This window comes from Yoonia vestfoldensis SKA53 (genome assembly GCF_000152785.1).
GTDB classification, from domain to species: domain Bacteria; phylum Pseudomonadota; class Alphaproteobacteria; order Rhodobacterales; family Rhodobacteraceae; genus Yoonia; species Yoonia vestfoldensis_A.
Window position 1 is genome coordinate 1,908,789 of record NZ_CH672414.1, and the last position, 57,671, is coordinate 1,966,459.

The window sequence follows — 57,671 nt, forward strand, 5'->3', positions numbered from 1 at the left end:
GGCGCTGAATTGCTGGCGGATGCAGGAATTGGTCAGCGATGTGGCGGCCTGCGCGTAAGTGGGATCGCGTTCCACAACAAGGATGGAACCGTCGAAATCGGGGTTGTCGGTCAGAAACCACGCCACCGCCGACCCCAGCATCGCGCCGCCGATGATGACCACGTCATAGCTGTTTTGCAAAGGCGTCTGCATCAGGCGGTTTCTCCCTTGGTGACTTGGGCTTGCACGGCAGCGACATCAGCCTCGGTCAGGCCGTAATCGCGCATCGCAGCTTTCGCAGAAATATAGCCACGCGCAAGATCGCGCTTGATAAGGGCAGGGTCGCGCTTAGCGGCAGGCCCGTAACCCGCCCCCCCCGGCAGCCCCAGCATGACGCGCCGCCCTGCGTGGACGAATTGCTTGCCTTTGCCTTGCATCGTGCTGCCATCGTCCAGCGCAATCGTGGTCGCAGCGCCATCAGCCCCCCCCTGCCGGCCGCGTGCAGGGTGATGCACACGGTCAAACATGGCGGAAAAGTCAGCCTCGAAGCCTTGCGCGGGGCCGACCTCCATGAACTGGCCCAGTCCGCCGCGGAACTGGCCCGCACCGCCGCTGTCGGGGCGCAATTCCTTGCGCCAGATGATGACGGGGCCGGTATGTTCAGTGGCCTCGACCGGCATGGTCATCACGCCAGACGGAAAGGCGGTAGCATTCAGCCCGTCCAAAGCAGGCCGCGCCCCTGCCCCGCCAGAGTTGAAGGTCAGCACCTCGGCCCTGCGCCCTTGGCCAGTGGCAGGGCGCAGACTGACCTGAAAATTGCACAGACACCCTGCCCCTTCGGCAGGAACGGTGGCAGGCAATATCTTGTCCAGTGCGCCGAACACCACATCGGGGATCATATGCCCGATGATGTGGCGCAGCGCGACGGGCGCCGGATGCACCGCATTGACGATGCTGCCTTCGGGTGCGGTGATTTCGAACGGCGCAAGCGAGGCGGCGTTGTTGGGGATTTCAGGTGCTATCGCGCATTTGAGCGCATAGCAGGCATAGGCTTTGGTATAGACCAGCGGCACGTTGATGCCTTTCTTGTCCACGCCAGATGTGCCGGTGAAATCGCAGATGATCCGGTCAGCCTCGATTTTCAGACTGACGCAAAGGTCGATGGGGACATCAAACCCGTCGATCCGCATCGCCCCTGTGGCGCTGTCGCGCGGCAAGGCGGCGATCCGTTCCAAGGTGGCGCGGCGCGAATTGGTCAGGATGAAATCGCTGATCCCATCCAGATCGTGCAGCGCAAATTCCGCCAGCATTTCCGCTAGCCGCCGCTGGCCAATCTCGTTACAGGTGGCCAAAGCATAAAGATCGCCGACCACCTGTTCCGGTTCACGCACATTGCCACGGATGATCGCGATCAGGGTTTCGTCCACGCGACCCGCATGGGCGAAACGCATGATGGGGATGTGGATGCCTTCCTCGTAGACGCTGGCTGCATCAGCGCCAAACCCGCGCCCACCCACATCGACGACATGGGCGGTGCAGGCGAAAAACCCGACGTGGCGGCCTTGGTAGAAGGATGGCGTCACAACGGTGAAATCATGCAGATGGCCGGTGCCTTCCCACGGATCGTTGGTAATATAGACATCGCCTTCGCGCATCGTGGCGCGCCCGATGCGGCGGATGAAATGTGGCACGGCATCGGCCATCGCGTTCACATGACCAGGCGTGCCAGTAACCGCCTGCGCCAGCATCAGGCCCGCAGCGTCATAGACACCTGCGGACAGATCGCCTGCCTCGCGCACGGATGTCGAAAAGGCGGTACGGACCAGCGCCTGCGCCTGTTCCTCGACGATGGAAATCAGCCGGTTCCACATGACTTGGTTGGCGACATTGCTCATGCGCTGATCTCCGTGATGTCGATACTGCCGTCGGGGCGGGCAATGGCGTGTCGGCTGGCGGGGATAACGATGGTGGTTTCATCCTCGGTAATCAGCGCGGGGCCTGTGACGGTATCGCCCGGCGCCAGCCCGGCGCGCGGGACGATTTGCGCCTGCACGGTCTTTGCCAGCGCAGGGTCGAACAGGGCGCGGGTACTATGGCCCGTGATCGCACGGCCTGCGGGGGTGACGGGCAGCGGGGCGGCTGTGGCGCTGGCGGTGGTTGCATTGACCGCCCAGACGGTGATTTCGATATCCATGCCGGTGACGGTGCGGCCGAACAGGGCAGTATAATCCGCCTCGAACAGCGCCTGAAATGTCACGGCATCGGGGTTGGCCGCCTGATCCGCGCATAGGCTGACGGGGATTTCCCAGCCTTGGCCGGTATAGCGCATATAAACCTTGTATTGCGCCGTGATCGGGGCAGCAGCATCGCAATTACGCACGAAACCTGTCGCTTCCTCCGCCAAGGCGGCGAGCAGGTCGCGCACCATTGCTGCGTCAAACGCCGACAGTTTCATATACACACTGCGTGTCGCCTCGAAACTGAACGGCGCGCGCAAAAACCCGATGGCAGAGCCAACACCCGCACCCGTCGGCACCAGCAGGCGCGTAACGCCCAGCTTTTCGCACAAGCGCCCCGCATGCAAAGGCGCAGCCCCGCCAAAGGCGATCATGGTGTAACCGGCCAGATCCTCGCCATTCTCCACCGCATGGACACGCGCGGCATTGGCCATGTTTTCATCCACGACCTCGGCCAGACCATAAGCGGCGGTCAGGGCGTCCATGTCCAGCGGGGCGCCAAGTGCTGTCAGCGCCGTATCTGACGCGCCTTTGTGCAACCTGATCGACCCACCGGCAAAATTGTCGGGGTCGAGCCGGCCCAGCACCAGATCGGCATCCGTGACGGCGGGTCTTGACCCGCCACGCCCGTAGCAGGCGGGCCCCGGTTCGGACCCCGCACTTTCCGGCCCGACGCGGATTTGACGCAAGCTATCGACATGGGCCAGACTGCCGCCACCTGCGCCGATTTCAACCATGTCGATCACGGGAATCGAAATCGGCATGCCAGAGCCTTTCTTGAACCTGTAACTGCGCGCCACCTCAAAGACACGGGCGGTTTTCGGGGTCTGGTTCTTGATCAGGCAGATCTTGGCCGTGGTGCCGCCCATGTCAAAGGACAGGATCTTGTCCAAACCGTAACGCGCGGCGATATGAGCGGCGAACACAGCCCCCCCCGCTGGTCCCGATTCCACCAGCCGGACCGGAAATTCTGCCGCGTTTTCAAGGCTGATGATCCCGCCGCCCGAATGCATCAGGAACACCGGACAATCCGCGCCTTCATCCGCCAGCCGCGATTTCAAGCGGTCCAGATAGGTTTTCATCAAGGGCTTGATATAGGCATTTGCGACGGTCGTATTGAACCGTTCATATTCGCGCATCTGGGGCGAGACTTCGGACGACAGCGACACCATCACCCCCGGCAGGCGTTCGGCCAGCACATCACGGATCATGCGTTCATGTTCGGGGTTCAGATAGGCGTGGATCAGGCCCACGGCGATGCTGTCAAAATTATAGCTGGCCATATCCTCGGCCAGTGCAACAACTTCTTCGCGGTCGAGCGGGATCAGGACGGCACCTTGCGCATCGACACGTTCCGTCACGGTGAACCGGTGCTGTCGCGCCAGCAGGGGTTCAGGCAGTTGCAGGTTCAGGTCATATTGTTCAAACCGGCTTTCGGTACGCATCTCGATCACGTCACGGAAGCCTTCCGTCGTGATCAGCGCCGTGCGCGCGCCGCGCCGTTCGATCAGCGCATTGGTCGCCAGCGTCGTGCCATGGATGATCTGGCCGATCTGCGCAGGGCTGATCCCCGCCTTGGCGCAGACCTGATGCATCCCGTCGATGATCGCATCCTCGGGTGCAGCATAGGTGGTCAACACCTTGGTCGAATGGCTGGCCCCCGCCAGTTCCAGCACCACATCGGTGAATGTGCCGCCGATATCGACGCCGAGCCGGATTGCGTGCTGCATGATCTGTCCTTCTGCTGCCAAGGACAGGTTAGGCTGTGGATTGCATCACATCCAATTATTTTATTGGATCAATACGATCAGATTTATGGATCAAGGGCGGCAGAAATTACAACGGCGACTTGGGCTGCATCCGCGACGATCCGCGCCGATCTTTCAGCATCGTAACGGGCAAAGAAATGTAGCGGCGCAGGGGTCCAGCCGTAATCGACCTGCACCAACTGGCCACGCGCCAGCGGATCAGCCACCATCGCGGCGGGCATGGTGGCGACCCCCATCCCGTCAATCGTCATATGCAGGCAAGCGGCCAGATTGCTGGATGGCACCAGCCGCACGGGCAGTTTCGCGGTGGCGAAATGGGCGGCGACCTGCGCGTAAAGATGGGTGTCGCGCGCATGGGTCAGGATCGGATGCGCAGCCAGATCATCACTGCCCGCCTGCCCCGCCAACCCCAGTGCAGGCGACGCGACCCAGATCATGTCATAAGCACCCAGATCAATCTGCCCACTGGTCAGCCGCGTGAACGGGCCATTCTGGATCGCCAGATCAAGGCGGCGGTCGGCCAGCATACGTTCCAGATTGACCGACAGATCAACGGTCAGTTCGACGCTGAGCTTTGGATAGGTCTCTTTCAGCCGCCGCAGATAATCGCGCAGCCAAGTGTGGACGATCATCTCGGTCACGCCAAGCCGCAGGGTGCCGTCGATCAGCGCCTTTTGATCCGCCGCCGCGATCAACGCATCGGTCGCATCCAGCACGCGGCGGGCATGGGCGAGCAGGTCGCGCCCCTTGGCCGTCAGCACCACGGACCCTGCATCGCGCGTCATCAGCACAATGCCCAGCGCCTGTTCCAGCCCTGCGATCCGCGCCGAGATATTGGGCTGCGTCGTGCCCAGCCTGTCGGCGGCACCACGAAAGCTGTGCAGATCAGCGACCCAGACGAAGGCTTCAAGCTGTTTGAGGTTAAGCCGCATGGCGGACCTTTCGCACCGGATGTCCGGCAAGGGATACAGCCGATGACCGGCACAGGGCAAGCAGGGCGCTTGCATTTAGTTCGATTTCGTATTACTTAGTTCGATATCGTATTAATTACTGAATCACAGGAGACGAGACATGAACCGTCGTAAATTCCTTGCCCTGTCCGGTGGTGGCATCATCCTTGCCGCGACCGCAACGCTCGGCACCATCGCAAGCCGGACCCCCGCCACCGCATTGGCCCCTTGGGACCGTGCGGGCAGCATGTATGACGAACCGCGCATGCGGGCGCTGTCCTATGCGATCCTTGCGCCCAATCCGCATAACCGCCAGCCTTGGCTGGTCGATCTGTCCGAACCCGACCGCGTGCTGCTGAAGGTCGATACCAACCGACTTTTGCCCGACACCGACCCGTTCAACCGCCAGATCACAGTGGGGCTGGGGTGTTTTCTGGAATTGCTGGTCATGGCTGCCGCACAAGACGGGTTTGCCGTGGACCTTGACGTCTTTCCACAAGGGGCAGACCAGATGGCGCTGGACGATCGCCCCGTCGCCATCGCCACATTCCGCGCCGGTGCAGGCAGGCCGGACCCGCTGTTTGCCCATGTCATGGCGCGGCGGTCCAACAAGGAACCGTTCGACACGACCCGCCCCATAGCGCCCGACACCATCGCCCAGATCGCCGGTGCCGCAATCTACGGCAGCCGTGTTGCTGGCGACGCATCACAAGGCAGCATCACAACCCTGCGCCAATTGACCACCGACGCGATGATCGTGGAAATCGACACACCGCATACCTTCAAGGAAAGCGTGGACCTGTTCCGCATCGGCAAGGCCGAGGTCGAAGCCAACCCCGACGGCATCGACTTTTCCGGTCCCCTGTTCGAGACTTTGGGCGCCTTCGGCCTGATGACCCGCGAGGCGATGGCAGACCCGACGACCAACATGTTCGCCCAAAGCAAGGCCGTTTTGCAGGCCAATACCGAAACCGCAATGGGCCATCTGTGGCAGGCGACACGTGGCAATACCCGCGCCGACCAGATCATCGCCGGGCGCGACTGGTTGCGGCTGAACCTTGCGGCGACGGCTGCGGGCGTCGACATGCAACCGCTGAGCCAGGCCCTGCAGGAATTCCCTGAAATGGCGGCGCATCACAGGGCAGCGCACCAGATGCTGGCGCAGGACGGGGAAACCCTTCAGATGCTGTGCCGTCTAGGCTATGGTCCGACCATCGCCCCAAGCCCGCGTTGGCCGCTGGAGGCCAAGCTGATCTGAGGGCAGAATGGACGAAAACGGCAGACGCGTGTTCCAGTTTTTCAACGAAATCGGGATCATCAACCAATTGGCCGGGGCGATATTCGCGGCCCGGCTGCCCGACGGGTTGCATGTGTCGCATTTCGCCCTGCTGAACCATCTGGTCCGGCTGGGCGATGAAAAGACCCCGCTGGCGCTGGCATCCGCCTTTCAGGTGCCAAAAACGACAATGACCCACACGCTGGCCGTGCTGGAAAAACGTGCCGCGATCCGGCTGACCCCGCATCCCAGCGACGGGCGCAGCAAGATCGTTTTCTTGACAGAGGCAGGGCGCAAATTGCACGACGACGCGATTGCCAGCATGGCGGACCCGATCCGTCAGATCACCGCTGATCTGGGGGATGGCACGATCAGCGACCTGATCCCGCAGCTGGAAAAGATCAGGGCCTATCTGGACCAGAACCGTAGCATCTGACCCTAGTAGAAATCCCGCGATTTCGGGATCACGCGCACATCGCGCGGATGATGCACGCGCGGATCACCCCCGATGGGGCGGCGCACCTCGTCGGCATGGGCAAGCGGCGGGGTCATGCGATCCTCGGACAGACGTGCCAGCGCATCGCTGCGGTCGGTCAGCACATGGGCCACCACATGGATCACATCGCCGTCGCGCTGCACCACGCCATGCACGTCGATCAGGCGAGCCTGCATCACGGTCTTGCGATTGGCCTCCATTACCTTGGGCCAGACAACCAGATTGGCAACACCCGTTTCATCTTCGAGCGTGATGAAACACACGCCCTTGGCGCTGCCCGGGCGCTGGCGGATCAGCACGACACCTGCCAGCTTCACCGGCTGGCCGCTGCGCATCTGGGCAAGCTCTGCCGCCGCGCGATAGCCCTGCCGCGTCATGCTGCGCCGCAGGAACGCCAGCGGATGCGCCTTCAGTGACAGGCGCAGGGTCTGGTAATCGGCGACCACCTGTTCGCAGACCGGCATCTGCGGCAGATCGAACCGGACCTCGGCCCCTTCGTCGCGGGTATCCGCAAAAAGCGGCAGGTCGGGTGCGTCGCGCAGCGCCCGCGCGTCCCACAATGCCTGCCGGCGGTCGAGCATCATCGACCGCAACGCATCCGCCGCCGCCAGCCTTTGCACCGTGCCTGCATCGAGTTTGGCGCGGGTTTTCATATCCTTGAGGTCATCAAAAGGCCGCCCGCGCGCATCCATGATCCGCTGCGCCATATCGCGGCGCATCCCGTCGATCTGGCGCAAGCCCAGCCTTACAGCGAACACACCGGGGGCCAGCGGTTCAAGGCTGTTGTCCCAATCGGAATAATTCACATCCGCCGCGCGCACGATTACCCCGTGTTCGCGGGCATCGCGCACGATCTGGGCGGGGGCGTAAAAGCCCATCGGCTGGGAATTGAGCAAGGCAGCGCAAAACACATCCGGGTAATGGCACTTGATCCAAGAGGAAATATAGACCAGCAGCGCGAAACTGGCGGCATGGCTTTCGGGGAAACCATAATCACCAAAGCCTTTGATCTGGTTGAAACAGCGCGCTGCGAATGCGGGATCATAGCCACGCCTTATCATCCGGCCAACCATCTTTTCCTCGAGCGCGCCAATGGTGCCATGCGACCGGAAAGTCGCCATCGCCTTGCGCAATTCATTGGCCTCCTTGGTAGAAAATTCGGCGGCGACCATCGCAATCTTCATCGCCTGTTCCTGAAATATCGGCACACCGAGCGTGCGGCCCAGCACCTTTTTCAGCTCGTCAGGGTCATACTGCGGGCCGGGGCTAGGGTATTCAACAACCTCGGCCCCGCTACGACGGCGCAGGTACGGATGCACCATATCGCCCTGAATAGGGCCCGGGCGGACGATAGCGACCTGAATGACCAGATCGTAAAACGCACGCGGTTTCAGCCGTGGCAGCATGTTCATCTGCGCGCGGCTTTCGACCTGAAACGTGCCCAAGGAATCGCCCTTGCACAGCATGTCATAGACGGCGGGATCTTCTTGCGGAACGGTTGCCAGGTCGAAACGCTTGCCATGATGCGCCGCGATCAGATCAAACGCCTTGCGAATGCAGGTCAGCATGCCCAGCGCCAACACATCGACCTTGAGAATGCGCAATTCGTCGATGTCATCCTTGTCCCATTCGATGAAGCTACGATCCGGCATGGCACCATTGCCGATGGGTACGGTTTCGGTCAGCGCCTTTTCGGTCAGGATGAACCCGCCCACATGCTGGCCCAGATGGCGCGGCATGCCGATCATCTGGTCGGCGAGCCGGATCGTGCGCGCCATCAGCGGATCACGCAGGTCAATCCCCGCCTCGGCGGCCTGCGCCGCACCGATCTCGCGGCCCCAAGAGCCCCAGATCGTCTTGGCCAGTGCCGTCGTCACATCCTCCGACAGCCCCATGACGCGGCCCACCTCGCGCACGGCCATGCGCGGGCGGTAGTGGATCACCGTGGCGCAAAGTGCGGCACGGTTGCGGCCGTATTTGTTATAGATATGTTGGATCACCTCCTCGCGGCGTTCATGTTCGAAATCCACGTCGATATCGGGGGGCTCCTTGCGTTCCTCGCTGATGAAGCGCTCGAACAACAAATCGTTCTTGGCCGGGTCGACGGCGGTGATCCCCAGCACATAGCAGACGGCGGAATTGGCGGCAGACCCGCGCCCCTGACACAGGATCGGCGGCTTGCACTGGTTGCGGGCGAAATCGATGATCTCGTGGATGGTCAGGAAATATTGCGGGATATCAAGCTTGGCGATCAGCGCCAGTTCCTTGCGCAGCGTCGCCTGCAAGGCCGCAGGCACCCCATCAGGATAGCGCGCCGCCGCCCCTTTCCATGTCAATTCTTCCAGATACTCCTGCGGGCTGCGCCCTTCTGGTACAGTTTCATGCGGATATTCATAGGCAAGGTCCCGCAGATCAAAGGTGCTGGCATCGGCAACATCGCGGGTCGCACGGATCGCATGGGGCCAGTCGGCAAACAGGCGCGCCATCTGCGCGGGCGATTTGAGGTGCCGTTCGGCATTGGCATCCAGCAGAAACCCCGCCTTGGCAATCGTGGTTTTGTGGCGGATGCAGGTCATCACATCCTGCAGGGGGCGGCGGTCTGGCGCATGGTAATGCACATCATTGGTGGCCAGAATAGACAATCCATATCGGCGTGCCAAAGCATCCAAAGCGTTGATCCGCGCGCGGTCATCGCCACGGTAAAGACAGCTTGCCGCAACATGGCGCAAGCTCGGCAAGGCGCGCACCAGACGCGGCAGCAGGGCCGCGAAATGCCTCAGATCCGTCCCCGGCACAGCGATCAGCTGTACATCTGCGGCATGGGCAGCCAGATCATCAAGGCTGATGTCGCAGGCCCCCTTCGCCTGCCAGCCCCCTCCCGCATCCCGCATCTTGCCCTTGGACAACAGCGCACAAAGCCGCCCGTAACTCGCGCGATCCCGTGGATAGGCAAGAAAAGCCTCACCCGAAACCAGCTGTAACCGGCAGCCAATAACAGGGGTAATCCCCGCCTTCAGCGCCGCCGCATGCAGCCGCACAACCCCGGCCATGGTATTGAGATCGGCACAGCCGATCTTGTCATAGCCCAAACTATGCGCCGTCACGGCCAGATCCACCGCATCAGAGGCCCCGCGCAGAAACGAAAAACAGGTCGCCACCCCCAATTCCACGAAATCAGCGCGCGGATTAGGGACAAAACCGTCCCCTTCCAATGCGCGTCTGGGATGCTGGTGGTCATTCTGCGGCATGACACCCCACCTTCTTATTTCCAAAAATACTCCCGCCAGAGGCAGCACAGCCCATCCCCATCACGCGAACATCCCGTGGACAAACCAGCGCGGATCCCCGCCGCGCCCATCGCTATGCAAGCCTTCACGGTATAGCCACAACCGCCGGCCTATCTGATCCTCAACCTTGAAATAATCGCGCAAGCGGGTGCCGGGGCGGTCGCGCCACCATTCGGGCGCAATGCGCTCTGGGCCTGCATAGCGGGTCACACGGTGGGTCTGACGCCGCCAGACGAATTGCGCGGGCGGGCCTTCGGGAACGGCGTAAAGAACGCGCACCTCCTCGGGCTGGTCCAGCAGGCGGATCGGGCGTTCGCTGGCGGGCACAGGCATCAGCGCGGGCGCATCGGCCAAGACCGGCAAACGCATCTCGGCCCGTTCAGGGATATGGCTGGCACGCAGCACCGGACGGGTCACGGCACGATCACCGAAACGGGCGGCCAGCCGGTCCAGCAGATGCGCAAGCTCCAGATCATCATCTGACCCGCCGTCAAGATTGCTCTGGACGGTCTTGACGGCCCCCAGGTCAGCCGCCTCCAACGCGATCAGATCAAAGCCATAGCCCGGGTTGATCCGGTCCAGCTTGTCGCGGAACAAACCGTTGAGGTGGACAGGATCACGCGACAGGGCGGACATCGCCACCGACAGATGGCTGATATCGCCATCAGTGCGATAGATCGTCAGATGCAGCCGCCTGCAGCCTTGCCCTGCCTGCTGCAACTGATCGCACAGATCTGCGCACAGCGCGGGCAAATAGGGGGTGGGGTCAAAGATCGGCTCTGCCAGACGGCTTTGCACGATGAGCCGCGGCGCGGGATCGACGCTCGACACCGGTTCCGCAAGCTTGCCCAAAGCCTGATCCAACCGTAGCAGCGGATTGGTGGGCAAGGCGGCCTTGGCGAAGCGGCGGGTCAACGACAGGCGCGGCACATCCATCACCGCGCCGATGGTTTTCAGCCCCAGACGGCGCAACAGCAGCACCGTCGCCGGATCAAGGCGCAGGCCGGTTACAGGCAGCGCGCCCAGTTTCACCACCATATCCTCTGCACCACAGATCGCGCGCACAGGGCCATGGCGCGCCAGCGCCCAGGCCGCCCCCCACGTGGGCGCGACGGCAAGCCGCGACGTCAGGCCCAGCAGTGACAATTGCGTTTCCATCTCGACCAACATCGCGGCCTCGCCACCCAACAGATGGTCCGACCCGGTGGTATCAAGGATCAAGCCATCATCGCCGTCGCGCACATTCCACGGACACCAACGCCGCGCCCAAAGCACCAGACGGTCCAATGCGGCACGATCCCCCGCCTGATCGGCATAGGCGACCTGCAAATCGGGACAAAGCGCGCGCATGTCCACCACGCGCGACCCCGCCATGATCCCTGCCAGCCGTGCAGCCCGGTTGGCGGCATGCACAACAGGGCCGTGCTGCCCGTCGCGTGCCAACACAAGGGGGATGTCATCCGGCGGCGCGTTGCCCTGCCGCTCCATCACCCGCATCCAGCGTTCGATCGGAAACTGCGGCAACCAGATCGACACGATCCGCCGCCCGGTCATAGCTGGCCACCCATTGCCCAGGCTTTGCATGGCGCGACCGGAACAATTCGACCGCCCAGCGCGGCGCCCCCGGCGATTGTGAATCGTGCGGATGCGGGGCAGAGGGACGCGCCCCGATCCGCCAACGGTCGCGCGCGGCACTCAGGTTGGGATGTGCCAAGCGGCGGATCAGCCAGCATGGGACCCCTGCCGCCTCGGACCGCAGAGCCAGCCTCTTGGTCGCGGTAAAATCCAGTACTGCCGGATCTCCCCAGATCTCGCCAATCACGCCACCAAGGCTGCGGCAGCGCAACCCGTCCTCCATCGTCCAGAGCACATCGGCGGCGCGCGTGACATTGACCATGATGATCGGACGCAGCGGGCCTATCCCCGCAAGGCTGGGATATCCGCTTTCCTTGCGCGACACGCGATCCTGCACCCACAAGACTGGCCGCTGACCACGCGGCAACCGCGCCAGCGCAAAGCCCAGGGCAGCAGCATCCGCGGCTGTTTCGACAAAGACCTCGGACAAGGTAAAGCGAGACAACCCCGGCTGCGGCGGAAAGCCTTGCAGCGTTTTCTGCATATGAAGCAAAGCCATACACGACACACCTAATTTCGGGTTATAATGTTCATGCTTTGTTCTATTTCATCATATTGATTCTGACAATCCGCCCAGCGCCAGTGCCACGCAATGCCGCAGGGCAAAGCCCTCTCGCGCCAGACCGAAACAAACGCACATAGCGACAATTTCCGCTTGTTCTTGACGCTTCATTGCTGCTAGACCCCGCGGCGGAGATGTGGCCGAGTGGTCGAAGGCGCTCCCCTGCTAAGGGAGTAGGCGGGAAACCGTCTCGAGGGTTCGAATCCCTTCGTCTCCGCCATTACCCATGCGCAAATTAGACATGAGGCTCCAGATTGGGCCTTTTGCCTCTTGGGTTCAACGGGGTTTAATAAGGCCAGCCGACTTTCGGAGACAGGCCCATTGGCGCCTTATCCCAGCGCATATCCGGCACCACGCACGGTGCGGATCAGATCCTCGCCACCATGGCTGCCCAGCACTTTGCGTAGCCGGCCGACATGGACATCAACAGTGCGCGTATCAACATAGATGTCGCGGCCCCAGACACGGTCAAGCAGCTGATCCCGGCTCCACACGCGGCCTGGTTTTTCCATGAAAGTCGTCAGCAGGCGAAATTCGGTTGGGCCGAGTTTAAGCTCGTTTTCACCGCGAAATACCTTATGCGTCTCGGAATCCAGCAAGATATCGTTGTAGATTAGCCGTTCGCCCATGGTGGCGGGACGCGACCGGCGCAGATGCGCCTTTACGCGGGCCAGCAGTTCGATGATCGAATAGGGCTTGCTGATGTAATCATCGGCACCGGTTTCCAGACCGCGGACCTTGTCCACCTCTTCTGACCGCGCCGACAGCATGATGACAGGCGTCATCCGAAAGGCGGGGCGGCTTTTGATCTGGCGGCAGATCTCGATGCCGGATGTGCCGGGCAACATCCAGTCCAGCAGGATAAGGTCGGGCTGTTCTTCTTCGATCAGCAACAAGGCCTCGTTGCCATCAGCGGCCTTGATGACGCGAAAGCCTTCGCTTTCGAGGTTATAGGCCAGCACTTCGCGCTGGGCTGGTTCATCCTCGACCACAAGTACGGATGGTTGCAAGTCAGCCATCAGACATCACTTTCCAAGAAGGCAGAGGTTGTATTGTCCTGCTTGGGGCGGTCATCCTCCGGCAATGCACCGGTGACGGCATAGATCGTCTGTTCCGCGATACCCGTCGCATGATCGCCCACGCGTTCAATGTTCTTGGCGATGAAATGCAAATGCATGCCCACGGTGATATTTTTGTAGTCTTCCATCATATGGGTCAGGAACGACCGGAACAGCGTGTTGTAGATCTGGTCAGCTTCGGCGTCACGTGCGATGATTTCAGCGGCCTTGACCGGATCGCGCGCGATAAAGGCATCCAGCGCTTCGCGGACCATCGTTTCAACAAAAACAGACATCCGCGCCATATCGGAAAGCGTGCCACCAATCGCGCCGGCACCCGACATGGCCATGGTGCGCTTGGCGATATTCTTGGCATAATCGCCGCAGCGTTCCAGATGCGAACTGATTTCCATCACGGCCAGCACAAGGCGCAGGTCCTTGGCGGTCGGGGCGCGCAAGGCCAACAGGCGGGCAGCATCCGACTTGATCAACAGATCAAGATCGTCGATCACCTTGTCGCCGATACGGACTTTTTCGGCCAGCTCGTCATCGCGGGTGCGCAGCGCCTGTGCTGAATCCGCAAGCGCCTGTTCGACGAGACCGCCCATTCTCACCATGGTGGCCTGAATGCTTTCAAGGTCGCGGTCAAAGGACGCGACGATATGATTGTCGTTCATTGTCATAGCCCTTACCCGATCCGGCCGGTGATATAGCTTTCGGTGCGTGGGTCCTGCGGGTTGGTGAATATCTGGTCGGTGTCGTTGAATTCGACCAGATGGCCCATGTGAAAGAACGCAGTCTTTTGGCTGACACGTGCGGCCTGTTGCATCGAATGGGTGACGATCACCACGGAAAACTGCTGACGCAATTCGTCGATCAATTCTTCGATCTGCGCGGTGGCGATGGGGTCCAGCGCAGAACAGGGTTCGTCCATCAATAGCACTTCGGGGGCAGTGGCGACCGCGCGGGCGATGCACAGGCGCTGCTGCTGGCCACCCGACAGGCCGGTACCAGGGGAATCGAGCCGGTCCTTGACCTCGTTCCACAGGGCCGCACGGCGCAGCGATGCTTCGACAATTCCATCCATATCAGCCTTGTTCCGCGCAAGCCCGTGAATCTTGGGGCCATAAGCCACGTTGTCATAGATCGACTTGGGGAAAGGGTTAGGTTTCTGGAACACCATGCCCACCTTGGCGCGCAATTGCACCGGATCAACGCGCGGATCATAGATGTCCTGGTCGTCCATCGTGATGCTGCCCTGCACACGGCAGATATCAATCGTGTCGTTCATCCGGTTCAGGCAGCGCAGAAAGGTGGATTTGCCACAACCCGACGGACCGATAAAGGCGGTCACGGTCTTGTCGCCGATTTCGACGCTGACATCCTTGATCGCATGCGTTTCGCCGTAATAGACCTGCACACCCTTGGCGGAAATCTTTGTGTCGTTCATGTCGGTGGTTCTTTCAATGCGTCTAAGGTCGTCCATTGTCGTATCCTTTGCCAACGGCGTTGATGTCCATGCGTATCACCACCGGCGCTCGAACTTGCGCCGCAAAATAATCGCAAGGATATTCAGCGCAAACAGCAGGACAAGCATCACGAGGATCGCAGATTGCGCCAAGCCTTCGCGCACGGGTGCGTCTTGGTTCTGTGCCAGCAGATAGACAACAGTCGGCATAGATTGCGCCTGTTCCAGCAAACCGCCCGAGAACGGCGATGACAACAGCGCCGCCCCCGTCGATACCGACAGACCGATCAGCAGCAGCGGTGCAGTTTCACCCAGTGCCTGCGCGATCCCAATGATCGTGCCGGTCAGGATGCCGGGTGCGGCCAGCGGCAGCTTGTGATGGAAAACCATCTGGACTTTGGACGCCCCAACACCCAACGCCGCATCGGCAATCGAAGGTGGCACGGCCTTCAGCGCGGCACGGGTCGCAATAACAATGGTCGGCAGCGTCATAAGCGACAGCACAAGACCACCCAAAAGCGCCGTGCCACGGATCGAGCTGCCAAACCCAAGGTCCATCAGCGTAAACAGGATCGCAGCACCCAAAATCCCAAACACAATTGACGGAACAGCGGCAAGGTTTGCGATGTTGATTTCGATGAAGTTGGTAAAGCGGTTCTTTGGCGCAAATTCTTCAAGATAGATCGACGCGGCCACACCGAACACCAGCGAAAACACCAGCACGACCAGCATCATATAGGCAGACCCCATCAAGGCAGGGCCGATGCCCGTAATCTCGCCGCTTTGCGAATAGGGATTGGTGAAGAAATGCCAGCGGAACGAATTGCTGATCAGGTCGGCTTCGACCATCGCATCGACAAGGGCAAGTTGCCCGATATCAAACCCAGGGGGCATTTGCGCCGTGCCGACACCCGACAATTCGCCCGACAGATACCGTGTCACGGAAATGTCGATCGGCACGCCGGTTTTTTCCGTTGTGCCGACAAGATCAGGGTTGTCGACCAGTTGGTCACGCACATCCCGCCGGTTCGTCGCAAAGATGATGCTTGAAAGGGCGGCGTCATCAAATTGCGCAGGCTGGCGCAAGGCACCTGCCGCATCCGTCAACGCGGCTTGATAGCCCGTCTCGGCAAGTGCTGCACTATCTGAGGGGTCGATAGATGCAACGCGGTCTGCAGCTTGGGCAAAGCCCAGATCGTTCAGCGCCTGCGCTGCCGCATCCCGCGCTGTGATTGCGGCATTTGTGTCATCCCCGTCCATCGCCGCGACAGCAGCGCGCACCGCACTGCCCGCCTGACCAAGCTGCCTTGCGGCATCTGCCGGCGTCGGTGCGGCCGCGATGATTGCGCTGGCACCGGTCAAGCCCGCCGCGTCCAATGCGCCGATCGCTTCGGCTGTCCAGCGGCGCGACACGGTACCTTCGATATCGATTCCCGCGTTTTCCAGCGTGCTGCGCAGCGATGACGTGAATATGCCCCGTTCAAACCCTGTGCGCAGGTTGATCGTGCCGATTTCTTCGGCCGATACATCGCCGCCGTCGGGGTTCAGGACAGCCGGATCATAATAAAGTTCGATCTGCGCTTGATACTGGAACAACGCTGGGACGCCACGCGACACAATCGACCACAACAAAATCGCAAGAAACATCAACACAAGCGTGATCGCGCTGAACCCCAGCCAGCGCAATATTGTGCCGGTGCGATGCCGTTTGCGGACAAGCGCGGATTGCTCGAGCAATGAACTTTTGCGGATCGGCACAGCGCCGGACAAGTTTGCGTCAGACATCAGTCGTACTGCTCCCGGTATTTTGCGACCATGCGCTGTGCCAAAAGGTTCAGCGCGAGTGTGATAAAGAACAGCGTGAAAGCCAGTGCAAAGACAGCAAGCACGTCAATCGAATCAAAGCCCGACCCTTCGCCTGTCAGGACGGCGACGATCCGTGTCGTCACGGTGACGACTGCCCCAAAGGGGTTAGGTTCGATCCCTTGCACATTGGACAAAGCACCCGCCGCCAGCACAACGATCATCGTCTCGCCAATGGCGCGCGATGCGGCCAGCACGATAGCACCGACGATCCCCGGCAATGCGGCAGGCAAGATCACCTGCACCACGGTTTCCGCCTGCGTGGCCCCAATGGCAAGCGAACCGTCACGCAATGTCTGTGGGACCGCGTTGATCACATCATCGCTTAGCGACGATATAAACGGCACCAACATCATGCCCATCACCACGCCTGCGGTCATCACAGACACCGTGTTTGGCATCACAGTCGCGCCCACTACGGCTTGCAAGAACGGCCCGATCGTGATCAGCGCGAAAATACCATAAACAATTGTCGGCACACCGGCGAGGATTTCAAGCGCAGGCTTGACCCAAGACCTTGCCCTGCGCGACGCGAATTCCGACAGATAAACCGCCGCAAGCAGCCCAAGCGGCACCGCAACCAGCAACGCGACAAGCGAAATATAAAGCGTGCCCCAAATCAGCGGCACAAAGCCTAACGCCGATTGATAGCTACCGTCGCGGCCTTCGGGGATACCGACCACGTCGCCCGCTGGCGCCCATGCCATCCCGAACAGAAAGTTGAAAAACCCGTATTCGCGGAAAAAGCTTAGCGAAGGCAGCGTCAAAGCGGCAAGAATGGCGACAGTCGCAAGAATAGCCATCGTGGATGCAAAAATCAGAAATCCGGAGATCCAGCGTTCGACCACTACGCGTGCACGAAATTCGGCGGAAATCCGGCGCAGCGCGATCACAAAGCCTGCAATCGCCAGCACCAAAGAAATGATCGGGCCAACCGTGCCAACACGTCGGTCGAACTGCCGAACAACCTGTGCCACGGACAACATACCGTTGGTGACGGCAGGGCCGAGGACTTGTCCACCCGCACGCAATCTGTCCGCGATCGGATCTTGCTCTGCGTTCCAGCCGGCGATATCCGCCTCTGTCGCGTTGCCGTCAGCGACATAGCCATCAAGCGCGGACGCAAGGCTGCGAACACCGGCGACAAACTGAGTGCGTAAGACGCCCTCGCGGATATCTATCTCGCGCTCGGTCAGTCCTTCACGCGCCTGCGCCGACAAACGCACGTCAACCAGATCGTCCGGAGTGACCATGTTGGTATAGATATTCGAGGCGATACCCGCGAAAAAAAGCCACAACATAACAACCAAAAGGGATGGTGCGGCGGTTGCAAAAACAACATGCCAAGCATGCTGGTGTGGGCGGGAATGGGTGCTTTGCGCGGGAAAAGACAGCGCCTTGCGGCGGCCAAGGGCGTATCCGGCAATCGCAAGCAGGACAATCAGCAACAAAACAGCGGGGAATGTGATAAAAGCGCCCATTGAAACCCTTGACTAGTATTGTTGGACAGTCTGACCATCCAAACTGGGATTGAGCGGCCCCTGAAACGGGACCGCTCTTTTTCGTTTCGCGGTCTCAGATCAGCGCAGGGCTGCGACCATCGCCTGTGTTTCGGCCAGTTTTGGATCGGGAACAAGACCGTAATCGGACAGCGGGCCACCGGGGCCTGCGATTTCGTCAGAGATGAAGAATTCGACGAATTCCAGAAGACCGGGGATCACGCCGATATGCTCTTGCTTGACGTAGAACTGCAGCGGACGCGACACGGGGTATTCACCAACCGAAATCGTTTCGGTCGACGGTGTCACACCGGACATCGTGGCGACCTGCAGACGGTCGGTGTTGTTTTCGTAGAACGACAGACCGAATACGCCGATACCAGTCGGTGTCGAATCGAGGTTCGCCAGCGTTTGTGGATAATCGCCTTCGATATCGACCGAGCGGCCATCGGTGCGGGTATTCATGCAAGCGTCCTCTGCTGTATCTTCGTCAACACCGGCAGCCAGCATCGCGGCAAGGAAACCACCCTGTTCGCAACCATCCAGCAGCACTTTTTCGTTGAACACTTCACGGGTGCCATGGTTGGTGCCGGGGATGAACGCATTGATTTCCTGATCAGGCAGATCGCCTGCAACGCCCAGCGACTGTGCAATCTCGGCCACTTGGGCCCAGTTGGTCAGCGTGTTTGGCACCAATGCACCGTCGATGAAATGCTCAGCTGCCAGAGCGATGTGCCAATGCACGGGCTCGAACGCGAAAGACGCGCCGTTGATGTCGGACGCAAAGACGATGCCGTCATAGCCAAAGCGCACTTCGATCGGTGTAATACCAGCTGCGATACAGGTTTCGCGCTCAGAATCTTTCATCAAAGAAGAGGAGTTGGCGATATCAATCGTGCCTTCGCCCACACCTTCGCACAGCATGCGACGGCCGGTTGATGAACCACCACCCTCAACCACTGGTGTGGCGAAGTCGGTTTCAGCACCAAAGGCTTCAGCCACGATGTTGGCGTAGGGCAGAACGGTCGAGGAACCGGCGGCCTGAACGTTGGCGCGCGACTGTGCGGACACGGCCGCTGCAGACATCATAACAAGCGCAATTGCTGTTGTGGAAAGTTTAAAATGTAGCATGACTTCTCCTGCGGTTTAACTCAGACGGCAAACGTCTCCGGGGCTGGGTAATGTCGTTGGGTTAAGGTTATGTGTCAGTTATGTAACGTTTGTATGACAAACCATCGGATTGGGAAGAGTCGCATCGGGGCGATCTGCTCTACCCCGCGACTGAACAGATCGCCCATTGCAGTGCGCGCTCCGTCATAGATCACAGGCGTAAATTGCACGAACAACGCCGTCAGCGCGCATGCCTCTGGCACGTCATGCAGGGCATGAATATGGCCCCCACACCCAAGATAGGCGCGGGTAATTTTATCTAGCGCCAGGCGATGCGGACTGACAAAGACCGCATGACATTCGAATGGCAGGCCGCATGACTGAAATGGGATAGCGAAAAAGAACCGCCTGAGCGCCGCGATGCAGCGGCAACTCAGGCTGATTCGTGGGCGTCAATTGCCGTAAAGGCCCGCCATCTTTGCGCGCAGGCTGACAAGGGCCAGCACGGTGTCGATGGTTGGGGTCGGCGTGCCAGTCACGCGCCCCAGTTCGCGCACTGAACCCACAAGTGCGTCAATCTCCATCGGCCGCCCGGCATCCAGATCCTGCAACATCGAGGTACGGTGCGCGCCCACGGCTGCCCCGCCATCGATCCGGCGATCCACATCGATCGGAAACTTTACGCCCAGCTTTTCCGCGATGTCCTGCGCTTCCAGCATCATGGCGCGCGCGACGGCGCGGGTGCCGGGGTCTGTGCACAACACATCAAGGGTCGCATGGGTCAGCGCGGAAATCGGGTTGAACGACAAGTTGCCCCAGAGCTTTACCCAGATCTCGTCGCGGATCTTCGGGCGCACCGGCGCCTTGAGGCCAGCCTTTGAGAGCGCCTCGGACAGGCGCGTGGCGCGCTCGGACTTGGACCCGTCAGGTTCGCCCAATGAAAACCGGTTACCCTCGATATGCTTGACGACGCCGGGCGCGATCACCTCGGCGGCGGGATAGACCACACAGCCCAGAACGCGATCTGGGCCAAAGCCGTTCCATTGCGCGTCGCCCGGATCGACCGATGCCAGCCGCGTGCCCTCCAGCGGGCCGCCAACCTTGTGGAAATACCACCAAGGGACGCCGTTCACGCCAGACACGATTGTCGTGTCAGGCCCGATCAGGGGCTGCATCCGCGCCACGACCGGTGGCACCGAATGCGCCTTGAGGGTGACGATAACGTAATCCTGATGCCCCAAAGCCGCCGGATCGTCCGAGGCATTGACCGGGTAGGTTTTCGTCTCGCCTTCCTCGATCAGTGTCAGGCCATTGGCTTGCATGGCCGCCAGATGCGGACCGCGCGCAACCAGGCTGACATCTGCGCCCGCCTCGGCCAGTTTTGCGCCCATGTAGCCGCCGATGGCGCCGGCACCAAAAATACAGATCTTCATCGTTTTACACCAACCCCAGTTTCTCGGCCAAGCCAATGCGTTGCAGCTTGCCGGTCGCGCCCTTCGGGATATCGTCGAGGATCAGGATCTTGCGCGGCACCTTGAAGGCAGCCAGCTGTGCGCTTGCGAAATCACGGATATCGCGGTCGGTGGCGGTATGGCCTTCTTTCAGCACGACGGCGGCGCCGACATCTTCGCCCAGCTTGTCATGCGGTATGGCAAAGGTAACAACCTGCGCGACCGCGGGATGCGCCGACAGCACGCCATCCACCTCCAGCGGTGATATCTTCTCGCCGCCGCGGTTGATGATCTCCTTCAAGCGACCAGTCAGGGTCAGATAGCCTTCGGCGTCGAACTCGCCCTGATCGCCGGTGCGGAACCAGCGCCGGTTTTCAGCCTCAAAGAAGTTCTTTTCGTTGGCCTCGGGGTTGCCCTCGTATCCCGGGGTCACGTTGGGGCCAGAGATGACGATCTCGCCCACACCAGCAACCAGCCGGTTTTCCACCTCATGGGCGACGCGCACCAGCGGCCCGGCCTCGATCCCAACCGATCCGGGTTTCTGTTTGCCTGCGCCCAGCGGGTTAGATGCCATCTGATGCGCGGCTTCGGTCATGCCATAGCCTTCGATCACCGGGGCCTTAAAGGTGTCGGCCAGCGCCTCCATGACCGGACCGGGCAGCGACGCCGAGGAGGAGCGCAAAAACCGCAGCGGCACTTTTGCGATCGTTTCGGCATTGCGACCCGCGCGGGCGAGGATCGCTTGGTGCATGGTTGGGACTGCGGTGTACCACGTCGGTTGCGCGTCTTCCATCCAGCCGAAGAACTTGAGCGCGTCGAAACCCGGCGCGCACCAGACCGAGCCGCCGGCGGCAAGGCTGGACGACACGGCAGCGATCAGGCCGTGGATATGAAAAAGCGGCATCACGTTCATGCAGCGGTCAGCAGGCGTCAACGCCAGTGACGCGCTGATGTGGCGGGCCGAGGCGGCGATGTTGGATTGCAGCAGCGGCACGATCTTTGGGCGCGACGTTGTCCCAGAGGTATGCAGGATCAGCCCCACGTCATCCGCTGTGGGGACTGTGTCTACAGCCGTGCCGGTCACATTGGTCGAAAGCGTGAAGGTACCTGCAGGTTCGGTCGCTGTCAGCTCTAACACGGTCAGATCAAAACGCGCGGCCGCCGCGCGCGCAGGACCGTCATAACCTGCCTCGAGTATGATTGCGCGGGCTTTGAGGTCAGCGAGGTAGAAGGCAAATTCGTCTTCTTTATAGGCCGGGTTAAGCGGTGCGGTGGTGGCGGATTGCGCCACGGTCACAAAAGCTGCTGCCATCTCTGGCCCATTGGGCAACACGATCGCCACACGGTCCTGCGCGCCGATACCGGCGCTCCGCAGGAATGTCCGAACCGTGCGCGTCAGGCTGTTCAGTTGTCCATAGGTCATCCAGTCCCGCCCAGGGGCACCAATGGCATTTGCAGTTTCAGGATGTCGCTGGATCAAGTCTGCGAGTGTGTGCATCAATTTTCTCTCTTGTTGGTCGTCTTATTAAATCCGACACGCCGGGCGGTGGCTAGCGTGCGATCAGTTTTTTGCAAAAGTCTTCTTGCGCCGCAAAAGCTTTACAGCGGGCAACAGGATCAAGATGATCGCGATGACCGTGATCGGCCCTGCAATGGGACGGGTCAAAAAGATCATTGGATCACCCGACGACAGCAGCAGGGACTGGCGCAGCGTGGGTTCGGCGATCGGGCCCAGCACGATGGCCAGCACTGCGGGGGCCAGCGGATAGTCGAACTTGCGCAGAAAGAACGCCGAAAGCCCGAAAATCACGATGAGCCAAAGGTCGTGTATGCTGCGGGAGGCCGCAAAGCCGCCGACGATAGACAGCACAAAGATCAGCGGCGCCAGGATCGTGAACGGCATCCTGAGCATCCACACAAACAATGGAATGAAGGCCAGGTTGATCACGAGCGCCGCGATATTCGAGATGTAGAAGGAACCGATCAGGCCCCAGACGAACTCGCTCTGGTCAATGAAAAGCCGCGGTCCCGGTGTCAGGCCCCAGATCACCATGCCGCCCAGCAGGATCGCTGTTGTCGGCGAACCAGGAATGCCCAGCGTCAGCATCGGCAACATCGAGCCTGTCGAGGCAGAGTTGTTCGCTGATTCGGGGGCTGCCACACCATCCGGAGAGCCTTTGCCGTATTCTTCGGGCGTTTTCGACAACATCTTGGCCACGCCGTAAGACATCAGCGAACCCGGTGTCGCGCCCGCCGCTGGCAGGATCCCCACGAAGAACCCAATGAGCGATCCGATCGCGGTCCCCTTCCATCCGCGCTGTGCGGCTTCCTTGGCGTCCGACATCATGCCTTTTGCCGTCATCTTGGGGTTTGTTGTGGTGACTTCACCTCGGGTCTGCTCGATTGTCCACAGCATTTCCCCAATCCCGTAGACGCCGATAGCCAGTACGATAAAGCCGATCCCGCGCATGAAACCGTCGATCTCGAACAGCACCATCCGCGGCTCGCCGGAAATCGTGTCAAACCCGACGGCCGCCAAAACAAGGCCAAGGCAGATCGAAAAGACAGTCTTGGGAATGTCGTCGCCGCCAAGACCCACGAAAGTAGCAAAGGCCAGTAGCATCAGCGCAAAAATTTCCGGTGGCCCAAAAGACAACGCCGTCGATGCGAGAACAGGCGCGAAAAGCGTGAATAGGACAGTGGCAACAGTCCCACCAACGAATGAGGCCAGCGCCGCAGTCACCAGTGCCAGACTTGCGCGCCCTTGAAGCGCCAGTGGACGGCCATCAAAGGTTGTCGCCACAGCCGTCGACGCGCCGGGGATCCCCAATGTCACAGATGAAATCGCCCCTCCGTACATCGCGCCGTAATAGATCGCCGCAAGAAAAATGATCGCCGAGTTTGGTGGCACAAGGAACGTGATCGGCAAAAGGATCGCAACGCCGTTCACTGAACCCAGACCGGGCATCGCCCCGATAAATAGCCCGACAGTGACACCGGCGATGATCAAGGCAAGATTGATTGGCTCAAGCGCCAACAAGATTCCATCGGCAAGAAAGGACATGACTTCCATAGAAGACCTCGGGTCTGGGGGATTTCAGTAGATGATGTCGTACATCAGATCGAAGGCGGGCTGGGTGAATGACAACCCTTGAGGCATCGAAATCAGCATCACGGCCTCGAAGAAGAAGAACAGCCCAATTGGTAACGACAGCGAAATCGCCAAAGTCAGAAACCATGAATGCCGCCCAAGGAAGCGCAAGTAATACAAAAGAAACACCGCAACCGCGCCATACATTGACACAATCGAGATCAGCCCGACAAAAGCGATGACGCTGCCCCCGACATAAAGCAGTGTCCGCCACCCGAAAGCATCCATAAACGGTTCGTCCGACCGCGACGCAGGCGATTGCGTGCGCCACCATTTCCAGGCACTGGCCAAGCAGCTTAGCAGCATGCCCAGAGCAAGCCAAAAGGGCCAGAATCCGCCGCCTGGCCCCTGTCCTCTGATATAGCCGATTGGAAGTTCGGTGCTCTTCCATATCAGGTAGAGAGAAAAGAGGGCCAAAAGCCCAACAAGAGATATCTCACCTTGGCGCATGACTGCCCTCTTTCCTGCCTTTTGGCTCAGTTGTTCAATTCAGACAGAAGCGTGCGATGGTTCTGGACTTGGGTCGCCCAATAGGCGCGGGTCTCGGCCTCATCCATCACCATCGGGGACAGGCTTTCCGAGACAAGGTATCCTTGCCACTTTTCGCTGTCGTAAACCGAGCCGAATATCTCGCGGTAATAGGCAGCCGCTTCAGCCGACATGCCCGGTGCGCCCACGACAGCCCGCTGGTTGTAATAAGAGAAATCGTGGCCCATTTCCTTCAGGGTCGGCACGTCAGGATAGGCGTCCATCCGTTCGTCCGAGAAGCTAAGGAGCGGCACGAAATCGCCGGACTCGTAAAACCCCTTGGCCTCGGCCGGGTTGTTGACTGTCGCCATGATCTGCTGGCCCGCAAGATCTTTGGCCACGGCACCACCGCCATCATAAGGGATATACTTGACCTTGAGGTCGTAGGCGCCGGACATGTACGCGATGACAATCGAGTCTTCCTGGCCAGTGCCGGTGCCGCCCATGACGAATTCGCCGTCCATGTCCCGCACCTTTGCGACAAAGTCCTCGAAGGTGGTGATGCCTGAATCCTTGTGGACCCACAGAACAAACGGATCGACACCCATCATGACGATCGGGGTAAAGGTTTCGATATCGACGCCCAGGGCTTCCTGACGGATCGGTGTCGTATAGAAGGAATTGAGCGTGACCATCAGGGTGTGATCAGGGTCACGGGCGTCCTTGAGGTGCAGCAACGACTCCGCCCCAGAACCGCCACCCCGGTTGGTGGGGATCAACGGGCGATTGGTCAGACTGTTTTCCTCGACCACGGATTGAATGAAGCGCGCGATCTGATCCGCACCGCCGCCGGCGCCTGCCATGATGGTGAAATCAATCGGGCGTTTGGGCTGCCAGTCTTCGGCGAAGGCCGCCATTGGCAGGGTCGCGATTGTGGTGCTGGCTGCCAGCGCAAGAAAAAGTCTTTTGGTAAGTTTCATGGTGGGTTCCTCCCTGGTATGTCCGGTTGTCCCGGGCTGATATTTCCGCGTTCTGCGCGGCCTTGCTTAATTCTTACAAAACGCCGCATTGCGGCGGCGCGCGCTGATGGGATGATGCATCAATGCGCCATCAGAACCGGCATCTCGGTGTCATCCACGATGCGCTGCGTATTGCCGCCAAACAGCATTTCGGTCTCATGGCTATGGCTATAGGCGCCTGTTACCAGCAGGCTGGCCCCGATGCTTTTGCAGGTGGCCAAAAGCGCAGTTGCTGGGTCCTTGCCATCAAAGTGAACAATCTCGGCGGTGATCCCGCGGATGGCGTAATAGGCGACCAATTCCTCGGCCGTCGGGCCGTGCGGTTGCAATTTACCGCCGGTCAGAATGCTGACGCGCTTGGCCGCATGCACGATGTCCAATGACGACGCGACAGCGCGCGCCGCTGGCAGCGATCCGTTCCAGCCGACTGCCACATGCTGTGCGAACGTCGCGTCAGGCTGCAATTGTCCCGGACAGATCAGCACTGGGCGACCCGCCCCATAGAGCGCCGATTTGAGCGAAGTCGGCCCCAAATTGTTTTCCCGCTGAGGCTTGGGAAGGACGATCAGATCGGTCAGGCGACCCGCATGCCGCACCACATCGGCCATGCGCCCGGGTTCTTCGGTAAATGTGCAAGTGGCGGTGCCGGCTTCGCTGGCATCTTCGCTCAGCCCGAATTCACGCGCCAGACGATGCAGGATGCCCCGCAGGTGGTCTTCCTGCCGGTTGGCAAGCTCGACCGCCTGCTCTAGCATCACCTTGCGCGCAAAGTCGTTCAGCGGAACGCCTTGCGGCAGAAGGTCCTGAGGCTGGACGCGACAATGCACAACATTGACCTGTGCATCATGCTGCTTTGCCAGCTGTGCTGCGTGGGCAAGCACGGTCGCAACCATGCCATCGCCACGCACAGGAACCAAAATTGACTTCAACATCGTGCTCTTCCCCGCGTCTTATCCGTCGCCACTTTGTGGCATTTTCTTACGGGGTGAACCTTTCAGCTGGCCCATCCGAAAGGTGGTACGCAATAAAGTTACGCGCAGGAATGTTTCGTCAAGTGGTAAATATTCGTAATAAATTTAGTATGACAATTTTGTGATGTTTTTTAAGCTGTTGTAAAATAATAAAATTTTTGTATCCTAAGGTATACTGCAAAATCAGAGTACTTAGGCGAAGTTGAGCCATCCAAATGTGGCTTTTTCGACTTCGCCTTGTCAGAGGATTCGCGTGATGCATCGCATTGCTCCGCGATCCGCAAAACGCGAAGCTGCCGTCGCTGGGCTGGGGTGGCGGCAACGCGCGCCCGGTTCCGCCCATCTGGATCGACAGATTGTCTGTTGGGGCGATGTCATCGACCGTGAGTCGTTCAACTGTGCGGGCAGACAAGACACGCTGGTCCCTGACGATTTGTCCTACCCCAATCCACTTTCGGGGGCCAAGATCAGGGTGCATCCGGCGATTAGATCCAAGGCGCGGCCTTCAGAGGTCACCTTGCGCGCTTGGCGGCGGCGATTGCCAAATAATACGAACAGAAGCGCCATGCGGTATTGGCCGCCTTTCCGGATGCTGCTTTTTGCGCCGGTCACGATCAACCCTGGGCACAAACAAACCGATCCAAAGTAGGTAAAAAAGCAACTCGGCCGCTTGCACAGGCATTGTATTACTCTGTGCCGGCTGCGCCATGTCGGATTGGTCGACCGCCTGCGCCAATACGGCAAGGATCATGTTATCGACTGACGCGTCGTCTCTTTTGGCCGATGCGACACCAATATCATGCACCGTACCAGATTGCAGGTGCGGGGCATCGGGCGACAAGGTTGTGGCGGTGATCTCGGCCAACTGATCAAACAGGCTCAGCCGGTAAACAAGCTTGGCTGCCACGGGCGCATCCATGGGCAGGACGATGGCAAGGTGTTGATCTTCTGCGCCAAGGGTCAAAACTGGCCGGCCGTCCGGATCGTGGGATAATTGCAGGGGGAACCCGTCCAACGTCGCCATGACGGGCGTCTGTGTCGGGTTGTAGATCAGCGTATAGACACCTTGTTTCAGCAGGTCTGCCGCTTGGATATCAGGTGTCGGGACCATGTCATCATGGTTGCCATCGGGGCCGAGCATCGCGGCAAGCAGGTCCAGCCTATCCTCGGACATCCTGTCAAACGAACCCGCGTTGAACGTCAGTAAACCGTCCTCGCCGACGTCAAGCCCGATGTCGGCGGGCAAAACAGGATTTGACGCAAAGCCATAAACCGGACGGGTTGTGATCTTGCGCAGCCGGTCAAGCAGAGTTTGCGCGAGTATTCCGTCTTGCGGGCTGATGTCGGTGCCGCTGACCACGCCACGTTTTACGATGCCCGCAAGGAAGGTCTGTATCGCATTCACTTCACGGATCAAGGACGCCACCCGCAATTGCAGCGCGGCAATAGTCTCTTTTGGACGCAGATATGCGTGATTTTGCAATGTCAGAACGATGCGAGGCTCCACCGCTACGCCATCCGTGGCCGGAATTTCGTCAACAGACCCGACAAGCGGCTGGCCTTGGGGCGGCAAAGCCGCTTGCAGAACATGTAAAATTGTCTTGATCGACGCCGGTTGCAGCGCATGCGCCGTGCCAGGAAGGCTTTTCACGACAAGTGCAAGACCCTGCCGTGTCTGTAGCAGCCAAGCTTTCAGGCCGGAGAGGCCATTCAGGCTTTGGACAAGGGACTGCAAACTGTCATTGCCAGCGCCAATCGCAACTGTGTGATCGGTGGTGCCGGTGGACAGCTTGACTGGGCCAGCGGGCGGCAGCAGAATTGTCCCCTGTTGCGCATATTGGGCAAATCTCACAACGATGATCTGGGACGTGCCTTGTGGCCGCGTGATTGGGTCGGATGACAATGCAGTCCGGCTGATCCCGTCCGGCGCGCCACTTACGGGCGGCTGCGCGATCTTGTTGCTCTCGTTGGCTCCAGCCAGCGTTTCAAGCGACGACCTGAGCGCGCTGACGGCTTGATAGATTTGCGCCCTGATCGAGATCGCCGTTTGGACGCTTGCCGTAGCACGATCTGTTTGAAGCATTTTTTGCGCAGATGCAGAGGCCCCACCAAGCGGCGTAGGCGGCACCGATGTCATGCGCCGCTCAGACAGGGCGCTTTCGGCCAAGTGATGGGCTTTGATGTCAACCATTTGAAAGCTCCCAACCTTGTTACAGTAACGGCTTTCAGCGGTGATAATTTATTGTTCGCCCCGGCCGGACCAGAGGTCTGCAGTAGCATTCATTTCTGTATTGGCCCAAATCGCCCATCGACACGCTGTGCGAACCGCCGCGCCATTTTGCGCAAAACCGCGCAGTTTGCACCGCGCGGTCCTGGTTGGGTCAGTTGGCGTTTTCAGCCAACCAATTGCGCATCTCTTCCATCTCGACCACCTGCGCGGCGATGATCTGATTGGCGAGGGCAAGCATCTGTGGGTCTTTCCCATGCGCGATCAACACCTGTGCCATATCAATGGCACCCTGATGGTGGGCGATCATCCCGCAGGCAAAGGCCACATCTGCGTCCTCGTTCATCATGCCGTCCTGCATGGCGGGCATGCTGATCATCATGCGGCGCATGTTGTCCTGCACATGTTCGGGCATTGATTCAAGATCGACATCTTCCATGTCCATCATCCCCATCATGCCGGACCCCATGTCACCGGATTGGTCACCATGCATGCCCCCATGGCCCATGGCGCCATGGGCCATCGCGCCCATCGCGGGAACGACATTGCATTGTTCGGGAAGCTGGAACACAGGGTCCTGCGCATGCGCTGCAAATGCGAAAGTGGTTGCAACAAGTGTGGTCGCAAAAAGTGTTTTAACGGTGTTCATTTTTTTCTCCTGGATATCTGAATGTCTTGCACGGTCAAACGAGCACCGCTCGGGGTGGTGGGATGATGATCGCTGGATGACGTCCTGACGTGTCAGCCACAGCTGGCGCGACCGGATGGTTCACATGCGATACCACCGGCATGACCAGCGCGGCATCGCCCGGCAGCCCGGCAAATAACGCGATCAGCAAAAGAACCGGCAACAGCGCCAATCGCAATCCATGGCCTGTTGTGCCAATGCTGGTCATGCAATCCGTCGTGGCGGGAAACCGGCCTGCGACAGGGCCTGTTCGATGGCCATGCCGTCAGCCTTTGATGTCACCGCGACGCGCTTCGTTGGCAAGTCGATGACGACATCCGCCGCTGGGTCGAGCGTGTGGATCGTGGCAGTAATGGATCTGGCGCATCCACCGCACCCCATCTTGTCGATCTGAAACTGCATGGTTTCTCCAACCCGATTGATGCATCTGCATTCGACATGGGTGTTCCAGTTACTGGAAGGTCAAGGGCCAACATGAACATATTTCTTGATCTGCTTTCCGGGCCTTTGTGTTGGTGTAAGCACCCTGGGTCTGCCGCAATGTTCTGACAGCAGACTGGGCGTTAGCGGCGCACACCGGCATCGTTGCTCGCAAATAAAGCCCACATAATTCGATCTTTGGAATGAAACATGTCGAAAGATAGATTTTTAATACTTCCGGATTGATGATGTATCCGTTGGCGGCATGGTAAAAATACGCTGTATTTCCCTTGGATGGAAGGGACTGATCAACGGATAGAGCTGATCTGACCATGTCGCTTATCAACATCAACACCTCGGCAGCCAAACTGAACAGACCCACAGGTTTGCGCGGTCTTTTCTATGATATTCGCTCCTGGGTGGACGGCGAGGTCGTGACCGGCAATCAGCTGCGCGACGATCAGCTATTATTCGACACTGAGACCGCGAGTTTCGATCTGATCGCGCCAGAGCTGATTGAAGACCGTACGATCTATATCGTTGATCAAACGGGCGGCACTTTATACCCAAAGGTCAGCAATGTGGCCGCGACGGCAAAATCCTTCGAAACCTTCGCCAGCCTCGAAGACGCAGCAGAGGCCGCGATGGACAAGTCGCACGACAGCGTCGCGCTTGTGCTGAATATTGACCTGATCGTGGACATGAATGATGCTGTCGAACAGTTGATCGCCGTCAAGCTGGCTTTGCCCGACGTGCCGGTGATTATCTGCAGCAGGACATTTTCAAAAAACAATTTCTCGCTTCAAAGACGCGCGATCGCTGATGCATCCTTGCGCCTTCCGTGTACGGATGTGTCACTTGCACTGGCCATTGAAAGCGGCATCTTGAATAATAAGAACAGGCGCAGCTAGGGCAACCCCCGCAGACGCCTCGTTTCGTCCAGCTCGCGCTCAGTGAACAGACAATGATCTTTTAGTCAGGCGGTGTGGGCGGCCAAGGCCCTAGATAGACTGGCGCTGTCAGACTTGACCGTTTCGAGCAAGCTCCACAGCTTTTGCCTGTCGCGCGCATTTGCGGCTTGTTCGGCGGCGCAGAGCGTTTTGGACAATCCTGAAAACCCCAAAACCGCGGTCGATCCGACCACGCGATGGATCGCGGCAGCAGCCTGATCATCTGCGTCGGGATGTGCATCCAGCGCATCCAACAATTCGGCAACTTCTGTCAGCCCAGCCTTCATCAGCCTGATCGCATTGTCGTCACCCAACGTTTCCGACAAAGCGGTAATAGCGCGCTGCACCTCGGTGCGTTCGGGGTCGCCCGCTACTGGTGTGGGTGCGGGCGCAGTTTCTTGTGGCAAGTATCCATCCAGAACCGCCGCAATCTCGTCTTGCGTCGTGGGTTTGGTCAATACGCCATCAATGCCTGCATTCCGCACCTCGTCGCTGTAGTGTATATTGGTATAGGCTGTCACCGCGACAATCATCGCATCGCAAGACGGACCACCTGCGCGGATGATGCGGGATGCTGTATAGCCGTCCATGTCCGGCATGTTCACATCCATAAAAATGACGTCATAGGCCCGCATTGCGGCAAGACCGACAGCGATGCTGCCATCCTTTGCTTCATCGACGCTATGCCCAAGCTGGCGAACCACCGCAGCAAGAAGCGAAAGGTTGATTGCATTGTCATCAACCACCAGAATGTTGCGCGGCCCGACCAAGGATTTTTCATGCCGGTTCTGCGCTGCAGGCTGCGACAGAGTCTGCGCAGAGGCGCTGGCAGTGGCTGTCGACAGATCAATACTGAAACTGAAGGTGCTTCCTTCACCGGGGCTGCTTGTCAGACCCAAGGCGCCGTTCATCTGCTTGACAGCAGCATTTGCAATAACCAAACCAAGCCCGGCACCCTCGCGCGGGTGCGCACGATCACCATTTAACATTTTAAACTCTTCAAACAAACTCTCTTGCTTTTCTAGCGCTATTCCGACGCCTGTGTCCACCACCGCCACGTCGAGCGTGAACTTTCCTACGCTGGTCTCACGGAAAGATAACGCGACGGTAACACGCCCATTCGCCGTGAATTTGACCGCATTTCCGACAAGATTGTAGATCGCGCGCACAAAGGCGGGCGGCGTGCCGACAAAGGACGGTAACGGCGTGTCGCCCTGTTCCACGCGCAGGGCAAGCTGGGTATTCTGCCCAGCGGCCAGCGGGGTCAATTCGTTCAGGATCTCGGCGACGATGGCTGTGGGATCGAACAGAACCTTTTGCTGCGGCTGCCCATTCAACCGCGTCATGTCCAGCACATCATTGATCTGTTGCAAGGCACGCAGGCTGCAGTCACGCGCTGTCTGCACCAGGTTGCGGCCGACTTGGTCCATTCCTGTCTGGTCCAGCAAATCAAGTGCTGCGATCATGCCCTGCAGCGGCGTGCGCATGTCATGGCTCATCATCCCCAGAAAGGCAGTCTTGGCCGCAGCGTTCCTTTCTGCGCCCAAGCGTTCGATGCGCAGCTGGTCTTCGGCGGCGGCGGCGGCGGTCATGTCGCGGATGAACACGATCATGATCGGGCGGCCATCAAGGTCGATATCAGCTGTTACGGATAGGTCTGCTGGGAATGACGGCCCGTTCGATCGGCGCGCCATGACACGCATCACACCCGTAGTGATCAGCGGCGGCGTCACAGCGGCATCGTCTGGTTGCGCATTGGTTGGCTGCACGTCTTGCATGTCGATCAGCGCGCCGATGTGATGCCCGGCCAGATCGTCGCCCCGCACGCCAAAAACGCGGGTCACCGTTTGGTTAGTCAGCAATATCCTGCCATCCGCGTCGATAACGATGATCGCGTCCACGGCAGAATCGCATGCCTTGCCCAAGATGCCTGACAGGCGCTGCGCCCGACCTTCGACGCGACGCCACAAGGACAGGCCAGCCACCACCAACAACATGGCCACGATCGCCACGATATTGTGGATCCAAAGCTGTCGCAAAAATGACCGTTCAGCCTGCTGCGCGATCTCAGCTGTACGGACAGCATACAATTCAGTCGCAGCCGTGATGTCTTGCACGATCTGTGCAGCCGCGTGCAGGCGTGTCGTCACAACAAGAATCGTATGCGCGTCGGTTGGATCTATCGCATCAATCCGCTCCGCGAGCGCGTTGCGGACCGCATCAAGCGCCACAAGTTTTTCGCCAAGATCGGGAGCTAGATCAGGATCAGACAACAAGACCATGGCCGCTTCAACGCGTTGTGAAAATCCGTCGAACAAAAGGTTCAACCGGGCCAAACCGTTTTGCGACTCTAATTCTGGATCGGAACGGGCCAGCAAAAGACCATCTGCCGCCAGCACCAGTGCGCCATGGATCACATCAAGATCGACCAACTGCGCGCGCGCAGCTTCGGCCGCAGTGTCACGCATCGTCTTGAGCCGTTGCTGCAGCGATGCGGCGTTAAATAGTATTAATATGCAAGTCAGAAGAAGAAAAAGGACAATCGCCACGACGAAAAAACGGCGTGATTTCAATGGCACAAGAAAAATGGATGTAGCGGACGCCATGACACCCCTTCAGTCCGCGAATACCTCGGCCTGAGTACGTTAAGAAATAGTTAAAGGTAAAAACTTTTCGGTCTCATAGCACAGGGTGCTATCAGCCCGAGGCTTTACGAGTACCATACTTTTGTTCCGGATACAAAACGCATCACCGGCTATGCGGGGATCGCGACCGATGCGCACCAAATGCCTGCATCCGCGCAATAGCGCGACCGCAGGGGGCGCGCGCAGTTTTGAAAAATCAGTGCCTGCGGCGGTCTGGGCCATCATCTTACGCGACGGGTCGGAATGAATATTCCTGCCTGTTCGGGGTGCATCAGCATCTGTCCACCCCGTGCAGCAAGATAAGGTATCATCAGACCATGCACTGGCCGCAAACAAGTCTTTCGGTGACGCGGCGCGCATGCCGCATGATTCTTGAAAACTTCGCCGCAGCACAATCACTATCCCCCAACGGACGGATAACAGCGCCCAAAAGCAATATAAAGCTAACTTTAGATATAAAGTTATCTTAAGTTGTCGTGTTACTTTTCCTTTTACTAGTTTAAGAACTTTACACGGGGAACTTGCGGACGCAGCTTATACAAAATCACTTTATAAGGTATTAAATATCTTTCGATGCACGCATCAGATGTGCGGAAACGTAAGGGAGGCAAGTTAGTGACACAAATACGTTTTCTCGTCGGTCAGCAGCCATGACCCGGATACTTGTCGCTGATGACCACCGATTGATTGCGGAATCCGTCTCGCTTTCGCTGTCGATGAGCGAGGGGTTCGATGTCGAAATCTCGGATAGCCTCTCCTCGACCTTGGAAAAAATCATCTCAGAACCGCCCTATTCCATTGTCATGCTTGATCTGCGCATGCCTGGGATGGACGGGATCAACAGCATCAAAAAGGTGGTCGATGCCGCTGGTGACGCGAATGTGGTGCTGTTTTCGGCCAATGCTGACACGCATACCGTGGCACGCGCGATCGAGGTCGGTGTGCGGGGTCTTGTGCCGAAAACCCTGCCGCTTCAGTCCTTGGGCAGTGTCCTGCGGCTTATCCAGTCTGGGCAGATGTTCATACCAGCCGAAAACCGCATAACCCCCGGCGATGCCCGCGGACAATCGCTCCTGAGCGAAAGTGAATTGGCGGTCTTGCAGATGGCGGCATCTGGCATGACGAACAAGCATATCGCCAACAATCTTGATATGAACGAAGCGCGGATCAAGATGCACATGCGCACGATCTGCCGCAAGCTTGGAGCACGCAACCGCGCGCATGCGGCCATGATTGGCCGCGACATGGGAATCGTTGACCACTGACAAATGCTGAGATGGCGGCTTGATGGGCAAGGTATATATCCTTCGCGTGACGCCAAAAGTTCATGCAAATAACATGCCGACCGGGCAAACCGGTTCAGGCTTCAGCGTGGGGTCCATGGCGATCATGGCATATTTTCTGTGCTGTCGTGATCAGCAGCAGCCAAAGATGCGGCAGATTGCGCAATACGGCAAAGTGACAGCTGTAGCTGGCGTGGCCATGGCGGCGTGAAACGAAAAGGCACTGCATCGCGATAGATCAGGTTTGTCGCGCCGGTGCCGACTGCGAACACCTGCAGGGCATGGGGCGGTTCAATAACGCGCAAGGCGTCGAATGCGGCTCAATTGCCTCGGCACAGGTGCCGCAAAAGCAAGAGGCGACAATAGTCAGACCGGCTCACGTCATAGCCCCGCCCGCCCCGTCCAGCAATGTACCCAGTCGTCGTCGACAGCCCGGTACAACCAAGATAATATGTCAGGCGCGTGCCGCAGGGCAGCGCCACAACAGGCGGCTGCTGCACATTTTTTTATGATCGACAGCACCTTGCTGGTCCCTGACAGTTTCCGAACAAGGCACCAACGCGTATAAATTCAAGGGTGTGACAGATGAGCATATTTTTTGTTGCCTATTCAAAAGGCATGTCGGCAAAATTGGCGGGCATCTGTCAGTCTGATCTGGGGGCCTGCCGTGGCGGCACTTGCTCTATGCTCTTGTCAATCCGGACATTGCATCCGAGAGTTGCGCGTCCAAGCGTCGGATACCGGACTCAACCAATCTGAGGCATGTGCCAACAGCCCTTCCAAACAGAGGCAACAGGGAGATTATCGTGACACTCAAAACTCTACTCAAGGCTAGCAGCGCTATCGTTTTGCTGTCGGCTATCGCCGCCAATGCACAGGCAACCCACCCCGTAACAGGCGAGGCGCTGGCCGAGGTACAGACCTTTACCTATCGCGTGCTGGATGAACATTCCTCTGTCGATCCTCAGGTGGTCGAGGATGTGACTGGCGCAGAGGTCGTGCGCGACCTGTTCGAAGGTCTGATGAATCAGGATGCCGCTGGGAACCTTGTCCCCGGCGTGGCGACAGGTTTCGAAGTGTCCGAGGACGGGCTGACTTATACTTTCACCCTGCGTGACAATGCCCGCTGGTCGAACGGAGATCCGGTGCTGGCCAGCGATTTTGTTTACGCATGGAAACGCGCCGTTGATCCGGCACTTGCGTCCGAATACGCGTGGTTCATGGAGCTGATGTCCATCGAAAACGCCGCCGCCATCATCGCGGGCGACATGGACAAGGACGCACTGGGCGTCACAGCCCCGGATGAGAGCACCTTTGTTGTGACCCTGTCGCAGCCCCTGCCCTATTTCGCGCAGATGACGACGCATTCCACGACTTTCCCTGTGCATCCCGCCACGGTCGAGGAACATGGCGACACCTGGACACGCCCCGAAAACATCGTGTCCAACGGGGCCTATGTGCTGCGCGAACATGTCCCGCAGGAACGTCTGGTGCGCGTGCGCAACGACATGTACTGGGACAACGAAAACACGATCATCGACGAAGTCACATCCTTGGTGATCAATGATGCCAATCAGGGCCTGACCCGCTATCTGGCAGGCGAGCTTGACCGCACCGAGGTGCCCCCGGGCCAGTATCAGCGTCTGTCTGCCGAATATCCCGATCAGGCCATCAGCATTCCGCGCCTGTGTTCCTATTATTATAACTTCAATCTGTCCGAAGGTGGGCCAGAGGCGTTGCAGGACGTGCGCGTGCGTCAGGCGATGAACCTTGCCGTGAACCGCGACGTGATCGTGAACAACGTTTTGGGTGCAGGCCAAACGGCAGCCTATAACTTTACCCCCGTGCGCACTGCTGGTTTCACCCTGCCCGATCTGCCGATTGCCGACATGACGCAGGAAGACCGCAACGCCATGGCGGTCGCGCTGATCACCGAAGCCGGTTACGGCATTGGTGGTGAGCCGCTGAGCATCGAATTGCTGTACAACACGGACGAGGCGCACCGGAACATCGCCGTGGCCCTTGGCCAGATGTGGCAGCAGACGCTGGGTATCCAGACAACGCTGGCCAATCAGGAATGGCAGACTTTTTTGCAGACCCGCGGCAACCAGAACTTTGAAATGGCCCGTGGCGCATGGTGTGGTGATTACAACGAGGCATCGACCTTTCTTGATCTCGTGACCACCAATTCGGGCTACAACGATGCGAAATATTCGAATGCAGAAGTCGATCAGCTGATGGCAGAGGCCAAGACAGCCGCAGACCCGCAGCCGAACTATACCCGCGTCGAGCAGATCATCGCCGAAGAGGTGCCGATCATCCCGATCTACCATTATGCCGACGGGTACATGTTCAACCCCGAACTGAAGGGCTGGCCTGTCGATAACGTCGAACAAAACTGGTATAGCCGCGAACTTTATAAGGTCGCTGGCGAATAGACTGATGGTTTGAAACCTGACCTGCGCCTTCCTGACGGGGGCGCAGGTTGTCGTTTGTTGCAGCGGAGACTGCCATGTTCAATTTCGTGCTAAAGCGCTTGGCGATTGCGGTCCCGACGATCCTGATCCTGATCGTCTTGTCGTTCATGCTGATGTTCGCGGCCCCCGGCGGGCCGTTCAACAGCGAACGCCCGCTGCCGCCGCAAGTGCTGGCCAATCTCGAGGCGCGTTACGGGTTGGACCAGCCTTACTGGAAACAGATGTATGACTACATCGTCAACGTGGTCACGCGGTTCGATTTCGGCCCCTCGTTTCAATATCGCGACCGCACGGTGACGGATGTCATCATGCAGGGCTTTCCGGTGACGCTGACCTATGGGTTCTGGTCCTTCGTCGTCGCCGTAATCGTCGGTGTGTCGCTGGGCGTGGTTGCCGCGATCAAACACAACACATGGCTGGATTACCTTGCCGTGGGCATTTCGGTCGGCGCGCAGGTGCTGCCCAATTTCGTCATGGCGCCTATTCTGGTGCTGGTCTTTACGCTGTGGCTGGGCTGGTTGCCGGGCGGCGGCTGGCAAGGCGGGCAATGGCAATATCTGATCCTGCCGGTGATCGCGCTGTCCACCAGCTACATGGCGTCGATTGCGCGGATCACGCGGTCGTCGATGCTCGAAGTGCTGAACGCCGGTTTCATCCGCACGGCGCGAGCCAAAGGCCTGCCGACATGGCGGATCATTCTGGGCCATGCGCTCAAACCCGCCATGCTGCCAGTGCTGTCCTATCTGGGGCCTGCTTTCGTGCTGATGATCACCGGATCAGTTGTGATCGACGTCTATTTCTCGACCGGCGGGATCGGGCAGTTTTTCGTCAATTCGGCCTTTAGCCGCGATTATGCGGTCATCATGGGGATCACCATTCTGGTCGGCGTGCTGACCATCCTGTTCAACCTTGTGGTCGACGTGCTTTACGCATGGATCGACCCCAAGATCCGCTATTAGAGGGCGCGCGATGTATCCCGACAAGACAACCGGCGCTGCTTTGGTCGATGCTGCGCATCTGGCAGAGGTGCAAGGCCGGTCGCTGTGGAAAGACGCGCGTCAGCGGTTCATGCGCAACAAGGCCGCAGTGGCCGGATTGGTCGCGCTGATCCTGATCACGCTGTTTGCCTTCTTCGGCGGGCTTCTGGCGCAGTGGAGCGCGCAGGAAATCAACTGGGTGATGATGGGCAATGTCGCGCAGGCCGGTGGGCCAAGTATAGCCAACGGTCATTATTTCGGTGTCGATGAACTGGGCCGCGATCTTTATGCGCGCACAGTGCAGGGTACGCGGATTTCGTTGCTGGTGGGTTTCGTGGGTGCCGCCATCGCAGTGATCGTTGGCACGCTTTACGGCGCGATCGCGGGCTATTTCGGCGGGCGCACTGACGGCATCATGATGCGGATTGTGGATATCCTGATGGCGATCCCTTTCATGTTCGTGCTGATCCTGATGCTGGTGATCTTTGGCCGGTCGATCCTGATGCTGTTCATCGGGATCGGGCTGATTTCGTGGCTGGATATGTCGCGCATCGCGCGAGGCCAGACACTGACCCTGAAAAACAAGGAATTCGTCGAGGCCGCCATCGCCATCGGCGTACGCCCGATGACGATCATCCTGCGCCATATCGTGCCGAACCTTTTGGGGCTGGTCATCGTCTATGCCACCTTGCTGGTGCCGACCATGATCATCACCGAAAGTTTCATCAGCTTTCTGGGGCTGGGCGTGCAGGAACCCGCCACATCGCTGGGCGCACTGATTTCGGCAGGTGCGGGCCAGATGCGATACGGCGTGATCTGGCAGCTGGCCTTTCCGTTATTCTTTTTCATCGTGACGCTTTTTGCGTTCTTCTTCGTGGGCGACGGGCTGCGTGACGCGCTCGACCCCAAGGACCGCTGACATGACCTTGCTGCAAACAAAAGACCTGACCGTCACCTTCCAGACCGCCGATGGCCCCGTGAACGCGGTGAACGGGGTGAATTTCAGCATCGACAAAGGCGAAACGCTGGCCATCGTCGGCGAAAGCGGGTCGGGCAAAAGCCAGACAGCCTTTGCCATCATGGGCCTGCTTGCCCGCAACGGCCAAGCGACAGGGCAGGCTTTGTTCGACGGCCAAGACCTGCTGGCGATGCCGCAAAAAGCGCTGAACACGATCCGGGCAAATGATGTCGCGATGATCTTTCAGGACCCGATGACATCGCTGAACCCCTATATCCGCATTTCCGACCAGATGGCCGAGGTGCTGACCCTGCACAAAGGGATCAGCAAACGCGCTGCCATCGCCCAATCGGTGCGTATGCTGGATGCGGTCGGTATCCCCGATGCAAAAGCGCGGATCAGCAGCTATCCGCATGAATTTTCCGGCGGGATGCGCCAGCGGATCATGATCGCAATGGCGCTTTTGTGCGAACCGCGCCTGTTGATCGCGGATGAACCGACCACCGCCCTTGATGTGACGGTGCAGGCGCAGATCATGCGGGTGCTGGCCGATATCCGGCGCGATTTCGGCACAGCGATGATCCTGATCACCCATGATCTGGGGATCGTCGCCGATGCTTGTGACCGGACATTGGTGCTGTATGGCGGGCAGATCATGGAAGAAGGGCCGACAGATGATGTCTTTGCGCGTCCGTCGCATCCTTATACCGCAGGTCTGCTGCGCGCCGTGCCGCGCCTTGACCGCGACGATGACGAATTACTGACCATCGCGGGCGAACCGCCCGACATGTCGCGCCTGCCAGCGGGTTGTCCATTCTCGCCGCGCTGTGCGGCGGTGATGCCGCATTGCCCGACCGTGAAACCCGCCTTGGAAAGCTTCGACGGCACCCGTCGCCGCGCCTGCCATCTGCCAATCGAAGAGGTCGCGTGATGGAACCGATCCTTTCCGTTCAAGACCTGAGCGTCACCTTCGATATCCACCCGCAAGGCGCATGGCCCTGGACCAAGCCGCAGAAACTGCATGCCGTGAACGGCATCAGCTTTGATCTTGCCCCCGGTCAATGCCTTGGCGTTGTCGGCGAAAGTGGGTCGGGCAAATCGACCCTCGCGCGCGCCATCGTCGGCACTGTGCCATCCAGCCATGGGCGCATCATGTTCGAAGCGCATGATCTGGCGTCCATGTCCCCATCGGCGCGCCGCGTGCATCGCAAGGATGTGCAGATGATCTTTCAGGACCCGCTGGCCGCCCTGAACCCGCGCATGACGGTGGGCGATATCATCGCCGAACCGCTGATCACGCATGAACCCAAAGTCCCCCGCGCCAAGGTTCGCCGCCGCGTGCAGGCGCTGATGGAACGCGTGGGCCTGCTGCCCAATCTGGTGAACCGCTACCCGCACGAATTTTCCGGCGGCCAGTGCCAGCGTATCGGGATCGCGCGGGCGCTGATCCTGAAACCCAAGTTGCTGATCTGCGATGAACCTGTGTCGGCGCTCGATGTGTCGGTGCAGGCGCAGGTGGTCAACCTTTTGCGCGAATTGCAGCGCGACATGGGGCTGTCGATGATCTTTATCGCCCATGACCTGAGCGTGGTGAAACATGTGTCCGACAAGGTGATGGTCATGTATCTGGGCCGCACGATGGAACTGGCGGACAGCAAACCGCTGACCACCGGACCACGCCATCCTTATAGTCAGGCACTGATCGCGTCCGTGCCGATCCCCGATCCGGTGCTGGAACGCGCGCGCAAACGGCCCGTGCTGGAAGGCGAATTGCCATCACCCCTGCGCCCGCCTTCTGGCTGTGTGTTCCGCACGCGCTGCCCCAAGGCACAAACCATCTGCGCCGAGATCCGCCCACCGATGACCGATGCCGACAACGGCCATATGGTCGCCTGCCATTTTGAGCAAAAGCAGGAGATGCTGGTTTTCGCGCGGTAGCACCCGCTAGATCGACACCCGTTGCAGAATCGCATCCCGCGTCACGGCGCTGGCGGGTTGCGACAGCACCACCTCGCCCCGGTTCAGCACGCAGAACTGGTCGGCAAGGCTGTAGGCAAAGTCGAAATACTGCTCGACCAGAACGATGGCGATCTCGCCCTCGTCGCGGAGCAGTTCTATCACCTTGCCGATCTGCTTGATGATATTGGGCTGGATGCCTTCGGTCGGTTCGTCCAGCAACAACACCTTTGGCCGCGCGATCAATGCGCGCGCGATCGCCAGTTGCTGCTGCTGCCCCCCCGACAAATCGCCCCCCCGCCTGTCGCGCATCTGGTGCAGGACGGGGAACAGGTCATAGATCCGGTCAGGGATCTTGTGGGCGCTGCGCGGCAGGCAGGCGAAACCGGTTTGCAGGTTTTCCGTCACCGTCAGCAGCGCAAACACCTCGCGCCCCTGCGGGACATAGGCGATGCCTGCCTGTGCGGCCTCTGCTGCGCGGGGATGATCCAGCAGCTGCCCGTCCAGCGTGATCGTGCCGCCCGAATAGGGGTGCCGCCCCGCGATGGCGCGCAAAAGACTGGTCTTGCCCACGCCGTTGGTGCCCATCACGGCGGTGACCGCACCCGCCTGCGCCTCTAACGACACACCCCAGAGAATCTGCGACGCACCATAATGCAGCGTCAGGTTTTCGACTTTCAGCATTGCTCAGCGCCCCAGATAGACATCAATGACCTGCTGGTTCTTGGTCACATGGTCCAAGGATCCTTCGGCCAGCACCGACCCTTCGTGCAGCACGGTCACGCGGCAATCCAGACGGCGGATGAATTCCATGTCATGTTCGATCACCACCACAGCCCGCGTCTGTGCCGCACGTTTCAAAAGGTCAGTGGTGTGTTCGCGTTCCGCCGGCGTCATACCAGCGGCGGGTTCATCGACCAACAACAAACGCGGGTCTTGTGCCAGCAGCATCCCGATTTCGAGCCATTGTTTCTGCCCATGGCTCAGATCACCTGCGCGGTGGTCAAGACGGTCGGCCAGCCCCACCTCCTCGGCCAGTTCAACGATCCGGGCTTTGTCGGCGGCTGTCGCCTTCCATGACAAGACAGCGAACGGGCCGCGTTTGTTTTTCAAAGCCATTGACAGGTTGGCGCTGACGGTCTGGTCTTCGAACACGGTGGGTTTTTGGAACTTGCGCCCGATCCCTGCTTTGGCGATCTGGCTTTCAGACAGTTTGACCAGATCGGTGGACAGCTCGCCCCACAGCACGCGGCCCGTGTCAGGGCGCGTCTTGCCGGTAACGATATCCATGAAGGTGGTCTTGCCCGCGCCATTCGGCCCGATCACGGCGCGCAATTCCGGCTCGCCAATCGCAATCGACAGGTTGTTGATCGCACGGAACCCGTCGAAGGTGACCGAAACGCCCGAGACTTCCAGCAGGGTCATGGTTGCCTCCTTACCAGATAGTCAAACAGCCCGCCGATGCCTTTGGGGAAAAACAGCGTGACGGCGACAAACCCCAGGCCCAGCAGCACCAACCACCAATCGGTCCATATGATGCGGAGGGGTCCGAGTTCGATATTGGGCGCGCCGCCTCCTGTCAGCCAGCTTGACAGCAGCGACACGAAGGCAGCCCCGATCACAGCGCCATAAAGCCGCCCCCTGCCCCCGATGGCGACCCAGACCGCCAGATAGATCGACGCAATGGGCGCGATCTGGGCGGGGTTGATGATCCCCGCCTGCGGATAATAAAGCGCGCCTGCGATCCCTGCGACGACAGCGGTGATGGTGAAGACGAACAATTTATAGGCTTCGACATTATAGCCAAGGAACCGCACCCGCGCCTCGTTATCGCGGATCGCGCGGATAACAGAGCCAAACTTGCCCGACACCACCCAAGCGAACAACACATAGCCAAGCCCCAACGCCAGCGCCGATGCCCAGAAAAACCAGACAGAAATTACCGCCTGCGGCACGTCCAGCGCGCCGGGGATGTTCTGCAACCCCGACAGCCCGTTGTTGCCGCGCAGGCCAGTGTCATTCTGGAACAGATACAGGGACAATGCCAATGTCATCGCTTGCGTCAGGATCGAGAGATAGACCCCCGTGACCCGGCTGCGGAATGCCAGCCAGCCAAACACCAGCGCCAGCAGCCCCGGCACCAGCACGACCAGCGCCAGCTGCGCGGGCAATGATCCGGCAAAGGTCCAGATCAGCGGCAGGTCAGAACTGCCGACAACGCCGAAAATCTGGGAGGCGACGGCTTCGGCCACTTCGGTTTCGGTCGCGGGGATCGCCCCTTGGGCCAGATTGTCACGGATCACGATTTCGGTGCGCGCATACATCAGCCACATGCCGATGGCGTAACCGCCCAGCCCGAAAAACGCGAAATGCCCAAGGCTCAGGATGCCGCAATAGCCCCAGACAACATCCATCGCGATGGCGATCAGGCACAGGCACAGGGTCATGCCGAGGATCTTGACCATGTTGGTGGACATCACGCCCGCGCCCATGCCTTCCGACAGGATTGTCACGATCACGGTGAACAGACCGAGCAGCCCCATGAACCACAGAACCGACGGATTATCGCGCAGAAAGCTGCGGTTTGGCGTTGTCATGGCATTAATCCCCTGCCGCGCGACCCTTGAGGGCAACGATCCCTTTGGGGCGGAACTGGATGAACAGGATGATGAAAAGCACCATATAGGTTTGCGCAGCCAGCGTATTGGCCGGGTTGAACCATTCGATCCCCTTTTGCAGCGACCCGATCAGCGCGGCCCCCGCCAGCGTGCCGAATACTGACCCGACACCGCCGACAACGACGGTCATAAAGCTTTGCACGATGTAATTTGCCCCCATTTCGGATGTGACCTGTGCCACCAGCCCGATGGCGACACCCGCCACACCGGCGATGCCCGACCCAAGACCAAAGGTCAGCATGTTGATCCGGTCGGGGTTGATGCCCATGCTGGCGGCCATGCCGGGGTTCTGCGTGACGGCGCGCACCTCCAGCCCCAGCCGCGTGCGGTTGAGGATGTAGAGGAGCAACAGCAAAAACAGCGCCGCCATAATGAAGATACCAACCCGCACGGCAGCGACCGATACCAGATCATTGATCTGAATCGCGCCCGCCAGCCAGTCAGGTGCCGTGACAGGACGGGCCTGCGTGCCAAAGATATTCTTGGCTAATTGCTGCAAGGCTATCGAAATCCCGAACGTCGCCAGCAAGGTTTCCAAAGGCCGCGTGTACAGATGCCGGATCACCAGCCGTTCCATCACCACACCGGCAAGGAATGTCACCGCAAAAGCCAGCGGCAACGCCACGGCCAATGACGCGGTGTAATCGGGGATGACCGTTTGCACGACATAGCCGGTATAAGCCCCCATCATGATGAATTCGCCATGTGCCATGTTGATGACCCGCATCACGCCAAAGGTGATCGCAAGCCCGATGGCGGCAAGGAAAAATATCGACGCTAGCGACAGCGCGTCAAAGCTCAGGCTCAGAAACTGGAATAGCGCGACCTTGGTCGTGGTGCTGTCTTGTGCCGCGCGCGCAGCATCGGTCACGGCGGAATCAGGTTCAAGATAGACGTCGAAGAACACGTATTGCGCGACGGCCTCGGCCATGTCCGCCTCTGTCACCAAGGGCGACACAGTGCCTGCATCCTGCAGCGCCTGATAGGCGATGATCCGGTTTGCGTCAGTGTTCAACTGGTGGACAGGCACACCGCCCACCGCGCCAGCTGTCACATTGGCGCGCAACACGTCGCGGATCGCATTGCGCCCCGGTGCGGCAGGGGCAAGACCAGCGCTGACCAGCACGTCATAGGCGGCGGCCAGCGTGATCTGATCGCCCGGCGTCTTGACCACCGCCACGTTTACATCCGCGGGCAGGGTCGGGGCGAAATCGGCGCGGGTTTGCAGCAGCTGATTCAGAACAGAGCGCGCAGGCGTGCTGACATCCCCGCGCAAAGCCTCGATCGCGGCGATGCGGGTGGTGCTGTCGGGGTCAAACCGCGCGACCAGCAGCGCGATCAGCCGGTCCATGCGGACGGCGATGGCGGGGTCAGCCTCGGTCGCGCGGGCGGCCCGAATGGCGGCGATCTGTTCAGGGTCAGGGCTGCGGGCGGCGGCATCAAGGGCCGCGATCCGGCGGTCAGGATCGGGATGGGTCAGCTCGAACGCGACCAGCGCCGCGCCTATTTCACGGCGCACGCCGGCATTGGGGCGGATCTGGTTCACATCGCGGGTGCCGACGGTCGCAATCTCTGCGCCGCTGTCGATGTCGATCAGGGTCAGCTCGCCCGCTGCTGGAGCGGCGTAAAAGAACAATCCGTCTCCGGGCCGTTCATACACTTCGCGGTCGGACCATGCGCGCAAGAAGTCAACCGTGCCGGGGGCATCCGCCGTCAACAAAGCGCGCAGCACGACAGGCACAGTCGACCGCGACGGGCTTGCGACATCGGCCTGTACGCTTTGCAGCACGTCCTGCAACAATGTGGCCGAAGGCTCTTGCGCCATGGCGGGGCCAACAAGCAAGGGCCACAACAGGGCAAAGGCGCGGAGGTATCGCAGCATCCAACGATCTTTCAAAAACGGGCAAAAGGTAGGGGCGCGCGCGCAAGTCACGCGCCCCCCTCTGCCTTAGTAGTTCGAGGTCAGCTGCACGCAGGTGCTGGTCGCGGTGTCGTACATACCGCATTCCAATGTCTGCCAATCGCTGGTCCAGGTCGCGCTTTCAGTCAGGAAGGGCGACCATGCCTCGCCCGCGACTTCGGGTGTCTGGCTGATGATGTCGAATTGCCCATCGGCACGGATTTCACCGATCAGCACAGGTTTCGACAGGTGGTGGTTGGCGTTCATCACCGCCATGCCGCCGGTCAGGTTCGGAAACTCCTGCCCCCACATCGCTTCGCGCACGGCGTCCACGTCGGTTGTACCGGCCGCTTCGACCGCGTTCACCCACATGTTAAAGCCGATGTAATGCGCTTCCATCGGGTCATTGGTCACGCGGTCGGTGCTGCCGATGAAGTCATGCCAAGCGGTGATGAAGGATTCGTTTTCTGGGGTATCGGCGGACATGAAGTAGTTCCACGCCGCCAGATGGCCGACCAGACGGGATGTATCGAGACCCGACAATTCCTCTTCGCCCACCGAAAACGCGACGACGGGGATGTCATCGGCACTGACGCCTTGGGCGGCCAGTTCGGTGTAAAAGCCCACATTCGCGTCACCATTGATCGTAGAAATCACGCCGACCTGCTTGCCGCCTGCACCCAATGCCACGACGTCCGACACGATAGTCGACCAATCGGCATGACCGAAGGGGGTGTAGTTGACGAAGATATCTTCAGGCGCGATGCCCTTGGACAGCAGGTAGGATTCAAGGATCGCATTCGTCGTACGCGGATAGACGTAATCGGTACCCAACAAGGCAAAGCTTTCCACGCCCAACTCGTCGATGAAATAATCGACGGCGGGGATCGCCTGCTGGTTCGGCGCCGCACCGGTGTAGAACACGTTGCGCGAGCTTTCCTGCCCTTCATATTGCACCGGATAGAAGAACAGGCCGTTCAGTTCTTCCAGCACCGGCAGCAATGCCTTGCGGCTAACCGATGTCCAAGCGCCAAAGATCACGTCGACCTCGTCCACGGTCAACAACTGGCGGGTCAGTTCGGCGAACAAGGGCCAGTCAGAGGCAGGGTCAACGACCACCGCTTCCAATTCGCAGCCCAGCAGACCGCCCTTGGCGTTCTGTTCAGCAACCAGCATCTGCATCACGTCGCGCAGGGTGGTTTCGGAAATCGCCATGCTGCCAGACAGCGAGTGCAGCACACCCACCTTGATCGGGCATGCGGCCTGTGCATTGGCCGCAGTGGACAGCGCAGCTACGGCAGCTGCCGCAAGTAAAGTCTTTTTCATCATGAAAAATAGCCTCCTGAGGTTGCGCCGCAGACCACAGGACAAACCGGTTTGAAAAATATGTCGTTCAATCCATATCCTCGGACAGCAGCAGAGATGTTGCGCATGCCCGGCGTCAGGTCTGGGAGGATCGGCGCGCCGGGCATGCTTTGTTAATATTTCGTGACCTCAACATTCGAGGTCAGCGGCAGGCTTGCAATCGGGGCCTGCTGGATTGGGCGGTGCAGAAAGGTTCTGCCGCTTAATCAGACGAAAAATGCGGCGACTGCACAATTTTTATGCTGCAATGCAGAAACAGACCACTAGATGGATGGGCGTCTCGCTGCTTGCGGCTTGGTTGACGCAGCATGGCGGGCCATCTATCGCTGCGCTTTGTGCGAGCAAAAGGGGTGATCCGATGCCAGTCTTTGAACGGTTCCTGTCGGTCTGGGTGGCGCTTGCCATCACCATGGGGATCGCGCTGGGACAAGTCGCCCCAAACTTCGTCAGCTTTCTGGCATCGCTTGAATATGGATCGGTCAATTTCGTGGTCGCGATTCTCATCTGGGCGATGGTCTATCCTATGATGGTGGCGGTCGATTTCGCATCACTGGCGCGGGTACATGAACGGCCCAAGGGTATGATCATTACGCTGGTGGTGAACTGGCTGATCAAGCCATTCACCATGGCGCTGCTCGGAGTAGTCTTTTTCGACTATCTTTTTGCGCCCTTCATCGCCCCCGGTACATCAGGCCAATATATCGCGGGATTGATTCTGCTGGGGGCGGCGCCTTGCACGGCAATGGTGTTCGTCTGGTCACAACTGACCAAGGGTGATCCGAATTACACGCTGGCCCAAGTGTCGCTGAACGACGCGATCATGGTCTTTGCCTATGCGCCCATCGTGGCGCTGCTGCTGGGGGTGACGGATATCACCGTGCCTTGGGAAACGCTGGTGCTGTCGGTCGTTCTATATGTCGTGATCCCACTGGCAGCGGGTATCCTGACGCGGGTCTGGCTGACGCGCGGGCGCAGTGATACGGGCAGTGTCGTCGCGGGCTTTACCGCCAAGGTGAAACCCTTTTCGATCATCGGCCTTTTGGCGACGGTCGTGCTGCTGTTTGGCTTTCAGGGCGGGGTGATCCTGTCTCAGCCATTTGTCATCGCGCTGATCGCGGTGCCTTTGCTGATCCAGTCTTACGGCATGTTCGGTCTGGCCTATTGGGCAGCCAAGGCGTGGCGCGTGCCACATGATGTGGCTGCCCCCTGCGCCTTGATCGGGACGTCTAATTTCTTTGAACTCGCCGTGGCGGTTGCCATCGGGCTGTTCGGGTTGAACTCCATCGCCGCGCTTGTCACCGTCGTCGGTGTGCTGGTCGAAGTGCCGGTGATGCTGACCCTTGTCTGGTTCGCCAACCGCACAAGGCACTGGTTTGCTGCCTAGCGCGGCGCGCCGCCGATGGCCGCAGTCAGGCGGGCCGCAGCCTCTGTCACGGCCTGTGCCAGTGGGGCGATCTTGTCATCGGTGATGCGGCTGGTGGGGCCTGACACGGACAGACCAGCCACCGCGTCGCCCGACACATCATGCACGGTCGCGGCGATGCAGCGCATGCCCAGATTGCGTTCCTCGCCATCAAAGGCATAGCCGCGCGCGCGGGCCGCATGCAGATCGGCGATCATCGCTTCGGGGTTGGTCAGCGTATGCGGCGTGAATTGTTCCAGCTTGCCTGCCGCCAGAACCCGCCGCTGGCGCGCATCATCCATATGTGCAAGCAACGCTTTGCCAATGCCGGACGCATGCATCGCCGACACCGTGCCAGGCGGAAAGAACGCCCTGATGGTCGCGTGCGTTTCGACCTGCCCCAGAAACAATACATTGCCGTCGCGTTCGATGCCAAGATTGGCGGTTTCGCCAGTGGCCTCCATCAAGTCACGCATGATCGGGCGCGCGCGTTCAACCAAAGACGTGCGACGCAGAAATTGTGATCCGGTCAGAAAGGCCGCCGCCCCGATGGACCAGACCTGCGCCTGCCGGTCAAAATCGACGAACCCGCGCCCTTGGAACGTGGTCAGCACGCGATAGACCGTCGCGGGGGACTGGTGCAGGTTAGTGGCGATTTCCGACAGGGTGCCGCCCTGCATCTCGCCGAGCGCGATCAATACCTCGAGTGCACGGTCGAGCGATTTGACCGTATTCTGCACGGCCTTGTCGTCCCATGCCTTGGGCCGACCACGGGTTTTTCGGATGTCATGCTGCAAGTGCGAAACTTTCTGAAATATATTTTCACCATATGAAAAACGTAACCAATTGGCAATGCTTGTTTTTCTACGAAACCCTATGCCTGAACCCTGTTTTTCAAAAAAATTGAGCCGTAGGGCAGCCTCTGCGATTAAGCTTTCAACCCTAATGGAGGATAGGCGATGAGCTTTCAGAATCCGGTTTTCATCCCCGGCCCGACCAACATGCCAGAATCGATCCGCAAGGCGTGCGACATGCCGACGATCGATCACCGGTCGCCCTTGTTCGGCCAGATCCTGCACCCTGCCCGCGCGAATGTGCAAAAGGTGCTGAAATCCGCGAATGCAGACGTGTTCATCTTTCCATCCACCGGCACCGGCGGATGGGAGACAGCAATAACCAACACCCTGTCGGCGGGGGATACCGTTCTTGCTGCGCGCAACGGAATGTTCAGCCACCGCTGGATCGACATGTGCCAGCGGCATGGTCTGGATGTGCAGATCGTGGAAACCCCATGGGGTCACGGCCTGCCTGCCGACCGCTATGCCGAAGCGCTGGCTGCCGACAAAGGTCACAAGATCAAGGCCGTGCTCGCCACACATAATGAAACCGCCACCGGCGTGAAATCCGATATTGCCGCCGTGCGGGCCGCGCTCGATGCCGCGGATCACCCCGCGCTGTTGTTCGTCGATGGGGTCAGTTCGATCGGGTCGATGAACTTTGAGTTCGACGCATGGGGCGTCGATATCGCCGTGACCGGATCGCAAAAGGGGTTCATGCTGCCTGCGGGTCTCGCGATCCTTGGGTTCAGTGCCAAGGCACGGGCAGCGACGAAAACCGCCGGGCTGCCGCGCACGTTCTTTGACGTGAACGATATGGCGAAAGGCTATGACAACAGCGCCTTTCCCTACACACCACCCGTGGGCTTGATGAACGGCCTTTTGCTAGCCTCTGACATGCTGCTGCGCGAAGGGTTGGACAATGTCTTTGCCCGCCATACGCGCATCGCCAGCGGTATCCGTGCAGCCGTCCACGCGTGGGGGCTGGAATTATGCGCCGCGACGCCAGATCTTTATTCCGACACCGTCAGCGCGATCAAAACGCCCGCAGGCTTCAACGCCACCGAAATCGTCAACCATGCCGCCAGCGCTTATGGTGTGGCCTTTGGGACGGGACTAGGCGAAGTTGCAGGCAAGGTGTTCCGCATCGGCCATCTGGGCAGCATGACCGATGTGATGGCGCTATCCGGCATCGCCACGGCGGAAATGTGCATGGTCGATCTGGGACTGGATATCAAACTCGGCTCCGGCGTGGCGGCGGCGCAAGACCATTACCGCCGCACGACAGGACAAGCATTGCAGGACGCAGCGTGATGAAAGACCTTGATATGTACATCCCGACCTATGACGACGTGATCGCCGCACATGCGCGCATCGCACCGCACATCCACCGCACACCGGTCCTGACATCCAGCTATCTGGACGATTTGATCGGCGCGCAATTGTTTTTCAAATGCGAAAACTTTCAAAAGGCCGGTGCTTTCAAGGTGCGCGGGGCGTCCAATGCCGTATTCGGCCTGTCAGATGCCGATGCGGCGCGGGGCGTCTGCACCCATTCATCGGGCAACCACGCGCTGTCGCTGTCCTATGCCGCAGGTCGCAGGGGCATCCCCTGCAATGTCGTCATGCCCCGCACAGCACCTGATGCGAAAAAGGCCGCCGTACGCGGCTATGGCGGGATCATTACCGAATGCGAGCCATCAACCACATCGCGCGAAGAGGTGTTCGCGCAGGTGCAGGCCCGCACGGGTGGCGATTTCGTGCATCCCTACAACGACCCCCGCGTGATCGCGGGCCAAGCCACATGCAGCCGCGAATTCATGGAACAGACCGACGGGCTGGACATGATGGTCGCCCCCATCGGTGGCGGCGGCATGATTTCCGGCACCTGCCTGACCCTGTCGCATATCGCGCCTGAGGTGCAGATCATCGCGTCTGAACCCCAACAGTCCGATGATGCCTATCGCAGCTTCAAGGCGGGGCATATCATCGCTGACGATGCGCCGGTGACGGTTGCGGATGGTCTGAAAGTGCCGCTGAAAGACCTGACATGGCATTTCGTCAGCAACCATGTGACGGATATTTTCACCGCGACAGAGGCGGAAATCATCGCCGCGATGAAACTGACTTGGGAGCGCATGAAGATCGTGATCGAACCCAGCTGTGCTGTGCCTCTGGCTACGATCATCAAGAATCGCGATTTTTTCAAAGGCAAGCGCATTGGTGTCATCATAACTGGCGGCAATGTCGATCTGGATAAACTGCCTTGGATGCAAGGCGAAGGGAGCACCACATGAATGATATGAGCAGCCTGAACAACCTTGATGTCGGCTATGACATCCCCGCCCTGCCCGGCATGGACGAGGCCGATATCCAGACCCCTTGTCTGGTGCTGGACCTGGACGCGCTGGAACGCAACATCAAGAAAATGGGCGATTTTGCCAAATCCCATGGCATGCGTCACCGTGTCCACGGCAAGATGCACAAATCTGTCGATGTCGCTTTGTTGCAAGAGAAACTGGGCGGATCGGTCGGCGTGTGCTGTCAGAAAGTGTCAGAGGCCGAGGTGTTCGCCCGTGGTGGTATCAAGGATGTGCTGGTCAGCAATCAGGTCCGCCATCCCGCCAAGATCGACCGTCTCGCGCGAATTCCGAAGCTGGGCGCGCGCGCGATCTGCTGTGTGGATGACATTGCCAATATCGCCGACCTGTCGGCAGCGGCCCAGAAGCATGGCACGCAAATCGAATGTCTGGTAGAAATCGATGTCGGCGCCGGCCGTTGCGGTGTACAATATGGTGCGGCTGTCGTTGTTCTGGCAAAGGCGATCAACGCTGCACCCGGCCTGAAATATGCGGGCATCCAAGCCTATCAGGGCGCGATGCAGCATCTGGACAGCTATGCTGAGCGACAGACCAAGACGCAAATAGCGATCGAACAGGTCCGCGAAACGCTGGATCTGCTGAAAGCCGAAGGCATCGAGTCCGATATCGTCGGCGGCGGCGGCACCGGGTCTTATTATTTCGAAAGCGCGTCAGGCGTGTTCAACGAATTGCAATGCGGGTCCTATGCGTTCATGGATGCCGATTATGGCCGCATCCTGGACAAGGATGGCAAGCGGATCGACAAGGGCGAATGGGAAAATGCACTGTTCATCCTGACCTCGGTGATGAGCCACGCCAAGGCGGACAAGGCCATCGTCGATGCGGGTCTGAAGGTGCAATCCGTCGACAGCGGCCTGCCGCTGATTTATGGCCGCGATGATGTGACTTATGTCAAATGTTCGGACGAACACGGCGTTGTCGCAGACCCGGGCGGTGTGCTGAAGGTCAATGACAAGCTGAAACTGGTCCCCGGCCATTGCGACCCGACCTGCAACGTGCACGACTGGTATGTCGGTGTGCGCGGTGGCAAGGTCGAAGTGGTCTGGCCGGTATCCGCCCGGGGGAAGGCCTACTGACGTAGGCCGCCTCCCGGCGGGGAGTATTTTTGGAAAAAAGAAGTCGGGGCCGCAACAATGCCCCGGCGCATGAGGTGCAGGATGATCATCGTTCCCGAAAAAGAGATCGCAGGTCTGATGACCCGTGCAGATGCCTATAACGCGGTGGAGCAGGTGTTTGCGTCCATGTCCAGTGGCCGCGCCTATAACTTTCCGGTGATACGGGAAGCGATCGGTCATGCGGATGCGCTTTATGGGTTCAAATCGGGGTTTGATCGCGACGGGCTGGCGCTTGGGTTGAAATCGGGTGGCTACTGGCCCGGGAACGAAGCTAATGGGCTGACCAACCACCAGTCCACCGTGTTTTTGTTCGATGCCGATACCGGCAAATGCCGCGCCATCGTGGGTGGCAATCTTTTGACCGCGCTGCGCACTGCGGCCGCATCGGCGGTGTCGATCAACCATCTGGCCCGCAAGGATGCCAGCGTGCTGGGCATGATCGGCGCGGGCCATCAATCGGTTTTCCAGCTGCGCGCCGCGGTGGAGCAGCGCAGTTTTGACAAGATCATCGGCTGGAACTACCACCCCGAAATGCTCCAGCGTCTGGCTGCGGTCGCGGCCGAGCTTGGTATCCCGTTTGAGGCGGTCAGTCTGGCGCAGCTGGGGGCAGAAGCGGATGTCATCATCTCGATCACCTCGGCCTTTGCGCCATCGCTGCTGGATATCCATGTCCGTCCCGGCACGCATATCGCCTGTATGGGAACAGACACGAAGGGCAAGCAGGAACTGGAAGCTGCCGTGCTTGCCCGCGCGACGGTCTTTACCGACGAGGTTGCGCAGGCCGTGACCATCGGCGAGGCGCAGCATGCGATTGCAGCGGGCCTGATCACGCAGGACGCAATTCACGAGATGGGCGCGGTCGTCAATGGCACCCATCCAGGCCGGACCAGCCCCGACGAAATCACGGTTTTTGATGGCACTGGCGTTGGCTTGCAGGATCTGGCCGTGGCCTCTGCCGTCGTGGATCTCGCGGTGGCCAAAGGCGTTGCAACAACCGTCGAATTCTAGGCAGTAATCCTGTAGGATGTTTCGAAATGGTGTTCTTCCAGATTGGCCCCAGGGCCGATCCGGTCGATCACGGCGAACAGCCCCGGCCCTGACAGCGGCGTCAGCACCCCATGCCATGTACCACGGTGGAAGTTGATCCCTTCACCGGGGGCGGTGACGAAGGCCTGCGGCACGAAGTCCTCGGCTGCCACCACCACCAAAAAGCCGTCCATGCTCATAGGGATAAAGGCCTGTGAACCAAGCGGGTGCCGTTCGATCAGGTCGAGCTGATAGGGCAAGCTGCGCAACTCCGACCGAAACAGGCTGATGCCAGCGCGCCCATCGCCCACATCCATCTGCGCGCGGTCGTGAAACCGCCCGCAAAGCCCTGCGTTGATGATACGGTCAGGCGCACCGTCGCAATTCAGCACATCGCCGAAGGGGGCGAAGGCGGCAGCGGTCAGGGGACGCGCGCGGATATCTTTCATCGCGGCAACATCCCACGCAGCCGGTGCAGCGCGATCCGTTCGACTTGACGGCACGCCTCCGCCAGTTCACTCGCCCGGTCATTCTGCAGACGCGCGCCAAAGGCTGCCATGATCGATGGTTTGTCATGGTCGCGCACCGCGATGATAAAGGGAAAGCCGAACCGGTCCAGATAGGCCGCGTTCTGCGCCTGAAACGCCGCGCGTTCGGCATCGGTGAGCGCATCAAGCCCCGCGCTTGCTTGTTCCGCCGTGCTGTCGGAGGTCAGCCGTTTGGCGGCGGCCAGTTTGCCCGCAAGATCGGGATGCGCGTTCAGCACAGCGAGCCGTGCATCATCCCCTGCCGACCGGAACACGCGGCACAGCGCATTGTGCAGGCCAATCGCCGTGTCATGCGCAGGCCCCAGTTCCAGCCCATGTGCGCCTGCAGCGATCCATGGCGAATGTTCGAACACGCCACCATAGGCCGCGACAAAGGCATCACGACCCATCTGCGATGGACGGGCAAACCGCTGGTGCGGGTGCTGCGCTGTCCAATGGTCCGCGATCTGTGCGCGGGTTGCGAACCACACACCATCATGCGCCTGCGCATAGTCGATGAACTGGCGCAACGCCTCGGCCCGCCCGGGCCGGCCGATCAGGCGACAGTGCAGGCCGATCGACATCATCCGCCCGCCTTCGCGGTAAAGCGTATCGAAACTGGCCTTGAGGTAATCAAGAAACTGCGCGCCCGCGTTAAACCCCTGCGGCGTCGCAAAACGCATGTCGTTGGCATCGAGCGTATAGGGAACGATCAGCTGGTCATGCCGCCCGATTTCCACCCAATAGGGCAGATCATCGGCATAGCTGTCGGCGACATAGGCAAACTGGCCGGTCTCGGCGGCAAGGCGCACAGTGTTGACCGAACAGCGCCCCGTGTACCAGCCGCGCGGCGGGGTGCCTGTCACCTCTTTATGCAGGCTGATCGCGGCGATCATATCGGCGCGTTCAACATCTTCGGGAGCGTCCTTGTACTCGATCCATTTCAGCCCGTGGCTTGCGATTTCCCAACCGGCATCCTGCATCGCCGCGACCTGTTCGGGCGCGCGGGCCAGGGCGGTGGCAACACCGTAAACCGTGACCGGCAGGTCGGCCAGCATCCTGTGCAACCGCCAGAACCCTGCGCGCGCACCGTATTCATAGATGCTTTCCATGTTCCAATGCCGCTGGCCGGGCCAGGCGGCGGCACCCACGATCTCGGACAAAAACGCCTCTGACGCGGCATCGCCGTGCAGGATGTTGTTCTCGCCGCCTTCCTCGTAGTTCAGCACGATCTGCACGGCGATCCGCGCACCGCCGGGCCAGTGCGCGGCGGGCGGTTCGGCACCATGACCGGTCATGTCGCGGGGATATCGTTGCACCTGATCTCTCCTGCGGATTATGCACGGACTTTGTGCCGGAGCTTTGGGCCGTTTTGCAAGCCCGGATCGCCACAAATCCTCCGCCGCAATTTTCCGCTGGCGCAGCCGCGCCCAAGGCGACAAGATCGGGTGCTGACGTAAAAAGGAACCGACCGATGTATGATGTGGCGATCTTGTGGGAATGGCTGGCCTTTGCCGTGCGCTGGCTGCATGTGATCACGGCTATCGCCTGGATCGGATCGTCGTTCTATTTCATCGCCCTTGATCTGGGCCTGAACCGGAACATCCAAGGGCCAGCTGATGGCGAGGAATGGCAGGTCCATGGGGGCGGATTTTACCATATCCAGAAATACCTCGTGGCCCCCGAGGCGATGCCCGACCACCTGACCTGGTTCAAATGGGAAAGCTATGCGACCTGGCTGTCGGGGGCGGCCCTGCTCGCTGTGGTCTATTGGGTCGGCGCGGAACTCTATCTGATCGACACTGCCAAGGCGGATCTGGAGATCTGGCAAGGCATCGTGATCTCTGCCGCGTCGCTGGGCGTGGGCTGGGTGATCTATGACTTGTTGTGCAAATCCCCCTTGGGCGAAAAGCCCACGGTACTGATGCTGCTGCTTTTCGCGCTGCTGGTGGTGATGTCCTGGGGGTATAATCAGGTTTTCACAGGGCGTGCGGCCCTGCTGCATCTGGGGGCCTTCACCGCGACGATCATGACGGCCAATGTGTTCGTCATCATCATGCCCAACCAGCGGATCGTCGTCGCCGATCTCAAGGCGGGGCGCAAACCAGACCCGAAATATGGCAAGATTGCGAAACTCCGGTCCACGCATAACAATTACCTGACGCTGCCGGTGATCTTTTTGATGCTATCGAACCATTATCCGCTGGCGTTCGGGACGCAATACGCCTGGATCATCGCGGCACTGGTGTTCCTGATGGGCGTCACCATCCGGCATTATTTCAATTCCATGCATGCGCGCAAAGGCAAGCCGACATGGACATGGGCGGTCACGGTCATCCTTTTCATCGTGATCGCATGGCTGTCCACCTTCCCCGGCCACAACACCTATGAAGACGCCGAGGCACGCGCGCTGACACCTTACGAGCAGCGTTTCGCCAGTGCCGCAGGATTCGAGGAGGCGCATGATATCGTGATCGGGCGCTGTTCAATGTGCCATGCGCGCGAACCGGTCTGGGGCAACATGCACTGGGCGCCAAAGGGCGTGTTTCTGGAAACCGAAGCCGATATCGCGCACCACGCCCGCGCGATCTATCTGCAATCGGGGATCAGCCACGCGATGCCGCCTGCCAATATCACCCGATTGCCAGACGAAGACCGCGCCACGCTCGCCGCGTGGTACCGCGCCGCAACAGACTGATCATCGTTCGAGTCCGTCAATTCGCGCTAAGCGCGATTTGACGTAAATCCGCAGGGGAGCCCGCAGGGCGGGGGCGGCAGGGCGGGGGCGGCAGCCCCCTACGCCTTTGCTGCGTCGCGGATCGCGCGGATATTGGCACCATAGGGCGCTGGATCGCTGACCGACCCGCCGCGGAACACCGCCGACCCTGCGACCAGCACATCCGCTCCGGCAGCAGCGACCAATGGCGCGGTCAAAGGATCAACACCGCCATCGATCTCGATATGGATGGGGCGATCACCTATCATCGCGCGCAGCTGGCGGACCTTCTCGACCTGGCTATGGATGAACTTTTGCCCGCCGAAACCGGGGTTCACCGTCATCACGCAGACCAGATCAACCATGTCGAGCAGATATTCCACCGCAGCGGCGGGCGTTGCGGGGTTCAAGGCCACACCGGCCTTGGCCCCCGCGCCGCGGATCGCCTGCATCGTGCGGTGGATATGGGGTCCCGCCTCGACATGGGCGGTGATGATATCGGCACCGGCCTTGGCGAAAGCCTCGATATAAGGATCGACAGGGGCGATCATCAGATGCACATCCATCACGCCCTTGATATGGGGCCGGATCGCAGCACAGGTCGCAGGGCCAAAGGTAATATTGGGCACGAAATGCCCGTCCATCACATCGACATGGACCCAATCGGCGCCCTGTGCCTCGATTGCGCGGCATTCCGCGCCGAAATTGGCGAAATCAGCCGACAGGATCGACGGCGCGATCTTGATGGAACGGTCGAAACTCATGGCGCAGGCCCCCTTGCTGTCTGGGCAGCGACATAAACCGCGCAGATGGCCTTGTCACGCGCAGATCCAGCCAAGAATTCATGCTGCGCCGCAGAAAAACCTATGCTAGTTTGTTGCCATGAACGCTGTCC

Annotated in this window: 50 protein-coding genes and 1 tRNA gene (2 of these 51 cut by a window edge); 18 read left to right on the top strand and 33 right to left on the bottom strand. The window is 59.7% G+C overall.

Annotated features, from left to right (window positions below; translation table 11 throughout):
* The 4 genes from SKA53_RS09320 to SKA53_RS09335 all read right to left on the bottom strand — a co-directional run.
* On the bottom strand, positions 1-192 hold the start of the coding sequence (locus tag SKA53_RS09320; RefSeq protein WP_007205885.1) for an NAD(P)/FAD-dependent oxidoreductase. 1,011 nt of this gene lie to the left of the window's left edge; the window shows 192 of its 1,203 coding nt (coding positions 1-192); it begins with the start codon at positions 190-192; its stop codon lies off the left edge, out of view.
* Positions 192-1,874 (bottom strand): hydantoinase B/oxoprolinase family protein, encoded by a 1,683-nt coding sequence (locus SKA53_RS09325; RefSeq protein ID WP_007205886.1) that lies wholly within the window; start codon positions 1,872-1,874, stop codon positions 192-194. Before SKA53_RS09325 ends, SKA53_RS09320 begins: the two co-directional genes overlap by 1 nt.
* Positions 1,871-3,946 carry a hydantoinase/oxoprolinase family protein gene (locus tag SKA53_RS09330; RefSeq protein WP_007205887.1) on the bottom strand — a complete coding sequence of 692 codons (2,076 nt, stop codon included), beginning with the start codon at positions 3,944-3,946 and terminating at the stop codon, positions 1,871-1,873. Before SKA53_RS09330 ends, SKA53_RS09325 begins: the two co-directional genes overlap by 4 nt.
* Before the next feature lie 83 nt (positions 3,947-4,029).
* The gene (locus tag SKA53_RS09335) at positions 4,030-4,917 is read right to left on the bottom strand and encodes a LysR family transcriptional regulator (protein WP_007205888.1); all 888 of its coding nucleotides are present in this window, start codon (positions 4,915-4,917) and stop codon (positions 4,030-4,032) included.
* Positions 4,918-5,056: 139 nt separating this feature from the next.
* On the opposite strand from SKA53_RS09335, the gene SKA53_RS09340 reads away from it, so the two are divergent.
* Together SKA53_RS09340 and SKA53_RS09345 are read left to right on the top strand one after the other, a co-directional pair.
* A complete protein-coding gene (locus SKA53_RS09340) occupies positions 5,057-6,193 on the top strand; it encodes an Acg family FMN-binding oxidoreductase (protein WP_007205889.1) in 1,137 nt (378 codons plus the stop codon).
* 7 nt (positions 6,194-6,200) lie between these two features.
* Positions 6,201-6,647, top strand: coding sequence for a MarR family winged helix-turn-helix transcriptional regulator (locus tag SKA53_RS09345; protein ID WP_007205890.1), 447 nt, complete (start codon positions 6,201-6,203; stop codon positions 6,645-6,647).
* Between the two features lie 2 nt (positions 6,648-6,649).
* Here SKA53_RS09345 and SKA53_RS09350 read toward each other — a convergent pair whose 3' ends face one another.
* Genes SKA53_RS09350 through SKA53_RS09360 form a run of 3 tightly spaced genes read right to left on the bottom strand, consistent with a single transcriptional unit; the run spans position 6,650 to position 12,128 of the window.
* Positions 6,650-9,955 carry an error-prone DNA polymerase gene (locus SKA53_RS09350; protein ID WP_007205891.1) on the bottom strand — a complete coding sequence of 1,102 codons (3,306 nt, stop codon included), beginning with the start codon at positions 9,953-9,955 and terminating at the stop codon, positions 6,650-6,652.
* A gap of 60 nt (positions 9,956-10,015) precedes the next feature.
* A complete protein-coding gene (locus tag SKA53_RS09355; protein WP_007205892.1) occupies positions 10,016-11,482 on the bottom strand; it encodes a Y-family DNA polymerase in 1,467 nt (488 codons plus the stop codon).
* Positions 11,451-12,128 (bottom strand): ImuA family protein, encoded by a 678-nt coding sequence (locus tag SKA53_RS09360; protein WP_040482895.1) that lies wholly within the window; start codon positions 12,126-12,128, stop codon positions 11,451-11,453. The genes SKA53_RS09355 and SKA53_RS09360 overlap by 32 nt, the downstream gene beginning before the upstream one ends.
* Before the next feature lie 193 nt (positions 12,129-12,321).
* Between SKA53_RS09360 and SKA53_RS09365 the strand changes: the two genes are divergently transcribed.
* Positions 12,322-12,411, top strand: a tRNA-Ser gene (locus tag SKA53_RS09365).
* 109 nt (positions 12,412-12,520) lie between these two features.
* Here SKA53_RS09365 and phoB read toward each other — a convergent pair.
* The 16 genes from phoB to SKA53_RS15250 all read right to left on the bottom strand — a co-directional run bounded on the left by phoB (position 12,521) and on the right by SKA53_RS15250 (position 29,566).
* Positions 12,521-13,210, bottom strand: coding sequence for a phosphate regulon transcriptional regulator PhoB (gene phoB / locus SKA53_RS09370; protein ID WP_007205894.1), 690 nt, complete (start codon positions 13,208-13,210; stop codon positions 12,521-12,523).
* A complete protein-coding gene (gene phoU, locus SKA53_RS09375) occupies positions 13,210-13,926 on the bottom strand; it encodes a phosphate signaling complex protein PhoU (RefSeq protein WP_007205895.1) in 717 nt (238 codons plus the stop codon). Before phoU ends, phoB begins: the two co-directional genes overlap by 1 nt.
* Before the next feature lie 11 nt (positions 13,927-13,937).
* Positions 13,938-14,699: a phosphate ABC transporter ATP-binding protein PstB gene (gene pstB, locus SKA53_RS09380; protein WP_007205896.1), complete on the bottom strand. Its 762-nt coding sequence runs from the start codon at positions 14,697-14,699 to the stop codon at positions 13,938-13,940.
* A gap of 75 nt (positions 14,700-14,774) precedes the next feature.
* A complete protein-coding gene (gene pstA, locus SKA53_RS09385) occupies positions 14,775-16,502 on the bottom strand; it encodes a phosphate ABC transporter permease PstA (protein ID WP_007205897.1) in 1,728 nt (575 codons plus the stop codon).
* Positions 16,502-18,061, bottom strand: a complete 1,560-nt coding sequence (pstC, locus tag SKA53_RS09390) for a phosphate ABC transporter permease subunit PstC (protein WP_007205898.1) — start codon at positions 18,059-18,061, stop codon at positions 16,502-16,504. The genes pstA and pstC overlap by 1 nt, the downstream gene beginning before the upstream one ends.
* A gap of 99 nt (positions 18,062-18,160) precedes the next feature.
* Positions 18,161-19,210 (bottom strand): PstS family phosphate ABC transporter substrate-binding protein, encoded by a 1,050-nt coding sequence (locus SKA53_RS09395; RefSeq protein ID WP_040482896.1) that lies wholly within the window; start codon positions 19,208-19,210, stop codon positions 18,161-18,163.
* A gap of 431 nt (positions 19,211-19,641) precedes the next feature.
* Complete coding sequence (locus SKA53_RS09400; RefSeq protein WP_007205900.1) at positions 19,642-20,622, bottom strand: 2-dehydropantoate 2-reductase; 981 nt, start codon at positions 20,620-20,622, stop codon at positions 19,642-19,644.
* Positions 20,623-20,626: 4 nt separating this feature from the next.
* Complete coding sequence (locus SKA53_RS09405; RefSeq protein ID WP_431607684.1) at positions 20,627-22,141, bottom strand: acyl--CoA ligase; 1,515 nt, start codon at positions 22,139-22,141, stop codon at positions 20,627-20,629.
* A 60-nt stretch (positions 22,142-22,201) separates the two neighbouring features.
* The gene (locus SKA53_RS09410; protein ID WP_007205902.1) at positions 22,202-23,713 is read right to left on the bottom strand and encodes a tripartite tricarboxylate transporter permease; all 1,512 of its coding nucleotides are present in this window, start codon (positions 23,711-23,713) and stop codon (positions 22,202-22,204) included.
* 24 nt (positions 23,714-23,737) lie between these two features.
* Positions 23,738-24,241 (bottom strand): tripartite tricarboxylate transporter TctB family protein, encoded by a 504-nt coding sequence (locus SKA53_RS09415; RefSeq protein ID WP_040482898.1) that lies wholly within the window; start codon positions 24,239-24,241, stop codon positions 23,738-23,740.
* A 26-nt stretch (positions 24,242-24,267) separates the two neighbouring features.
* Positions 24,268-25,176, bottom strand: a complete 909-nt coding sequence (locus SKA53_RS09420) for a Bug family tripartite tricarboxylate transporter substrate binding protein (RefSeq protein WP_242601255.1) — start codon at positions 25,174-25,176, stop codon at positions 24,268-24,270.
* Positions 25,177-25,358: 182 nt separating this feature from the next.
* The gene (locus tag SKA53_RS09425) at positions 25,359-26,210 is read right to left on the bottom strand and encodes a universal stress protein (protein ID WP_007205905.1); all 852 of its coding nucleotides are present in this window, start codon (positions 26,208-26,210) and stop codon (positions 25,359-25,361) included.
* Positions 26,211-26,754: 544 nt separating this feature from the next.
* On the bottom strand, positions 26,755-28,332 hold the full coding sequence (locus SKA53_RS09430; RefSeq protein WP_207327934.1) for a hypothetical protein: 1,578 nt from the start codon (positions 28,330-28,332) through the stop codon (positions 26,755-26,757).
* A gap of 298 nt (positions 28,333-28,630) precedes the next feature.
* On the bottom strand, positions 28,631-29,125 hold the full coding sequence (locus SKA53_RS09435; RefSeq protein WP_007205907.1) for a DUF305 domain-containing protein: 495 nt from the start codon (positions 29,123-29,125) through the stop codon (positions 28,631-28,633).
* A gap of 34 nt (positions 29,126-29,159) precedes the next feature.
* Positions 29,160-29,372: a hypothetical protein gene (locus SKA53_RS09440; RefSeq protein ID WP_007205908.1), complete on the bottom strand. Its 213-nt coding sequence runs from the start codon at positions 29,370-29,372 to the stop codon at positions 29,160-29,162.
* Entirely contained in the window at positions 29,369-29,566 is a 198-nt protein-coding gene (locus tag SKA53_RS15250; protein ID WP_007205909.1) for a heavy-metal-associated domain-containing protein, read from the bottom strand. The genes SKA53_RS09440 and SKA53_RS15250 overlap by 4 nt, the downstream gene beginning before the upstream one ends.
* Before the next feature lie 350 nt (positions 29,567-29,916).
* On the opposite strand from SKA53_RS15250, the gene SKA53_RS09445 reads away from it, so the two are divergent.
* The gene (locus SKA53_RS09445) at positions 29,917-30,495 is read left to right on the top strand and encodes a hypothetical protein (RefSeq protein WP_007205910.1); all 579 of its coding nucleotides are present in this window, start codon (positions 29,917-29,919) and stop codon (positions 30,493-30,495) included.
* A gap of 65 nt (positions 30,496-30,560) precedes the next feature.
* Here the strand turns inward: SKA53_RS09445 and SKA53_RS09450 are convergent, their stop codons facing one another.
* Positions 30,561-33,002, bottom strand: coding sequence for a hybrid sensor histidine kinase/response regulator (locus SKA53_RS09450; RefSeq protein ID WP_165474495.1), 2,442 nt, complete (start codon positions 33,000-33,002; stop codon positions 30,561-30,563).
* Positions 33,003-33,829: 827 nt separating this feature from the next.
* On the opposite strand from SKA53_RS09450, the gene SKA53_RS09455 reads away from it, so the two are divergent.
* The 7 genes from SKA53_RS09455 (at position 33,830) to SKA53_RS09485 (ending at position 40,812) form a co-directional block, all read left to right on the top strand.
* A complete protein-coding gene (locus SKA53_RS09455) occupies positions 33,830-34,444 on the top strand; it encodes a response regulator transcription factor (RefSeq protein WP_007205913.1) in 615 nt (204 codons plus the stop codon).
* 22 nt (positions 34,445-34,466) lie between these two features.
* Positions 34,467-34,673: a hypothetical protein gene (locus SKA53_RS09460; protein ID WP_040482899.1), complete on the top strand. Its 207-nt coding sequence runs from the start codon at positions 34,467-34,469 to the stop codon at positions 34,671-34,673.
* Positions 34,674-35,268: 595 nt separating this feature from the next.
* On the top strand, positions 35,269-36,900 hold the full coding sequence (locus tag SKA53_RS09465) for a peptide ABC transporter substrate-binding protein (RefSeq protein WP_040482900.1): 1,632 nt from the start codon (positions 35,269-35,271) through the stop codon (positions 36,898-36,900).
* Between the two features lie 74 nt (positions 36,901-36,974).
* A complete protein-coding gene (gene oppB / locus SKA53_RS09470) occupies positions 36,975-37,898 on the top strand; it encodes an oligopeptide ABC transporter permease OppB (RefSeq protein ID WP_007205916.1) in 924 nt (307 codons plus the stop codon).
* Positions 37,899-37,908: 10 nt separating this feature from the next.
* Complete coding sequence (locus tag SKA53_RS09475; RefSeq protein ID WP_007205917.1) at positions 37,909-38,835, top strand: ABC transporter permease subunit; 927 nt, start codon at positions 37,909-37,911, stop codon at positions 38,833-38,835.
* A gap of 1 nt (position 38,836) precedes the next feature.
* On the top strand, positions 38,837-39,805 hold the full coding sequence (locus SKA53_RS09480) for an oligopeptide/dipeptide ABC transporter ATP-binding protein (protein WP_007205918.1): 969 nt from the start codon (positions 38,837-38,839) through the stop codon (positions 39,803-39,805).
* Positions 39,805-40,812: an oligopeptide/dipeptide ABC transporter ATP-binding protein gene (locus tag SKA53_RS09485; protein WP_007205919.1), complete on the top strand. Its 1,008-nt coding sequence runs from the start codon at positions 39,805-39,807 to the stop codon at positions 40,810-40,812. Before SKA53_RS09480 ends, SKA53_RS09485 begins: the two co-directional genes overlap by 1 nt.
* Positions 40,813-40,818: 6 nt before the next feature.
* Here SKA53_RS09485 and urtE read toward each other — a convergent pair whose 3' ends face one another.
* The 5 genes from urtE to urtA form a co-directional block, all read right to left on the bottom strand.
* Positions 40,819-41,514 (bottom strand): urea ABC transporter ATP-binding subunit UrtE, encoded by a 696-nt coding sequence (gene urtE / locus SKA53_RS09490; RefSeq protein WP_007205920.1) that lies wholly within the window; start codon positions 41,512-41,514, stop codon positions 40,819-40,821.
* Positions 41,515-41,517: 3 nt separating this feature from the next.
* Positions 41,518-42,255 carry an urea ABC transporter ATP-binding protein UrtD gene (gene urtD, locus SKA53_RS09495; RefSeq protein ID WP_007205921.1) on the bottom strand — a complete coding sequence of 246 codons (738 nt, stop codon included), beginning with the start codon at positions 42,253-42,255 and terminating at the stop codon, positions 41,518-41,520.
* Positions 42,252-43,427, bottom strand: coding sequence for an urea ABC transporter permease subunit UrtC (urtC, locus tag SKA53_RS09500; protein ID WP_007205922.1), 1,176 nt, complete (start codon positions 43,425-43,427; stop codon positions 42,252-42,254). Before urtC ends, urtD begins: the two co-directional genes overlap by 4 nt.
* A gap of 4 nt (positions 43,428-43,431) precedes the next feature.
* Positions 43,432-45,390: an urea ABC transporter permease subunit UrtB gene (urtB, locus tag SKA53_RS09505; protein ID WP_007205923.1), complete on the bottom strand. Its 1,959-nt coding sequence runs from the start codon at positions 45,388-45,390 to the stop codon at positions 43,432-43,434.
* Between the two features lie 66 nt (positions 45,391-45,456).
* Positions 45,457-46,737 carry an urea ABC transporter substrate-binding protein gene (gene urtA / locus SKA53_RS09510; RefSeq protein WP_007205924.1) on the bottom strand — a complete coding sequence of 427 codons (1,281 nt, stop codon included), beginning with the start codon at positions 46,735-46,737 and terminating at the stop codon, positions 45,457-45,459.
* A gap of 394 nt (positions 46,738-47,131) precedes the next feature.
* On the opposite strand from urtA, the gene arsB reads away from it, so the two are divergent.
* On the top strand, positions 47,132-48,157 hold the full coding sequence (gene arsB, locus SKA53_RS09515) for an ACR3 family arsenite efflux transporter (protein WP_040483249.1): 1,026 nt from the start codon (positions 47,132-47,134) through the stop codon (positions 48,155-48,157).
* Here arsB and bhcR read toward each other — a convergent pair.
* A complete protein-coding gene (bhcR, locus tag SKA53_RS09520) occupies positions 48,154-48,972 on the bottom strand; it encodes an HTH-type transcriptional regulator BhcR (RefSeq protein WP_007205926.1) in 819 nt (272 codons plus the stop codon). The genes arsB and bhcR overlap by 4 nt on opposite strands.
* 162 nt (positions 48,973-49,134) lie before the next feature.
* On the opposite strand from bhcR, the gene bhcA reads away from it, so the two are divergent.
* From bhcA to bhcD, 4 genes are all read left to right on the top strand, one after another.
* Positions 49,135-50,325: an L-aspartate--glyoxylate aminotransferase BhcA gene (gene bhcA / locus SKA53_RS09525; RefSeq protein ID WP_007205927.1), complete on the top strand. Its 1,191-nt coding sequence runs from the start codon at positions 49,135-49,137 to the stop codon at positions 50,323-50,325.
* The gene (bhcB, locus tag SKA53_RS09530) at positions 50,325-51,308 is read left to right on the top strand and encodes a beta-hydroxyaspartate dehydratase BhcB (RefSeq protein WP_007205928.1); all 984 of its coding nucleotides are present in this window, start codon (positions 50,325-50,327) and stop codon (positions 51,306-51,308) included. The genes bhcA and bhcB overlap by 1 nt, the downstream gene beginning before the upstream one ends.
* Complete coding sequence (gene bhcC, locus SKA53_RS09535) at positions 51,305-52,468, top strand: 3-hydroxy-D-aspartate aldolase BhcC (RefSeq protein ID WP_007205929.1); 1,164 nt, start codon at positions 51,305-51,307, stop codon at positions 52,466-52,468. Before bhcB ends, bhcC begins: the two co-directional genes overlap by 4 nt.
* An 81-nt stretch (positions 52,469-52,549) precedes the next feature.
* The gene (gene bhcD / locus SKA53_RS09540; protein ID WP_007205930.1) at positions 52,550-53,515 is read left to right on the top strand and encodes an iminosuccinate reductase BhcD; all 966 of its coding nucleotides are present in this window, start codon (positions 52,550-52,552) and stop codon (positions 53,513-53,515) included.
* On the opposite strand, the gene SKA53_RS09545 is transcribed toward bhcD, so the two are convergent.
* Both SKA53_RS09545 and puuE read right to left on the bottom strand, forming a co-directional pair.
* Positions 53,512-53,982, bottom strand: a complete 471-nt coding sequence (locus SKA53_RS09545; protein WP_007205931.1) for an ureidoglycolate lyase — start codon at positions 53,980-53,982, stop codon at positions 53,512-53,514. The two genes, bhcD and SKA53_RS09545, sit on opposite strands and share 4 nt — an antisense overlap.
* Positions 53,979-55,379 (bottom strand): allantoinase PuuE, encoded by a 1,401-nt coding sequence (gene puuE / locus SKA53_RS09550; protein WP_431607685.1) that lies wholly within the window; start codon positions 55,377-55,379, stop codon positions 53,979-53,981. Before puuE ends, SKA53_RS09545 begins: the two co-directional genes overlap by 4 nt.
* Positions 55,380-55,534: 155 nt before the next feature.
* Here puuE and SKA53_RS09555 point away from each other — a divergent pair, with 155 nt between their 5' ends.
* The gene (locus tag SKA53_RS09555) at positions 55,535-56,758 is read left to right on the top strand and encodes a urate hydroxylase PuuD (protein ID WP_007205933.1); all 1,224 of its coding nucleotides are present in this window, start codon (positions 55,535-55,537) and stop codon (positions 56,756-56,758) included.
* A 98-nt stretch (positions 56,759-56,856) separates the two neighbouring features.
* Here the strand turns inward: SKA53_RS09555 and rpe are convergent, their stop codons facing one another.
* The gene (rpe, locus tag SKA53_RS09560; RefSeq protein WP_007205934.1) at positions 56,857-57,540 is read right to left on the bottom strand and encodes a ribulose-phosphate 3-epimerase; all 684 of its coding nucleotides are present in this window, start codon (positions 57,538-57,540) and stop codon (positions 56,857-56,859) included.
* Between the two features lie 118 nt (positions 57,541-57,658).
* On the opposite strand from rpe, the gene SKA53_RS09565 reads away from it, so the two are divergent.
* On the top strand, positions 57,659-57,671 hold the start of the coding sequence (locus SKA53_RS09565; protein WP_007205935.1) for a helix-turn-helix transcriptional regulator. It continues 821 nt past the right edge of the window; only the first 13 of its 834 coding nucleotides appear in the window; the start codon lies at positions 57,659-57,661; its stop codon lies beyond the right edge, outside the window.

Bases quoted from the DNA above. Each gene is read 5' to 3' on its own strand.
- SKA53_RS09330 (WP_007205887.1), bottom strand. From the start codon at position 3,946: ATGCAGCACGCAATCCGGCTCGGCGTCGATATCGGCGGCACATTCACC.
- phoB (WP_007205894.1), bottom strand. From the start codon at position 13,210: ATGGCTGACTTGCAACCATCCGTACTTGTGGTCGAGGATGAACCAGCC.
- urtE (WP_007205920.1), bottom strand. From the start codon at position 41,514: ATGCTGAAAGTCGAAAACCTGACGCTGCATTATGGTGCGTCGCAGATT.
- SKA53_RS09325 (WP_007205886.1), bottom strand. From the start codon at position 1,874: ATGAGCAATGTCGCCAACCAAGTCATGTGGAACCGGCTGATTTCCATC.
- SKA53_RS09395 (WP_040482896.1), bottom strand. From the start codon at position 19,210: ATGCTACATTTTAAACTTTCCACAACAGCAATTGCGCTTGTTATGATG.
- SKA53_RS09545 (WP_007205931.1), bottom strand. From the start codon at position 53,982: ATGAAAGATATCCGCGCGCGTCCCCTGACCGCTGCCGCCTTCGCCCCC.
- oppB (WP_007205916.1), top strand. From the start codon at position 36,975: ATGTTCAATTTCGTGCTAAAGCGCTTGGCGATTGCGGTCCCGACGATC.
- phoU (WP_007205895.1), bottom strand. From the start codon at position 13,926: ATGAACGACAATCATATCGTCGCGTCCTTTGACCGCGACCTTGAAAGC.
- SKA53_RS09460 (WP_040482899.1), top strand. From the start codon at position 34,467: ATGGGCAAGGTATATATCCTTCGCGTGACGCCAAAAGTTCATGCAAAT.
- SKA53_RS09555 (WP_007205933.1), top strand. From the start codon at position 55,535: ATGTATGATGTGGCGATCTTGTGGGAATGGCTGGCCTTTGCCGTGCGC.
- SKA53_RS09350 (WP_007205891.1), bottom strand. From the start codon at position 9,955: ATGCCGCAGAATGACCACCAGCATCCCAGACGCGCATTGGAAGGGGAC.
- SKA53_RS09440 (WP_007205908.1), bottom strand. From the start codon at position 29,372: ATGACCAGCATTGGCACAACAGGCCATGGATTGCGATTGGCGCTGTTG.
- SKA53_RS09355 (WP_007205892.1), bottom strand. From the start codon at position 11,482: ATGGAGCGGCAGGGCAACGCGCCGCCGGATGACATCCCCCTTGTGTTG.
- SKA53_RS09430 (WP_207327934.1), bottom strand. From the start codon at position 28,332: ATGCTTCAAACAGATCGTGCTACGGCAAGCGTCCAAACGGCGATCTCG.
- urtC (WP_007205922.1), bottom strand. From the start codon at position 43,427: ATGACAACGCCAAACCGCAGCTTTCTGCGCGATAATCCGTCGGTTCTG.
- SKA53_RS09450 (WP_165474495.1), bottom strand. From the start codon at position 33,002: ATGCGTGACACTGCGGCCGAAGCTGCGCGCGCGCAGTTGGTCGATCTT.
- urtA (WP_007205924.1), bottom strand. From the start codon at position 46,737: ATGATGAAAAAGACTTTACTTGCGGCAGCTGCCGTAGCTGCGCTGTCC.
- arsB (WP_040483249.1), top strand. From the start codon at position 47,132: ATGCCAGTCTTTGAACGGTTCCTGTCGGTCTGGGTGGCGCTTGCCATC.
- SKA53_RS09410 (WP_007205902.1), bottom strand. From the start codon at position 23,713: ATGGAAGTCATGTCCTTTCTTGCCGATGGAATCTTGTTGGCGCTTGAG.
- SKA53_RS09360 (WP_040482895.1), bottom strand. From the start codon at position 12,128: ATGGCTTTGCTTCATATGCAGAAAACGCTGCAAGGCTTTCCGCCGCAG.
- SKA53_RS09480 (WP_007205918.1), top strand. From the start codon at position 38,837: ATGACCTTGCTGCAAACAAAAGACCTGACCGTCACCTTCCAGACCGCC.
- SKA53_RS09400 (WP_007205900.1), bottom strand. From the start codon at position 20,622: ATGAAGATCTGTATTTTTGGTGCCGGCGCCATCGGCGGCTACATGGGC.
- urtD (WP_007205921.1), bottom strand. From the start codon at position 42,255: ATGACCCTGCTGGAAGTCTCGGGCGTTTCGGTCACCTTCGACGGGTTC.
- bhcC (WP_007205929.1), top strand. From the start codon at position 51,305: ATGAATGATATGAGCAGCCTGAACAACCTTGATGTCGGCTATGACATC.
- SKA53_RS09415 (WP_040482898.1), bottom strand. From the start codon at position 24,241: ATGCGCCAAGGTGAGATATCTCTTGTTGGGCTTTTGGCCCTCTTTTCT.
- bhcB (WP_007205928.1), top strand. From the start codon at position 50,325: ATGAAAGACCTTGATATGTACATCCCGACCTATGACGACGTGATCGCC.
- rpe (WP_007205934.1), bottom strand. From the start codon at position 57,540: ATGAGTTTCGACCGTTCCATCAAGATCGCGCCGTCGATCCTGTCGGCT.
- SKA53_RS09455 (WP_007205913.1), top strand. From the start codon at position 33,830: ATGACCCGGATACTTGTCGCTGATGACCACCGATTGATTGCGGAATCC.
- pstA (WP_007205897.1), bottom strand. From the start codon at position 16,502: ATGTCTGACGCAAACTTGTCCGGCGCTGTGCCGATCCGCAAAAGTTCA.
- urtB (WP_007205923.1), bottom strand. From the start codon at position 45,390: ATGCTGCGATACCTCCGCGCCTTTGCCCTGTTGTGGCCCTTGCTTGTT.
- SKA53_RS09345 (WP_007205890.1), top strand. From the start codon at position 6,201: ATGGACGAAAACGGCAGACGCGTGTTCCAGTTTTTCAACGAAATCGGG.
- SKA53_RS09420 (WP_242601255.1), bottom strand. From the start codon at position 25,176: ATGGCGGCCTTCGCCGAAGACTGGCAGCCCAAACGCCCGATTGATTTC.
- SKA53_RS09435 (WP_007205907.1), bottom strand. From the start codon at position 29,125: ATGAACACCGTTAAAACACTTTTTGCGACCACACTTGTTGCAACCACT.
- SKA53_RS09485 (WP_007205919.1), top strand. From the start codon at position 39,805: ATGGAACCGATCCTTTCCGTTCAAGACCTGAGCGTCACCTTCGATATC.
- SKA53_RS09425 (WP_007205905.1), bottom strand. From the start codon at position 26,210: ATGTTGAAGTCAATTTTGGTTCCTGTGCGTGGCGATGGCATGGTTGCG.
- SKA53_RS09475 (WP_007205917.1), top strand. From the start codon at position 37,909: ATGTATCCCGACAAGACAACCGGCGCTGCTTTGGTCGATGCTGCGCAT.
- bhcD (WP_007205930.1), top strand. From the start codon at position 52,550: ATGATCATCGTTCCCGAAAAAGAGATCGCAGGTCTGATGACCCGTGCA.
- bhcA (WP_007205927.1), top strand. From the start codon at position 49,135: ATGAGCTTTCAGAATCCGGTTTTCATCCCCGGCCCGACCAACATGCCA.
- SKA53_RS09335 (WP_007205888.1), bottom strand. From the start codon at position 4,917: ATGCGGCTTAACCTCAAACAGCTTGAAGCCTTCGTCTGGGTCGCTGAT.
- SKA53_RS09445 (WP_007205910.1), top strand. From the start codon at position 29,917: ATGTCGCTTATCAACATCAACACCTCGGCAGCCAAACTGAACAGACCC.
- SKA53_RS09340 (WP_007205889.1), top strand. From the start codon at position 5,057: ATGAACCGTCGTAAATTCCTTGCCCTGTCCGGTGGTGGCATCATCCTT.
- SKA53_RS15250 (WP_007205909.1), bottom strand. From the start codon at position 29,566: ATGCAGTTTCAGATCGACAAGATGGGGTGCGGTGGATGCGCCAGATCC.
- pstB (WP_007205896.1), bottom strand. From the start codon at position 14,699: ATGAACGACACAAAGATTTCCGCCAAGGGTGTGCAGGTCTATTACGGC.
- pstC (WP_007205898.1), bottom strand. From the start codon at position 18,061: ATGGGCGCTTTTATCACATTCCCCGCTGTTTTGTTGCTGATTGTCCTG.